The organism is Tessaracoccus sp. MC1679 (assembly GCF_014164775.1).
In the GTDB taxonomy this organism is placed as follows: Bacteria; Actinomycetota; Actinomycetes; order Propionibacteriales; family Propionibacteriaceae; genus Arachnia.
Window position 1 is genome coordinate 341065 of record NZ_JACJGB010000003.1, and the last position, 57415, is coordinate 398479.

General features: G+C 66.6%; 51 protein-coding genes and 2 tRNA genes (1 of these 53 cut by a window edge). 31 read left to right on the forward strand and 22 right to left on the reverse strand.

Annotated elements, in window-relative coordinates; genetic code table 11:
- The first annotated feature begins 180 nt into the window (after positions 1-180).
- Positions 181-2154, forward strand: coding sequence for a PTS mannitol transporter subunit IICBA (locus tag H5398_RS06940; protein WP_182799490.1), 1974 nt, complete (start codon positions 181-183; stop codon positions 2152-2154).
- An 8-nt stretch (positions 2155-2162) separates the two neighbouring features.
- On the forward strand, positions 2163-3209 hold the full coding sequence (locus H5398_RS06945; protein WP_182783945.1) for a zinc-dependent dehydrogenase: 1047 nt from the start codon (positions 2163-2165) through the stop codon (positions 3207-3209).
- 62 nt (positions 3210-3271) lie between these two features.
- Here the strand turns inward: H5398_RS06945 and ptsP are convergent, their stop codons facing one another.
- A complete protein-coding gene (ptsP, locus tag H5398_RS06950; protein ID WP_182799491.1) occupies positions 3272-4936 on the reverse strand; it encodes a phosphoenolpyruvate--protein phosphotransferase in 1665 nt (554 codons plus the stop codon).
- A gap of 127 nt (positions 4937-5063) precedes the next feature.
- Here ptsP and H5398_RS06955 point away from each other — a divergent pair, with 127 nt between their 5' ends.
- The 3 genes from H5398_RS06955 to H5398_RS06965 all read left to right on the forward strand — a co-directional run bounded on the left by H5398_RS06955 (position 5064) and on the right by H5398_RS06965 (position 7210).
- Entirely contained in the window at positions 5064-5834 is a 771-nt protein-coding gene (locus H5398_RS06955; RefSeq protein WP_182799492.1) for a DeoR/GlpR family DNA-binding transcription regulator, read from the forward strand.
- A gap of 85 nt (positions 5835-5919) precedes the next feature.
- A complete protein-coding gene (locus H5398_RS06960; protein ID WP_182799493.1) occupies positions 5920-6906 on the forward strand; it encodes a 1-phosphofructokinase family hexose kinase in 987 nt (328 codons plus the stop codon).
- Between the two features lie 37 nt (positions 6907-6943).
- Positions 6944-7210 (forward strand): HPr family phosphocarrier protein, encoded by a 267-nt coding sequence (locus H5398_RS06965; RefSeq protein WP_182783952.1) that lies wholly within the window; start codon positions 6944-6946, stop codon positions 7208-7210.
- Between the two features lie 18 nt (positions 7211-7228).
- On the opposite strand, the gene H5398_RS06970 is transcribed toward H5398_RS06965, so the two are convergent.
- Positions 7229-8284, reverse strand: coding sequence for a 3-isopropylmalate dehydrogenase (locus H5398_RS06970; RefSeq protein ID WP_182783954.1), 1056 nt, complete (start codon positions 8282-8284; stop codon positions 7229-7231).
- A 130-nt stretch (positions 8285-8414) separates the two neighbouring features.
- Between H5398_RS06970 and cimA the strand changes: the two genes are divergently transcribed.
- Genes cimA through H5398_RS17750 form a run of 3 tightly spaced genes read left to right on the forward strand, consistent with a single transcriptional unit; the run spans position 8415 to position 11764 of the window.
- Entirely contained in the window at positions 8415-9998 is a 1584-nt protein-coding gene (cimA, locus tag H5398_RS06975; RefSeq protein ID WP_182783956.1) for a citramalate synthase, read from the forward strand.
- Between the two features lie 39 nt (positions 9999-10037).
- Positions 10038-10841 carry a fumarylacetoacetate hydrolase family protein gene (locus tag H5398_RS06980; RefSeq protein ID WP_182783958.1) on the forward strand — a complete coding sequence of 268 codons (804 nt, stop codon included), beginning with the start codon at positions 10038-10040 and terminating at the stop codon, positions 10839-10841.
- Positions 10838-11764 (forward strand): type II CAAX endopeptidase family protein, encoded by a 927-nt coding sequence (locus H5398_RS17750; RefSeq protein WP_182799494.1) that lies wholly within the window; start codon positions 10838-10840, stop codon positions 11762-11764. Before H5398_RS06980 ends, H5398_RS17750 begins: the two co-directional genes overlap by 4 nt.
- 263 nt (positions 11765-12027) lie before the next feature.
- Here the strand turns inward: H5398_RS17750 and H5398_RS06990 are convergent, their stop codons facing one another.
- Positions 12028-12879, reverse strand: a complete 852-nt coding sequence (locus H5398_RS06990) for an endonuclease domain-containing protein (protein ID WP_182799495.1) — start codon at positions 12877-12879, stop codon at positions 12028-12030.
- 505 nt (positions 12880-13384) lie between these two features.
- Between H5398_RS06990 and H5398_RS06995 the strand changes: the two genes are divergently transcribed.
- Both H5398_RS06995 and H5398_RS07000 read left to right on the forward strand, forming a co-directional pair.
- Positions 13385-13456: transfer RNA gene (locus H5398_RS06995), tRNA-Gln, on the forward strand.
- A gap of 28 nt (positions 13457-13484) precedes the next feature.
- Positions 13485-13557: transfer RNA gene (locus H5398_RS07000), tRNA-Glu, on the forward strand.
- 127 nt (positions 13558-13684) lie between these two features.
- On the opposite strand, the gene H5398_RS07005 is transcribed toward H5398_RS07000, so the two are convergent.
- Both H5398_RS07005 and H5398_RS07010 read right to left on the reverse strand, forming a co-directional pair.
- Positions 13685-14572 (reverse strand): carbohydrate kinase family protein, encoded by an 888-nt coding sequence (locus tag H5398_RS07005; RefSeq protein WP_182799496.1) that lies wholly within the window; start codon positions 14570-14572, stop codon positions 13685-13687.
- A gap of 5 nt (positions 14573-14577) precedes the next feature.
- Positions 14578-15303: an IclR family transcriptional regulator gene (locus H5398_RS07010; RefSeq protein WP_182799497.1), complete on the reverse strand. Its 726-nt coding sequence runs from the start codon at positions 15301-15303 to the stop codon at positions 14578-14580.
- A 107-nt stretch (positions 15304-15410) separates the two neighbouring features.
- Between H5398_RS07010 and leuC the strand changes: the two genes are divergently transcribed.
- The 3 genes from leuC (at position 15411) to H5398_RS07025 (ending at position 18709) form a co-directional block, all read left to right on the forward strand.
- Positions 15411-16817, forward strand: coding sequence for a 3-isopropylmalate dehydratase large subunit (leuC, locus tag H5398_RS07015; protein ID WP_182799498.1), 1407 nt, complete (start codon positions 15411-15413; stop codon positions 16815-16817).
- 2 nt (positions 16818-16819) lie between these two features.
- Positions 16820-17434: a 3-isopropylmalate dehydratase small subunit gene (gene leuD, locus H5398_RS07020; protein ID WP_182799499.1), complete on the forward strand. Its 615-nt coding sequence runs from the start codon at positions 16820-16822 to the stop codon at positions 17432-17434.
- A 135-nt stretch (positions 17435-17569) separates the two neighbouring features.
- On the forward strand, positions 17570-18709 hold the full coding sequence (locus H5398_RS07025) for a N(5)-(carboxyethyl)ornithine synthase (RefSeq protein ID WP_182799500.1): 1140 nt from the start codon (positions 17570-17572) through the stop codon (positions 18707-18709).
- A gap of 103 nt (positions 18710-18812) precedes the next feature.
- On the opposite strand, the gene H5398_RS07030 is transcribed toward H5398_RS07025, so the two are convergent.
- Positions 18813-20042: an MFS transporter gene (locus tag H5398_RS07030; protein WP_182799501.1), complete on the reverse strand. Its 1230-nt coding sequence runs from the start codon at positions 20040-20042 to the stop codon at positions 18813-18815.
- A 145-nt stretch (positions 20043-20187) separates the two neighbouring features.
- On the opposite strand from H5398_RS07030, the gene H5398_RS07035 reads away from it, so the two are divergent.
- The gene (locus H5398_RS07035) at positions 20188-20553 is read left to right on the forward strand and encodes an HsmA family protein (RefSeq protein WP_370586081.1); all 366 of its coding nucleotides are present in this window, start codon (positions 20188-20190) and stop codon (positions 20551-20553) included.
- An 18-nt stretch (positions 20554-20571) separates the two neighbouring features.
- Here H5398_RS07035 and H5398_RS07040 read toward each other — a convergent pair whose 3' ends face one another.
- The 3 genes from H5398_RS07040 to H5398_RS07050 all read right to left on the reverse strand — a co-directional run bounded on the left by H5398_RS07040 (position 20572) and on the right by H5398_RS07050 (position 23221).
- Positions 20572-21387: a DUF427 domain-containing protein gene (locus H5398_RS07040; RefSeq protein WP_220489190.1), complete on the reverse strand. Its 816-nt coding sequence runs from the start codon at positions 21385-21387 to the stop codon at positions 20572-20574.
- A gap of 452 nt (positions 21388-21839) precedes the next feature.
- A complete protein-coding gene (locus H5398_RS07045; protein WP_182799504.1) occupies positions 21840-22130 on the reverse strand; it encodes a hypothetical protein in 291 nt (96 codons plus the stop codon).
- A gap of 92 nt (positions 22131-22222) precedes the next feature.
- The gene (locus H5398_RS07050; protein ID WP_220489191.1) at positions 22223-23221 is read right to left on the reverse strand and encodes a putative sulfate exporter family transporter; all 999 of its coding nucleotides are present in this window, start codon (positions 23219-23221) and stop codon (positions 22223-22225) included.
- 70 nt (positions 23222-23291) lie between these two features.
- Between H5398_RS07050 and H5398_RS07055 the strand changes: the two genes are divergently transcribed.
- Positions 23292-24218: a LysR family transcriptional regulator gene (locus H5398_RS07055; RefSeq protein WP_182799506.1), complete on the forward strand. Its 927-nt coding sequence runs from the start codon at positions 23292-23294 to the stop codon at positions 24216-24218.
- Between the two features lie 403 nt (positions 24219-24621).
- Here H5398_RS07055 and H5398_RS17600 read toward each other — a convergent pair whose 3' ends face one another.
- From H5398_RS17600 to H5398_RS07080, 5 genes are read right to left on the reverse strand one after another with little or no spacing between them, the layout of a single operon-like run.
- Positions 24622-25209: a sugar O-acetyltransferase gene (locus H5398_RS17600; RefSeq protein WP_182799507.1), complete on the reverse strand. Its 588-nt coding sequence runs from the start codon at positions 25207-25209 to the stop codon at positions 24622-24624.
- Between the two features lie 15 nt (positions 25210-25224).
- A complete protein-coding gene (locus tag H5398_RS07065; RefSeq protein ID WP_182799508.1) occupies positions 25225-25620 on the reverse strand; it encodes a cupin domain-containing protein in 396 nt (131 codons plus the stop codon).
- Positions 25621-25633: 13 nt separating this feature from the next.
- Positions 25634-26002 (reverse strand): bleomycin resistance protein, encoded by a 369-nt coding sequence (locus H5398_RS07070; protein ID WP_182799509.1) that lies wholly within the window; start codon positions 26000-26002, stop codon positions 25634-25636.
- A gap of 57 nt (positions 26003-26059) precedes the next feature.
- Complete coding sequence (locus H5398_RS07075) at positions 26060-26374, reverse strand: CopG family transcriptional regulator (protein ID WP_182799510.1); 315 nt, start codon at positions 26372-26374, stop codon at positions 26060-26062.
- 5 nt (positions 26375-26379) lie between these two features.
- Positions 26380-26622, reverse strand: a complete 243-nt coding sequence (locus H5398_RS07080; RefSeq protein WP_182799511.1) for a hypothetical protein — start codon at positions 26620-26622, stop codon at positions 26380-26382.
- A 90-nt stretch (positions 26623-26712) separates the two neighbouring features.
- Here H5398_RS07080 and H5398_RS07085 point away from each other — a divergent pair, with 90 nt between their 5' ends.
- Complete coding sequence (locus H5398_RS07085; RefSeq protein ID WP_182799512.1) at positions 26713-27243, forward strand: hypothetical protein; 531 nt, start codon at positions 26713-26715, stop codon at positions 27241-27243.
- Positions 27244-27387: 144 nt separating this feature from the next.
- On the opposite strand, the gene H5398_RS07090 is transcribed toward H5398_RS07085, so the two are convergent.
- The 6 genes from H5398_RS07090 to H5398_RS07115 all read right to left on the reverse strand — a co-directional run bounded on the left by H5398_RS07090 (position 27388) and on the right by H5398_RS07115 (position 31551).
- The gene (locus H5398_RS07090; RefSeq protein ID WP_220489192.1) at positions 27388-27663 is read right to left on the reverse strand and encodes a hypothetical protein; all 276 of its coding nucleotides are present in this window, start codon (positions 27661-27663) and stop codon (positions 27388-27390) included.
- A 135-nt stretch (positions 27664-27798) separates the two neighbouring features.
- On the reverse strand, positions 27799-28866 hold the full coding sequence (locus H5398_RS07095; RefSeq protein WP_182799513.1) for a Fic family protein: 1068 nt from the start codon (positions 28864-28866) through the stop codon (positions 27799-27801).
- A gap of 234 nt (positions 28867-29100) precedes the next feature.
- The gene (locus tag H5398_RS07100) at positions 29101-29358 is read right to left on the reverse strand and encodes a Txe/YoeB family addiction module toxin (RefSeq protein ID WP_182799514.1); all 258 of its coding nucleotides are present in this window, start codon (positions 29356-29358) and stop codon (positions 29101-29103) included.
- Position 29359: 1 nt separating this feature from the next.
- The gene (locus H5398_RS07105; RefSeq protein WP_182799515.1) at positions 29360-29617 is read right to left on the reverse strand and encodes a type II toxin-antitoxin system Phd/YefM family antitoxin; all 258 of its coding nucleotides are present in this window, start codon (positions 29615-29617) and stop codon (positions 29360-29362) included.
- A gap of 60 nt (positions 29618-29677) precedes the next feature.
- Positions 29678-30592 carry a metallophosphoesterase family protein gene (locus H5398_RS07110; RefSeq protein ID WP_182799516.1) on the reverse strand — a complete coding sequence of 305 codons (915 nt, stop codon included), beginning with the start codon at positions 30590-30592 and terminating at the stop codon, positions 29678-29680.
- Between the two features lie 74 nt (positions 30593-30666).
- A complete protein-coding gene (locus tag H5398_RS07115) occupies positions 30667-31551 on the reverse strand; it encodes a S9 family peptidase (RefSeq protein WP_182799517.1) in 885 nt (294 codons plus the stop codon).
- A gap of 247 nt (positions 31552-31798) precedes the next feature.
- On the opposite strand from H5398_RS07115, the gene H5398_RS07120 reads away from it, so the two are divergent.
- The 14 genes from H5398_RS07120 to H5398_RS07185 all read left to right on the forward strand — a co-directional run bounded on the left by H5398_RS07120 (position 31799) and on the right by H5398_RS07185 (position 55645).
- A complete protein-coding gene (locus tag H5398_RS07120; protein WP_182799518.1) occupies positions 31799-32428 on the forward strand; it encodes a hypothetical protein in 630 nt (209 codons plus the stop codon).
- A gap of 392 nt (positions 32429-32820) precedes the next feature.
- Positions 32821-33804, forward strand: a complete 984-nt coding sequence (locus tag H5398_RS07125; protein ID WP_182799519.1) for an SNF2-related protein — start codon at positions 32821-32823, stop codon at positions 33802-33804.
- Positions 33801-34421, forward strand: a complete 621-nt coding sequence (locus H5398_RS07130) for a DUF1819 family protein (RefSeq protein ID WP_182799520.1) — start codon at positions 33801-33803, stop codon at positions 34419-34421. The genes H5398_RS07125 and H5398_RS07130 overlap by 4 nt, the downstream gene beginning before the upstream one ends.
- A complete protein-coding gene (locus tag H5398_RS07135) occupies positions 34418-35017 on the forward strand; it encodes a DUF1788 domain-containing protein (protein ID WP_182799521.1) in 600 nt (199 codons plus the stop codon). Before H5398_RS07130 ends, H5398_RS07135 begins: the two co-directional genes overlap by 4 nt.
- Before the next feature lie 5 nt (positions 35018-35022).
- Positions 35023-38544, forward strand: coding sequence for a BREX system P-loop protein BrxC (brxC, locus tag H5398_RS07140; RefSeq protein ID WP_182799522.1), 3522 nt, complete (start codon positions 35023-35025; stop codon positions 38542-38544).
- Between the two features lie 12 nt (positions 38545-38556).
- Positions 38557-42063: a BREX-1 system adenine-specific DNA-methyltransferase PglX gene (pglX, locus tag H5398_RS07145; RefSeq protein WP_182799523.1), complete on the forward strand. Its 3507-nt coding sequence runs from the start codon at positions 38557-38559 to the stop codon at positions 42061-42063.
- Entirely contained in the window at positions 42056-42241 is a 186-nt protein-coding gene (locus tag H5398_RS07150) for a hypothetical protein (protein WP_182799524.1), read from the forward strand. Before pglX ends, H5398_RS07150 begins: the two co-directional genes overlap by 8 nt.
- Complete coding sequence (gene pglZ / locus H5398_RS07155) at positions 42238-44733, forward strand: BREX-1 system phosphatase PglZ type A (RefSeq protein WP_182799525.1); 2496 nt, start codon at positions 42238-42240, stop codon at positions 44731-44733. Before H5398_RS07150 ends, pglZ begins: the two co-directional genes overlap by 4 nt.
- A 14-nt stretch (positions 44734-44747) precedes the next feature.
- Entirely contained in the window at positions 44748-46865 is a 2118-nt protein-coding gene (gene brxL, locus H5398_RS07160) for a BREX system Lon protease-like protein BrxL (protein ID WP_182799526.1), read from the forward strand.
- Positions 46862-48715, forward strand: a complete 1854-nt coding sequence (locus tag H5398_RS07165) for an ATP-dependent endonuclease (RefSeq protein ID WP_182799527.1) — start codon at positions 46862-46864, stop codon at positions 48713-48715. Before brxL ends, H5398_RS07165 begins: the two co-directional genes overlap by 4 nt.
- Positions 48712-50442 (forward strand): UvrD-helicase domain-containing protein, encoded by a 1731-nt coding sequence (locus H5398_RS07170; RefSeq protein WP_182799528.1) that lies wholly within the window; start codon positions 48712-48714, stop codon positions 50440-50442. Before H5398_RS07165 ends, H5398_RS07170 begins: the two co-directional genes overlap by 4 nt.
- Positions 50439-52538 (forward strand): GTPase domain-containing protein, encoded by a 2100-nt coding sequence (locus H5398_RS07175; RefSeq protein ID WP_182799529.1) that lies wholly within the window; start codon positions 50439-50441, stop codon positions 52536-52538. The genes H5398_RS07170 and H5398_RS07175 overlap by 4 nt, the downstream gene beginning before the upstream one ends.
- Entirely contained in the window at positions 52531-54255 is a 1725-nt protein-coding gene (locus H5398_RS07180; RefSeq protein WP_182799530.1) for a GTPase domain-containing protein, read from the forward strand. The genes H5398_RS07175 and H5398_RS07180 overlap by 8 nt, the downstream gene beginning before the upstream one ends.
- A gap of 61 nt (positions 54256-54316) precedes the next feature.
- Complete coding sequence (locus H5398_RS07185; RefSeq protein ID WP_182799531.1) at positions 54317-55645, forward strand: 3'-5' exonuclease; 1329 nt, start codon at positions 54317-54319, stop codon at positions 55643-55645.
- An 88-nt stretch (positions 55646-55733) separates the two neighbouring features.
- Here H5398_RS07185 and H5398_RS07190 read toward each other — a convergent pair whose 3' ends face one another.
- Both H5398_RS07190 and H5398_RS07195 read right to left on the reverse strand, forming a co-directional pair.
- Complete coding sequence (locus tag H5398_RS07190; protein WP_182799532.1) at positions 55734-55943, reverse strand: isoprenylcysteine carboxylmethyltransferase family protein; 210 nt, start codon at positions 55941-55943, stop codon at positions 55734-55736.
- Positions 55944-56123: 180 nt separating this feature from the next.
- On the reverse strand, positions 56124-56651 hold the full coding sequence (locus H5398_RS07195; protein ID WP_182799533.1) for a hypothetical protein: 528 nt from the start codon (positions 56649-56651) through the stop codon (positions 56124-56126).
- 242 nt (positions 56652-56893) lie between these two features.
- Between H5398_RS07195 and H5398_RS07200 the strand changes: the two genes are divergently transcribed.
- On the forward strand, positions 56894-57415 hold the 5' portion of the coding sequence (locus H5398_RS07200; protein ID WP_182799534.1) for a hypothetical protein. Its footprint extends 42 nt past the window's final position; the window shows 522 of its 564 coding nt (coding positions 1-522); its start codon is at positions 56894-56896; its stop codon lies beyond the right edge, outside the window.

Here is a 57415-nt window from a genome sequence, read left to right on the forward strand (position 1 = left end):
GGGCCCGCGACGCGCGTCGCGGGCCCTTTTGGTTGCCCAGGCTCCAAAAACAACACGATCCAACATTAAAGTTCTCCGGTTTACTTGACTTCTGTTGGTTTTGCCTTCAAGATTGCGGTGTGGGCAACCCCCACCCGGCTGCGCATCGAGGCGCTGCCCGGCCGAGTACGGGAGTAGATGATGACCGCTCTTCCTGACGCACGCGTCAACAAGAACCTTGAAGGACCCGGCCTCCGCGCCCGGATTCAGAAATTTGGCGGCTACCTGGCCGGCATGATCATGCCGAACATCGGCGCCTTCATCGCCTGGGGCCTGATCACGGCGATGTTCATCGAGACAGGCTGGCTGCCGAACGCCACGCTGGCCGGCCTGGTCGGCCCCATGCTGTACTTTCTCCTGCCCATCCTGATCGGCCACACCGGCGGCAAGATGGTGCACGGGAACCGCGGCGCGGTCGTCGGTGCCATCGCCACCGCCGGCGTGATCATCGGCGGCATCACGGAGTTCGCCACCCTGAGCGGGACGCCGATGTTCCTCGGCGCGATGATCATGGGTCCCCTCGCCGGCTGGGCGCTGAAGCAGTTCGACCGGGCTGTCGAGGGCAAGGTCCGCGCCGGCTTCGAGATGGTGGTGGACAACTTCTCGCTCGGCATCATCGGCATGCTGCTGGCGATCGTCGGCACCCTGGGCGTCGGCCCCGTGGTGGCGGCCATCGTCGGCGTGCTGTCGGCCGGCGTGAACTGGCTGGTGGCCGCGAACCTGCTGCCGCTGGCGTCACTGTTCGTCGAGCCCGGCAAGGTGCTGTTCCTCAACAACGCCATCAACCACGGCATCTTCACGCCGCTGGCCGCGCTCGACGTGGCGGAGACGGGCAAGTCGATCCTCTACATGGTGGAGTCCAACCCGGGCGCGGGCCTCGGCCTGCTGACCGCCTTCATGCTGTTCGGACCCCGGTCTCTGCGCGCCTCCACCTCCGGCGCCATCGTCATCCACTTCCTGGGCGGGATCCACGAGATCTACTTCCCTTACATCCTCATGCGCCCGGTGATGCTCCTGGGCATGATCGCCGGCTCCATGTCCGGCCTGTTCGTCGCCACCGCCACCGGTGCCGGGCTGGCCGGCCCGCCGTCGCCCGGATCGATCCTGGCCTACTTCGCGGTGACGCCTCCCGGTGGTCATCTCCCGATGATCCTCACCGTGCTGACCGCCGCCGTCGTCTCATTCCTGGTGACCTCCGCCCTCCTGAAGTTCGGACGGGGCTCCGACGACTCGGTCGAGGCCGAAGCGGCGGCCCTGGCATCCTCCGGCTCGCTCGGCGACGGCGTGAGCATCCTCGGTTCTGACGTCCGCAAGGTGGTCATCGCGTGCGACGCAGGCATGGGCTCCTCGGTCATGGTGGCCAGCCAGATGCGCAAGCGCCTTGCCCCCTACGGCGTCGAGGTTGTCCACACGCCGGTCGATCAGATCCCCACCGACGCGCAGGTCGTGCTGACCCACGAGGGCCTCGCGGACCGGGCCGGCAAGCGTGTCCCCGGCACCGTCGTCGTCCCCTTCGCCTCGTACCTCGGGGACCCGGCCTTCGACCGCGTCGAGCTCGCGATCCGTGAGGGACGCACCCTCACCGCGACCGGTGTCGGCGACGCCGAGGGGGAGCCGATCTCGTCGGCAGCGGCACCCGCCGCGACCACCGCGACTCTCGCCCGCCCCAAGAAGCGGCTCGCCCCCGGCATCCTGCCGCGACAGAACATCCGGCTAGGGCTGACCGCGACCGGCAAGGACGACGCCATCCGCCAGGCGGGTCAGGTCCTCGTGACCTCCGGCGCCGCGGAACCCGCCTACATCGACGGGATGCTCGCCCGTGAGCTGCAGACCACGACCTTCCTGGGCCAGGGCGTCGCGATTCCCCACGGCACCAACGAGGCCCGAGCCCACATCAACTCGGCCGCCCTGGGCTTCCTCCAGTACCCCGAGGGCATCGACTGGGACGGGAACACCGTCAATGTCGTGATCCCGATCGCCTCGAACAGCGACGAGCACGTCAAGCTCCTGGCGGCGCTTGCCACCACGCTGTCCGACAAGGAGCGGGCCGCGCGACTGCGCTCGGCCACCTCCGTTGACGAGGTCATCGACCTCCTGACCCCCACCGAGGAGTGAACGAAGTTATGAAGGCACTGAGATTCCATGCCCCCGGCGATGTGCGGCTCGAGGACGTCCCTGAGCCGCAGTGCGGCCCGGAGGAGGTCAAGATCCGGGTCCGCAACTGCTCGACCTGCGGCACCGACGTGAAGATCCGCAACAACGGTCACGTCAACATCACCCGCGTCACGACGATGGGCCACGAGATCGCCGGCGAGGTGGTGGAGGTTGGCCCCGAGGCGCTCGGCGGCTTCGCCGTCGGCGACCGTGTGCAGGTGATCGCGGCCGTGCCGTGCGGCGACTGCCACGAGTGCCGCAAGGGCTGGATGGCTGTCTGTCAGAACCAGACCTCCGTCGGCTACCAGTACGACGGCGGGTTCGCCGAGTACATGATCGTGCCCAAGGAGGTGCTGAAGGTCGACGGCCTGAACCGCATCCCGGACGAGGTGGGCTTCGACGAGGCCTCCGCCGTCGAGCCGTTCGCCTGCGCGATCAACGCCCAGGAGCAGCTCGGCATCGAGGAGGGCGACTTCGTGGTGGTCTTCGGTGCCGGTCCGATCGGCTGCATGCACATCCGGATCGCGCGGGGCGTGCACAAGGTGGGCACCATCGTCCTGGTCGACATCAACGCCGAGAGGTTGGCGATGTCAGCCGAGGCGGTCCATCCGGACGCGACGATCGACGCCTCCAGCACCGACGTCGTGGCCGAGATCATGCGCATGACAGACGGGCGCGGCGCGGACGTGGTGATCACCGCCACCCCGGCCAACATCAACCAGGAGCAGGCCATCTCGATGGCCGCGCGCAACGGCCGGATCTCGTTCTTCGGCGGCCTGCCGAAGACCAACCCGACCATCACCTGCGACAGCAACCTGGTGCACTACCGCCAGCTGCACATCCACGGCGCCAACGGGTCTGCGCCGAAGCACCACAAGGATGCGCTGTCCTACATCGCGTCGGGCCAGATCCCGGTGAAGGATCTGATCACCCGGCGGGTGCCGCTCGTCGACGCGCTCACAGCGTTCGACATCGTCGCCCGCGGCGAGGCCATCAAGGTCACCGTCGAGCCGTAGCACCATGATCTGAACGCCGAAAGGGCCGGGAACCTCAGGTTCCCGGCCCTTTCTGTGCGCCCTCAGCCCAGCAGCGCGAGCGCCAGCTCCTTAGCGTCGCGCGCGTTGCGGGTGCCGACGATGCGCTCGGCCGCCTCGCGGCACTGGTCCAGCGTGACGCTGCCGAGGCGCACCCCCACCGACGGGATCGCCGTGGCGGCCATCGACAGTGACGTGACTCCCAGCCCCACCAGAACGCAGGCGAGCAGCGGATCCGCGGCCGCCTCCCCGCACACCCCCACCGGCTTGCCGACGGCCAGCCCGGCCTCGGCGGCGAACTGGACGAGCCGCAGCACGGCGGGCTGCCAGGGGTCGGTGAGCTGGGCCAGGGCGCTGGCCATCCGGTCCGCGGCCATCGCGTACTGGGTCAGGTCGTTGGTGCCGATGGAGAAGAAGTCCACCTCGGCGAGGAAGCGGTCCGCCAGGAGCGCTACCGAGGGGACCTCCACCATGATGCCCGGCTTCAGGCCGCGGGCCCGGCAGAGGGCTGAGAACTCGAAGGCCTCGTCGACGGTGGCCACCATGGGGGCCATCACCCACGCCTCCGCCACGCCGGCCCCGGCGGCGGCGAGCGCGATCGCGTCCAGTTGGCGTTCCACCAGCCCCGGGTTGGTCCAGCCGAGGCGGATGCCCCGCACGCCGAGCGAGGGATTGGCTTCATCCTCGTGGTTGGCGAACGGCACCGGCTTGTCGGAACCGGCGTCGAGCGTGCGCACCACTACCTTGCGGCCTGCGAACGCGGCGAAGACCTCTCCGTAGATGCGGGCCTGCTCCTCGACGCTGGGCTCGGTCTGGGCGGTGAGGAAGCACAGCTCGGTCCTGAACAGGCCCACGCCCTCCGCCTCCGAGCCGGCGGCCGTGCGCGCGGCGGCGCCGTCCTGCACGTTGGCGAGCAGTTGCACGCTGACGCCGTCGGAGGTCCGGGCAGGGCCCTGCCAGGTGGCCGTGAGGGCGCGGAGCTCCCGGTCCCGGTTCATCAGCTCGGTGGCCTCGTCCGGGTCGGGGTGCACGGTGATGAACCCTGAGGTGCCGTCCACCAGCAGCGGGGCCCCCTCGGGGACCGAGTCGAGCTCCGCCGCGGCGACGATGCAGGGGATGCCGAGCTGCCTGGCGATGATCGCGGTGTGGCTGGTGGGGCCACCGAGCCGGGTGACGAGCGCGGTGATGAGCACTGGGTCGAGGCCGGCGGTGTCCGCGGGGGCGAGATCCTCCGCGCACAGGATGACGGGCGACGAGGGGGTGGGGATGCCCGGCTCGGGGAGTCCCAACAGCTCGGCGAGCACGCGGTTGCGGATGTCGCGGAGATCCGTCGCCCGTTCGGCCATCAGGCCGCCCAGCTGGACGAGTTGGGTCACGAACCCCTCGATGGCGGTTCCGACGGCCTCCTCGGCCGGGGTCCCGGCGGTGATCAGCTTGCGCGCCGCGCGCACCCATCCGCGGTCCCTGACCAGCGCGGCCGTGGCGGTGAGGACCTCGGACGAGACACCGGTGACCGCGCTGGCGCGCTCGTCGAACCGCTGGGCGACGGCGGCCACCGCCGCGGCGAAGCGTTCGGCGTCCTGCTCCCGAGCCTCCTCGGGGAGGGTGCCGCGGGGTGGGGGCGCTGGGATGGCGGGGCGGGGCCAGAGGGCGGGCGCGTAGGCGATGCCGCCGACGACACCGGTGCCGCGAAGGGACTTCGATTCCATGGTTCCTCCACAATGAGGGGGTAGTTGTGACTATCGTCGCCTGCAGGGACCATGAAGTCAACACAAACACAGGTTCGGCCCCGTTTGATCATGTTGGAAACGGGGCGAGCCCCGAGGAAGGGGTCGAATGTACGCCGAAGAGCGCCAGCACGACATCGTGACGCTTGCGAGGGGCCTGGGCCGGGTGGCCGTGGCCGACCTCGCCGTGCGCTTCAGTGTGACGCCCGAGACGATCAGGCGCGACCTCGACGCCCTGGCTGCGCGTGGGCTGCTGAGCCGCGTCCATGGTGGGGCCGTGCCCTCGGACAAGCTGTGGCTGGCCGAGGCCCCGGTGGGCCAACGGGAGGCGACGTCGCAGGACGAGAAGCTCGCCATCGCCGCCCACGCCGTCTCGCTGCTCCCGCAGCGCGACGAGCTGACCGTCCTCCTGGATGCCGGCACCACCACGGCCAAGCTGAGCGCGCTCCTGCCGGCGTGGGTCTCCACCGTGGTCACCAATTCCGTGCCCACTGCCGGGGCGCTGGCGGACCGCGGTGACGTGGAGGTTCTGCTGCTCGGGGGGCAGGTGCGTGGACTCACCCAGGCCACCGTCGGGGCGGAGGCCCACGCCGCGCTGGCCCGGCTGCGGGTGGACGTCGCCTTTCTAGGGGCCAACGGGTTCTCCGCCGAGCACGGGTTCTCGACGCCCGATCCGGCCGAGGCCGCCGTCAAGCAGGCCATGGTGCGGGCTGCCCGCGAGGTGTACGTGCTGGCCGACGCCACCAAGTTCGGGGCTGACTATCTGGTCCGGTTCGCGGAGCTCGGGGACGTCGACGCGCTGGTGACGGATACCCGTCTGGCCCCGGCATCGCGGACTGCTCTGGAGGCGCTCGAACTCCGGGTCGACGTGGCGGGTTAATGTTTGTTTATGTCGGTTTACCTTGCTTTGTGAGTCAAATTGGGATATAAACGGAGGTAAGCAGAGCCTCGAGGGAGCGGACAGCATGGTCGACGACGTCGCACGCAGAGTGGTCACATTCACGGCCAACCCCAGTATCGACCGCACGCTGACCCTCGACGGCCCCCTGCTGCGGGGCCAGCTGCTCCGGGCCAGCGGCGTGACGGAGCAGGCGGCGGGCAAGGGCGTCAACGTTGCGCGGGTGTTGAGTGCAGCAGGGCTGCCGGTGACCGTCGTGGCCGCGGCACTGGATCGCGGATTCCGCACGCTGGCAGAACACGCCGAGCCGCCGCTGACCGTGCTCGGGCAGTCGCTCGACGACGGACGTCGGGTGCGGATGAACACCACAGTCACCGAGCCTGACGGCACCACCACGAAACTCAACGAGCCCGGGCCACTGCTGACCGCGGCACACCTGGAGGTGGCGGCGGACTCGCTGGTCGACGTCGCACGGGGCGCGGCCTGGGTGGCGCTGGCCGGGTCGCTCCCGCCCGGAGCCCCGGACCACTGGTACGCGAGCCTGGTGGGGAGGCTCTCCGGGCTCGGCTGCCGAATCGCCGTCGACACCTCAGGCCCAGCGCTCGACGCGCTGGTGGCGTCGCTCGACGCACCGATCGATCTCATCAAGCCCAACGCCGAAGAGCTGGCCCAGCTGACCGGTGGCAGCCCGCAGGAGTTCGAGGCGGCCGCGGAGCGTGGAGAGCTGGACGGGATTGTCGCGGCGGCCCGCAGTCTGCAGGAGCGCGGGATCCGCGCCGTCCTGGTCACCCTCGGCGGGTCGGGTGCCGTGCTGGTCACCGGCGGCGGCGCCTGGTTCGCGCGTGCGCCGCGGATCAGTGTGCGGAGCACGGTGGGGGCCGGCGACTCGTCAGTGGCCGGCTTCATTCTGGCCGACATCCGCGGGGCCGACCCCGCCCAGTGCCTCGCCACCTCCGTCGCCTACGGCTCGGCAGCCGCTGCGCTCCCGGGAACCACCCTGCCCACCCCTGCAGATCTGACGACCGGTCAGGTCGACGTCATCGCCCTCGGCTGACCGGCCGCGGGCTCACCCACACCAGAAGGACACCATCATGGCAAGCAAGACCGTCACCGTCGGCTCCTCCGTCGGCCTCCATGCCCGCCCCGCAGCCCTCGTCGCCCAGGCGGCCGGGGCCTACGACGACGACATCCTCATCAGGCTCGCCGGAACACCCGCCGACGATGGGGTGGACGCCGCCTCCAGCCTCATGATCATGACCCTGGGTGCCGGCGCAGGCGCGGAGGTCACCGTCGAGTCCGACAACGCTGAGGCGGTCGAGAAGATCGCAGCGCTGATCGAGCAGGACCTCGACGCCTGAGACCCCGTCGGGTGAGCCTCAGGAGAGGCGTGCCGCGATCCGGTCGCCGATCTCGGTGGTGCGCAGCCTCGCGGAGCCCCGCTCGGTGATGTCGGCGCTGACCGCCTCGTCGATCCGTGCCGACAGCTCCGGCCTGCCCAGGTGGTCCAGAAGGAGCGCCATCGACGAGATGGCTGCGGTGGGATCCGCGATGCCCTGACCGGCGATGTCGGGGGCCGATCCGTGCACTGGCTCGAACATCGACGGGAACTCGCCGCTGGGGTTGATGTTGGCCGACGCAGCCAGCCCGATGCCCCCGGTGACCGCGGCAGCCAGGTCCGTGACGATGTCGCCGAACAGGTTGTCGGTGACGATGACGTCGAACTGACTGGGGTCCACCACCATGGCGATCATCGCCGCATCGATGTGCAGGTACCTGCGCTCCACGTCCGGGAACTCCTCGCCGACCTCGGTGAAGATGCGGTTCCACAGGGTGCCGGCGTTGACAAGCACGTTGTGCTTGTGCAGCAGCGTGAGCTGGCCCCGACGCGCCTGGGCGCGGCGGTAGGCGTCGCGGACGACCCGCTCCACGCCGTAGGCCGTGTTGACGGAGACCTCCGTGGCCAGTTCGTGCGGGGTGCCGACGCGCACCGCCCCGCCGTTGCCGCAGTACAGACCCTCGGTTCCCTCGCGTACGACGACGAAGTCAACGGTTTTGCCCTCGACGATGCGGGGGGCCAGGGGAGTGGGCACTCCCGGGTAGAGCTTGGAGGGGCGGAGGTTGATCGCGTGATCGAACGCGAACCGCAGCTTGAGCAGCAGGCCGCGCTCGAGAAGCCCGCTCGGGATCGCCTTCGACCCCGGTGCCGCCCCGACCGCACCCAGCACGATCGCGTCCACACCCTTGAGCTCCTCCAACACGGAGTCCGGTAGCACCTCGCCGGTGCGCTGCCAGCGCTCGGCGCCCAGGTCGTAGTGGACGAAGTCGAAGGCGTCTGCGCCGGCGACGGCGGTGAGGGCCTTGAGCGCCTCGGCGGTCACCTCGGGGCCGATGCCGTCGCCGCCGATGACGGCGATGGTGCTGGTCTGAGTCATGGGCAGGACCCTACGGCTTGGCGCTTTCGGGCGGGAAGGGGTGGGGCGTGCCCGTCCACTGGCTGAGACGGGGCGGGTCCGCCCGCTCGGGGTATCCTTCGCTCTGACTGACCACCCCTGGGAGAGATCAATGCCGATGCTGCCGACCCGACCGGCCGAGTTCCACGTCTTCGACACCTCACTGCGCGACGGCGCGCAGCAGGAGGGCCTGCACCTGTCGGTGCAGGACAAGCTGAAGATCGCGGGCTACCTCGACGAGCTGGGCGTCACCTTCATCGAGGGGGGTTGGCCGGGCGCCAACCCCAACGACACCGAGTTCTTCGTCCGCGCCAAGGAGCTCAACCTGAAGCGCTCCCAGCTGGTGGCGTTCGGCGCCACCCGCAAGGCCGGGGCGAAGGCGGCCGAGGACGCGCTGACCCGGGCGCTGGTCGACGCGGACACGGACTTCATCTGCATCGTCGCCAAGTCGCACGACGAACATGTGTACCGGGCCTTGCGCACCACGCTCGAGGAGAACCTCGAGATGGTCACCGACACCGTGCAGTACCTCCGCTCGCAGGGCAAGCGGGTGTTCGTGGACTGCGAACACTTCTTCGACGGCTACCGCGCCAATCCCGAGTACGCCATCCAGGTGGTCCAGACGGCCCACGACGCCGGCGCCGAGGTGGTGGTGCTCTGCGACACCAACGGAGGCATGTTGCCCAGCTGGATGGGGGAGATCATCGAGGCCGCCGCCGCCACCGGTGCCAACCTGGGTGTCCACTGCCACAACGACACCGCCTGCGCCGTCGCCAACACCCTGGCCGCCGTCGAGGCCGGTGTCATGCACGTGCAGGGCACGTTCAACGGATACGGGGAGCGCACCGGCAACGCGGACCTGTCCGCGCTCATCCCCAACCTGCAGCTGAAGTACGGCTGGGACGTGCTGCCCCCCGAGCAGCTCGCGGAGCTGACCCGGGTGGCCCACGCGATCGCGCTGGTGGCGCATCAGCCGCTGGTGGGTCGCCAGCCCTACGTGGGGCATTCGAGCTTCGCCCATAAGGCGGGGCTGCACGCCTCCGCCATCCGGGTGGACGAGAACCTGTACCAGCACATCGACCCGTCGCTGGTGGGCAACGACATGCGGATGCTGATCTCCGACATGGCCGGCCGCGCCAACATCCAGATCAAGGGCGAGCAGCTGGGCTTCGACCTGGAGGATCGCGCATTGGCTGCCTCCATCACCGAGCGCGTCAAGGCCAGGGAGAACGAGGGCTATTCCTACGAATCTGCCGACGCGTCGTTCGAGATGCTGCTGCGCGACGAGCTCGGCATCCTCGCGCTGCCGTTCCAGGTCCAGTCGTGGCGCGTGTTCACCGAGGAGCGCGACGGGGTCAACATCTCCGAGGCCACCGTCAAGCTCACCGCCAAGGGCGAGCGGCACATGGTGGTGGGCGAGGGCAACGGCCCCGTCAACGCGCTCGACGGCGCGCTGCGTCAGGCGCTCGCGATGCCCTTCCCGGCAGTGGCCGAGTTCGAGCTGACCGACTACCGGGTGCGGATCCTCGACGAGGGGCACGGCACCGACGCTTCGGTGCGCACCCTGATCGACACCTCCTACAACGGCTTCACCTGGACGACGGTGGGGGTGGGCACCAACGTCATCGAGGCCTCCTGGGAGGCGCTGATGGACTCCCTGGCCTACGGCATCCTCACGCATCTGCCACCGGCCTAGGGAATCAGTGGTTCCCTCGCCTCCACTACGCTGGGAACCATGCGCATCGCACGTTTCGTCAAGGATGGCCAGGACCCCACCTACGGGATCATCGAACTCGCTGTTGACGGGGGAGATCACCCCGACACCATCGCCGCGTTGACCAACGATCCCCTCGCGGGGCTCGCGGTCAACTACACAGGGGAGCGCCACGACCTCGTCGACGTGCGCCTGCTCGCGCCGGTCATCCCGCGCAGCAAGATCGTCGGGGTGGGCAAGAACTACGCGGACCACGCCAAGGAGATGGGCGGCGAGGTGCCCGAATCGCCGCTGCTGTTCTTCAAGCCCAACACCTCCGTGATCGGGCCCGACGACACCATCATCCGCCCCGCGGGCTGCGAGAACCTCCACTTCGAGGGCGAGCTGGCGATCGTGATCGGGCGGATCTGCAAAGAGGTGCCCGCCGAGCGCGTGCCGGAGGTCATCTTCGGCTACACCATCGCCAACGACGTCACCGCGCGGGACTGGCAGGCCACCGATGGTCAGTGGGCCCGGGCGAAGGGTTCGGACACGTTCCTCCCGCTCGGCCCCTGGGTCAACACGCACCTCACCGTCGAGGAGGCCGAACACCTCACCATCGAGACCCGCCTCGGCGACGAGGTGCGCCAGCAGGGCTCCACAGCGCAGATGGTGCGTGGCATCGTCGAGCTCGTCAGCTACATCACGTCGTTCACCACGCTCCTTCCGGGCGACCTGATCCTCACCGGCACGCCGGCCGGCGTGGGTTCGATGGAGCCGGGAGACCGGGTCAGCGTGGAGATCGACGGCCTGGGCGTGCTGAGCAACCCCGTCGCGGACGCGTGACCCAGCCCCCGCTGCTGTTGCTGGCCGGCGAGCCGCAGGACCCGCCGTCGGGATTGAGCTACCCGCTGGCGCTGCGGCGCCGGGGATTCACGGTCCCGATCACAGTGTTTGGTGCGCTGCTCGCGTTCAGCGCGTTCGCGCTGGTGGTGCCTGCTGTGTCCGCCGTCGTGCTTCGCCTGGGCTTCCTGCTGCGGGGCGGTGGGGACTACGCGGCCTACGAGCGGGCGGCCACGGCGTATGAGCTGCCGGAGGGACCGGCTGCCGGTCACCTGGCGTTGGCTGCGCTCATCCCCTTGTCGATCCTGCTGGTGCGCTACGTCCACGGCGTGCGGCCCCGCTGGCTGGCCTCGGTCCAGCCAGGACTCAGATGGCGGTATCTCGCGATGTCGCTGGTGGTGGCGGCGGTGATCCTCAACGCGTTCACGTGGGCCTCGTTCCTCGTGGGAGACATGCCGGTCTTTCACGACGGCCAGGACGGCTGGGTGTGGTTCCTGCTGGTGGTGGCGATCACCTCGCCGCTGCAGGCGGCGGCGGAAGAGGTGTTCTTCCGGGGCTACCTGCTGCAGGTGATCGGGTCGGCCACCGGCCGGACCTGGGCGGGCGTCGTCGGATCCGCACTGATCTTCGCGCTGCTGCACGGGGTGCAGAGCCCGGCGCTGTTCGCGCACCGGCTGGCGTTCGGTCTGGTGGCGGGGGCGTTGGTGGTGGTCACCGGGGGTCTGGAGGCGGGGATCGCGGCCCACGTGGTCAACAATGTCGCGGCGTACGGGTACGCGATGTTCACCATGTCGGTGGCGGAGTTGCGCGGCGTGACCACCATCACGTGGGCTGAGGCGGGCTGGAATGTCGCGGCGTTCGCGGCGTTCGGTGTCGCGGCGTGGTGGTTGGGGCGTCGGCTGCGAGTCGCCACCGTCACCCCTTGACGCCACTGTCACCCCTTGGCGCCACGGTCGCCCCCTGACGCAACGGTCGCCCCTTGACGCCGCCGTCGCCCCTGACGCCGCCGTCGCGGTGGCCGGCGCCTCCTTGCAGATGTGGCTTGTGGCTGGGCTGGTGGCGAGTTGAGCAAATGGCACGGGTCACGGCGCCGCCCGCGCTCAGCCTGAGCGTGCGGGGTTCCGTGACCCCTGCCATTTGCTCAACGCAAGAGCCGGGGAGCGCGTCGCCCCGAGACGGACGCGCGCTATCAGGTGGACCGCAGAGCGATCAGACTCAGGGTGGTCTCAACGAGCGTCGGGAGGCTCTTCTCCGTGAAGTGGACCACGAGCCAGCCCGCCTTGATCAGGGCGATGTCGCGAAGACGGTCGGCGTGGAAGGCGTCCTGAGAGCTGTGGAAGGCGTAGCCGTCGAACTCCAACGCGATCTTCTTCTCGCGGAACCCGGCATCGACGTAGTACTTCCGCCCGCCAACGAAGACGGGCAGATTTGACCGCCATCCCGTGATGCCGGCGCCGCGTAGCGCGGCGTGCGCTGACAACTCAAGTGGGGACCAGGGCGAGTCTGCAGATTGTGCGAGGAGATCGCGTCTGAGCTTGTTGCCGCGACGGTGGGGGGTCAGTGACAGCGCGTGCTTCATCTGTTTCAGGGTGCACGCCCGACGTCGGAGTGCCTCCTGGATTGGCTCCGCTTCCAGATCGGGTATGAGATCCAGAACCGTCAGCGCCGGCACGGTGCACAGAACGCCGTCACGTCGCGTCAGGAGATCAACGGGGATGAGCCGTTGTTCCATGCGAAGACCGTAGCCCGGGGTGATGGCCCGAGCACAGGCGACCTCCAATGAACCCTCCTGCTCGATCTCCGGCCAGAACGTGAGTGCGGCGGCGCTTCGCCCGACGACGACCATGTCGTCGCCATATGCCTTGATTGCCCGCAGCCGACCCTCCGTCGTCTCGCCGGCCCCGGGACGGCCGTAGACGCCCGGAAGCAGACGCTCGAGCTGACCGCGGAAGGCGTAGGAGTTCAGCGCGCGAGCCTTGCGCGGGGCGAGGCGTGCGGTCACGACGCCGTCGCTCAGAGACCTCATCACATCGGGATCCACGCCCCAAGTCTGTGCACTGCGACCCTCGCAGCCAAGGGGCGAGCGCCGGCCTGTGGATAACTCGTCGAGCCGTGGAGGGGGTCCTCGGGAGAGGTAGGGGGAGGGAGTTGAGCAAATGGCAGGGTTCGCGGTGCGGGCCACGCGTGGGCTGAGCGTGGAGGTCCTCGCGATCCTTGCCATTTGCTCAACTCCCTCCCCGGTGGGGGACATGAGCCTCCCCAGAGTCACAGGTGACTGGGCACAGCGGCGAGGGGCCGCCGGGGCGGCCACGGGAGCCGGGGGTGGGGCGGCCGGGTCGGCCACGGAGCCGGTAACCCAGCGGCCGGGGGGTGGAACGGCCGGGGGTGGGGCGACCGGGGGTGGGGCGACCGGGGGGGCGACCGGGGGTGGAGCGGCCGGGGGTGGGGCGACCGGAGGCGGAGCGACGGGGGGGGGGGGAGTCGGTTTGCGGGGCGCCGAAGCCCTGGTGTAGGGTTCATCTTCGTGCCCGGGTGACCGGGCGCACAGGGGTATGGGGTAATTGGCAGCCCGCCGGATTCTGGTTCCGTCAGTCTAGGTTCGAGTCCTAGTACCCCTGCGGAAGGTGTTAAACTCCTTCTCGCTAGGGCCCCGTTGTGTAGCGGCCTAGCACGCCGCCCTCTCAAGGCGGTAGCGCGGGTTCGAATCCCGTCGGGGCTACGAGTTGAATCCCTTGCCGGAGAGATCCGGCAAGGGATTTTTCCGTGTCCGGCCCATCGCGGGACCCGCCCAGCTCCTTCCGGGTATGCCTGGCGACTGCCGCTGTGGCGCTGTCCGACTCCTGCCCTCAGTCGCGGCCTCGGGTCGCTGCCGTCGTCGGCTCACGGGGCGCAAGAGCAGGGCTCTGGATGCACAGGGAAGCCTGGCGCGCCGCGGCCAGGAGGCAGATGTCGACGGGGGATCCCGCCAGGTGGGCGGCAAGGAACCCTGCGAAGAAGGCATCTCCGGCGCCGTTGGTGTCCACCACCTCCTCGACGGGGAGGGCCTGGACGTGCCTGAGCACCCCGTCGGTCGCCATCGCGATCGCTCCGGCCGCGCCGCGGGTCACCACTGCCAGCTGGGCGCCGCCGCTGATGCGGTCGGCGACGAAACCAGCAGGATCCGGCAGGGCGTCGTCGTTGCAGAAGACGAAGGAGGCCTCGTGGACGAACTGCTGGTGCCACGGTGAGGTGCCGTCGTAGTCGTGCAGGTCGCACCAGACTGGGCGGCCCAGCTCGCGCGCCTGGCTCAGGAGCGCTCGGCCGGGGTCCGACAGGTCGATCACTACGGCGTCGGCGGACTGCATCGACCGGCGCGCTTCATCTGCCAAGCGGACGTCGGCCACCTCCAGCGTGGGCGCGCGCAGGTACAGCGACACCCGCCCACCAATGGGGTTCATCAGGTTGAGGTGCTGTTCGGTGATCCGGTTCGAGGCCTCCTCGGCGAGCACGTCGATGCCGGACTCGCGGAGCGCCATCAACACCTGTCGCCCCTCGGGGTCATCACCCACCACCGTCCGCAGAGTCACGTCGACCCCGAGAGAGCGCAGATTGAGCGCCTTCCCGGCGGACGTCCCGCCCAGGGCCCATCGGTGCGAGCGCGCGAACGCCATGTGCGAAACGGGCTGCGGCAGCGCGTCCAGCATGACGATCTGGTTCCACGACGCCGGTCCCGCGACGAACACGTGACCGGACATGGCCACTACTCCGGGGCGCCGCTACGCCGCAGCACCTCGCTCAGCCGCTCGGCCGCCGCAAGGACCGCCGGGGCGTGGAGACGGCCGGGCGAGCGGGTCAGCCGCTCGATGGGCCCGGAGACGGAGACGGCCGCGATCAACTTGCCCGACGGGGCCAGCACCGGGGCCGACACCGACGCGACGCCCGCCTCGCGTTCCGCCACCGACTGCGCCCAGCCGCGCCGTCGCACGCTCTGCAGCGTGGTCAGCGTGAACGATGCGCCCTCCAGCAGCTTCTCCAGCTTCTCGGGCTCTTCCCAGGCCAGCAGCACCTGGGCCGCGGACCCCGCCGTCATGGACAGCTGGGCGCCGACGGCGACGGTGTCGCGGAGGCCGGTGGGGCGCTCGACGGAGGCCACGCAGATGCGCATGTCACCCTGGCGGCGGAACATCTGCACCGACTCGCCTGTGATGTCGCGCAGCCTGGTCAGGATGGGGCCGGCGGTGGCCAGCAGGGGATCCTCGCCGGCGGACTCGGCCAGCTCGATCAACCGCGGCCCGAGGACGAAGCGCCCCTGAAGGTCTCGGCCGACGAGGCGGTGATGTTCGAGTGCCACCGCGAGCCGGTGCGCCGTCGGGCGCGCCAACCCTGTGGCGGTCACGAGGCCCGCCAGGGTGAGGGGATTGCGCTCCAGGGCTGCGAGAACCGAGGCCGCCTTGTCGAGTACGCCAACGCCACTTGTGTCGTCCATATGGTGAGATTATCAATCCACTATGTGGACATGCAAACCGGTGGTGGGCGTGTTGCGGGTCATACTTGGCGACAGATTTCCACGTCGAATGTTTGAGAAGAGGAGCCATGGGCAAGACCCTGAGCGAGAAGGTATGGGACGCGCACGTCGTCCGCGCGGTGGAGGGAGAGCCTGACCTGCTCTACATCGACCTGCACCTCGTCCATGAGGTGACCAGCCCCCAGGCCTTCGACGGCCTGCGCCTGGCCGGCCGCCCCGTCCGCCGCCCGGACCTCACTCTGGCCACCGAGGACCACAACACGCCCACGCTCAACATCAACCTGCCGATCGCGGACCCCGTCTCGCGCACACAGGTGGACACGCTGCGCAAGAACGCCGCCGAGTTCGGCATCCGGATCCACTCGTTGGGCGACCGCGACCAGGGTGTCGTGCACATCATCGGTCCCCAGCTGGGCGTCACCCAGCCCGGCATGACCATCGTCTGTGGCGACTCGCACACCTCCACCCACGGCGCCTTCGGCGCGCTCGCGTTCGGCATCGGCACCTCCGAGGTGGAGCACGTGCTGGCCACGCAGACGCTGCCGCAGAAGCGGCCGCAGACCATGGCGGTCAACATCAACGGTGAACTGCCCGACGGCGTTACCGCCAAGGACGTCGTCCTGGCGCTGATCGCCAAGGTCGGCACCGGCGGCGGCCAGGGCTACATCGTCGAGTACCGCGGCTCCACCGTCGAGGCGCTCTCGATGGAGGGACGGATGACCATCTGCAACATGTCCATCGAGTGGGGCGCGAAGGCGGGCATGATGGCCCCCGACGAGACCACCTTCGCCTACCTGAAGGGCCGCCCGCACGCGCCCGAGGGCGAGGACTGGGACGCCGCCGTCGAGTACTGGAAGACGCTGCGCACCGACGACGACGCCACGTTCGACGTGGAGGTGGACATCGACGCCACCCAGCTCACCCCCTTCGTCACCTGGGGCACCAACCCCGGCCACGGCGTCCCGCTGGGCGGAGTGGTCCCGGCACCTGAGGACTTCGACTCCGAGGTGGAGCAGTCCACGGCCAAGCGCGCCCTGGAGTACATGGCGCTGACCCCCGGTACACCGATGCGCGACATCACCGTCGACACCGTCTTCCTGGGCTCCTGCACCAACGGACGCATCGAGGACCTGCGCCTGGCTGCCTCCATCCTGGAGGGCCAGCACATCGCCGACGGCGTGCGCATGCTCGTGGTGCCCGGCTCGGCCCGGGTGCGCCTGCAGGCCGAGGCCGAGGGCCTGGACAAGATCTTCCTGGACTTCGGTGCCGAGTGGCGCGCCGCCGGCTGCTCGATGTGCCTGGGCATGAACCCGGACCAGTTGGCGCCGGGGGAGCGCGCGGCGTCGACGTCGAACCGCAACTTCGAGGGCCGCCAGGGCAAGGGTGGCCGCACGCACCTCGTCTCGCCGCCCGTCGCCGCGGCCACCGCCATCGTCGGCCACCTGGCCGCTCCCGCCGACCTGATTGGACGCTGATCATGGAACCCTTCGTCAACCACACCGGCGTGGCCGTCCCGCTGCGCCGCTCCAACGTCGACACCGACCAGATCATCCCGGCGGTGTACCTCAAGCGGATCACCCGCACCGGCTTCGAGGACGGGCTGTTCGCCGCCTGGCGCAACGACCCCGAGTTCGTGCTCAACCAGGAGCCGTTCACGACCGGCACCATCCTGATCCCCGGCCCCGACTTCGGCACCGGCTCCTCGCGCGAGCATGCGGTGTGGGCGCTGCAGAACTACGGCTTCACGGTGATCGTGGGCACCCGCTTCGGCGACATCTTCCGCTCCAACTCCGGTAAGGCCGGCCTGCTGGTGGCAGTGGTCTCCGAGGAGGACCGTGACCTGCTGTGGGACGCCATCGACGCGGACCCGAACGTGCCCACCACGGTGGACCTGCCCAGCCAGACGATCACCCGCGGCGACGTGGTGGTGAGCTTCGAGATCGACGAGTACACCAAGCATCGCCTGCTCAACGGCCTCGACGACATCTCGCTGACCCTGATGCAGTCGGACTCCATCTCCGCCTACGAGGCGACGCGCCCGTCGTTCAAGCCGAAGACGCTTCCTGTGCGGACGGCAGACTCGGTGGCCTGAGCCAGCCGAACACCGGACCCGCAGCCCGGGCATCAGAGAACCCTCTGGTGCCCGGGCTGCACGCTGTCGGAACCGGGTGCGGCGGGCCGAGTGGGCTAGCCTGACAGAACTGATCCTCTACAGACGCGGGGCCGCATGAACCAACCCACTCTCGGGGTGATGGCGCGCTCCCTGAAGGAGAACGAGCGCCGGCTCCCACTCCACCCGGACCACCTCTCCCGGATACCCGAGGAGCTGCGCGCGAGCATCTTCCTCGAGCACGGCTATGGACGTCCCTTCGGCAGGTCCGATGACGACCTGATGGGCTGGGTGGCGGGTTTCAGGACGCACGAACAGCTCATCGACGAGTGCGACATCATCCTTCAACCCAAACCGGTCTTCAGCGACATCGTCGAGCTGCGCGACGGACAGATCCTGTGGGGGTGGCCGCACTGTGTGCAGGACGACAAGCTCACCCAGGTCGCGATCGACCACAAGCTCACGCTGATCGCGTTCGAGGCGATGAACCACTGGCACCGGGACGGAACGTTCAATCTCCACGTGTTCCACATGAACAACGAGCTCGCCGGCTACTGCTCGGTGCTCCAGGCCATGCAGATCGCCGGCTCCAGCGGGGATTACGGCCGCCGGCTGCGTGCCGTGGTCATCGGTTTCGGTGCCACAGCTCGAGGGGCGGTCACGGCACTCAACGCGATGGGGGTCAACGACGTCGACGTCCTGACCCACCGTGAGATCGCCGCTGTGGCCTCCCCGATCCACTCCGCCCGCATCGTCCATTTCGACTCCGACGGCACCGCGCCCAATGTCAGCCACGCGATCACGCCGGAGGGTCGGGTGCCGATTGCCCCATTCCTCGCCGAGCACGACATCATCGTCAACTGCGTGCTCCAGGACACTGACGCGCCGCTCACGTTCATGACCGAAGCGGACCTTCCGGGCGTGATGCCCGGAACGCTGATCGTCGACGTGTCCTGCGACGAGGCCATGGGGTTCAGCTGGGCCCGCCCAACCACGTTCACCACCCCCACCTTCGTGGTCGGCGACAACGTCCTCTACTACGCCGTCGACCACAGCCCGTCGTATCTCTGGAATTCGGCGACATGGGAGATCAGCGAGGCGCTCCTGCCGTTCCTCCCAACGGTCCTGGGCGGAGAAGCGATGTGGGACGCGAACCCCACGATCAGTCGCGCCATCGAGGTCCGGGACGGTGTCATACAGAATCCGGCCATCTGGTCATTCCAGGCGCGCGACCCGGACTACCCGCACGAGTCCTGACAGAGCTCATCCCTCCTGAGGTCCGGGCTTCAGGGCCCGATCGTTGCCACACAACCATCGTCACCACGGCAGGTGTGCCCCGCTGCCTGGCTTGGCGAGTTGGTCAGGTTCGCGGGATCCCCGTCAGCGGAAGCGGCTTGGCCGAGGGCACGACGAGCAGTGCCAGGAGCGACACGGCGCCGACGACGATCAGCGCCCGCAGGATTCCGTAGTGGTCGCCGAGGAAGCCGAGCAGGGGCGGTCCGGCCAGGAAGGCGGTATAGCCGATGGTGGAGACGACGCTGAGCCGGGCGTGGGCGCGGGCCGGCTCGTCGGCCGCCGCGGACATGCCGACGGGGAAGCCGAGGCTCGCGCCCACCCCCCAGATCGCTGCGCCCACAAAGGCCAACCAGGGCGTGCCGAAGACCACCAGGAGGCAGCCGATGATCGCCGAGACGAACAGGACGCGGAGCACCGGCACCCGTCCGTAGCGGTCCAGCAGCCTGGTGCCGAGGATCCGTCCCGCCGTCATGAAGCTGAGAAACACGGCGAGGGCCAAGACACCGAAGGTCTTGTCCAGGCCGTGGCCGTCGACGAAGGCAACCGCCATCCAGTCGTTGGCCGTGCCCTCGGTGAACGCGGCGGCCAGCACCATGACCCCGATCAGGAGCGTGCGTGGCTCCGTCCAGGCCGAACGGGAACGGGGCGCGAGGGTGGGGGCGGCGGTGTCGTGTCCGCCGTCCTCGAAGGCCGGAAGGAACTTCGACGTGCCCCACAGGACCAGCGCTGCCGACACCGCGCCGACAGCACCGATGTGCCAGAGCATGGGCACCTCAAGCCAGACCATCAGCGCGCCAACGAGCGCGCCCAGCACGGTCCCGCCGCTGAAGGCGGCGTGGAACCACGGCATGATCGACCGGCCCAGGCCGCGCTCGATGATGGTTCCTTCGAGGTTCTGAGCGACATCCCACACCCCGGTTCCCAGCCCGAGGAGGAACAGGCTGGCCGCCACCGCCACCATGGGAAGGCCCACCTGCACGCTTGCCGCGGCCAGCACCAGACCAGGGAGGGCCACCGCCATCGCCCATCGCACCGCGCGGGTCGCCCCGAGGCGGCGGGTGACGAGCCCGGCCAGGGGCAGGCCGCAGAGCGCGCCTACGGAGACTGCCAGCAGCAGCAGCCCGAGCTGCCCGGGGCTGAGCAGCAGTAACTCCTTGACGTCCGGGACGCGTGACATCCAGGACGCGAACGCGAACCCGTTCACGGCGAACACCACGAAGTCGCCGTTGCGGGCGCTCATAGAAGCGGCGTGCCCATGGGTCGGAGCCGTTGGGGCGTCATCCTTGGTTGTCATGGTGATGAGCCTACAAACGCCGCGTCACCTCGACGGCATGGGCCGCCGCATCAGTCTTCCGCCCGCGCAGGTATCGCGACTGACCCTGCGCGGGAGCGACCGGGGCGGTCTCCTACGCTGGGACGAGTCCATGTCAGGAGCCCCCGTGAATCCGCTTGCCAGCACCTTCATCACTGCGGCGTTGGTCTTCTACTCGGTGGGCGTGTGGGGTGAGCGTGTTGCCGGGCGCCTCAGGTGGTGGAACTTCGTGTTCTTCGTCCTGGGCCTCGCCTGTGACACGGTGGGGACCGGCATGATGTTCGACTTCGTGGGCGGCATGACCTTCGACGTCCACGGCATCTCCGGGCTCATCGCGATCCTGCTGATGTTGGTCCATGCCGTCTGGGCAGGAGTCGTCCTGATCCGGAAGGACGAGGCGGCCATCAAGAACTTCCACCGGTTCAGTGTGTTCGTGTGGGCCGTCTGGCTGATTCCCTACTTCAGCCCGATGTTCTTCGCCCTGGCGGGGTGACCCGGCGGTGGGTCCGCGCTAGGACCAGGGGGTGCGCGGCCGAGGCTGGCTCTCGCCGTCGAGTGTGAGGTCGAGCCGCTCGGTGAAGAAGGCGATGAGGTTCCGAACAGGCCCCCCGTCGTGAAGCGGGTCCTCGTAGGACCACGCAATGTCACGCAACACGGTGTCCCCGACCCGGGCGGACCAGTACGAAGCGCGACCCTTGTAGGCGCAGATTGTACGCGTCTCGGAAGGCTCGAGGAGACCCATCGTGACGTCCTCTCGCGGAATGTAGAACCGCGGCGGAAGGGGTGTCTCGAAGAGCAGGGTCGGCCGGTTCGTGGAGGCGAGGCTGACGCCGGCGTGGGCGATCTGCACGCGGCGGCTCGAACGGAGGCAGTCGATCCGGTCGAAGGGATCGTGCGGATGACCCATGACAGGCTCGTCCTCTTCGTACCACTGGGTGAAGGCGTTCCAGTCCAGGACCACGTACCCGGCCAGGTCCGGATCGTCAGGCCTGAACGCCGCAGCTGTCAGGTTGGCGTGGGGCGCCTGGATCGTCAGCGGAGTGCCAGGCGCCGTGTGCGCGGTGAACGGGGTGTTCGGATCGAGGACGGGTGGGCCGTCCTCCATCGACACCGGCCGCTCGAGCGCTCCCATGGCCTCCGTCGCGACGAGGTGCCCGGCGACGTCATCCTCAGGAACGGCGTACGACCCCACCGCACGCCGCGGCTCCCAGACCAGTAGGGCTCGCCGAGTGTCGACGACGATCTGGGTTCCGACGGTGGCTCGGATCCACTTCCGGACCGGATGGATGCGAAGGTCTCCGATCGCACTCCACCACAACTGACTCATCCGCGTCGCCATCACACCAGTGTCTACCCCGGCCGCCGCGGCTGGCCAGAGGCTTGACGGGCACGACACGCCGATCGAGTCCACCCCCGTACCCCTATGCGTCCACGTGAGTGGGCTTCGACGGCGTGTCGTGCCGGGCGGCGGGGTCCAGATCGGGCATCGCGCCCGCCCTAGCAGATGACGACCGCTCCCGTGAGGCCGATGGCGCCGATGAGGAGGGTCGTGGCGGCGCCCCACCGTCGCCAGGGCCCAGGACCACACCGAGCCCGAGGGCGAACATCGCCGCGCAAGCATGAGCCTCTAGTGAGCGGTGAGCTCAGAACATGCCGTTGGCGTACGCCGAGCCGTCGGGCACCACCTGCAGCACGACCCCGTGCGTGACCTCGTCGAGGACGTCCCAAAAGAAGCTGGCGCTAAGCCACGTGGCGTTCAACCTCGGCGATGCTCGTGCCCTAGGCGGTCCATCCCAGGAGAGCTCCGCCGAGCGAGACGCCCCCGATCAGGAGACCGAGCGCCAGAACGGGCACCAGCAGGACCCACAGCGGGTGCCGTCGGAAGAGATAGATGCCGACGACCAGGAGCACCACCCAGAGAAGGAGGAAGCCGACGAGCCAAGGCGCGGGTGTGACGAGCCCCGCCGTCAGGTAGAGGTAGCCGACAACGACGTGAAGCGCGAGCCCAAGGATGCCGAGGGCGCGCTTCCACACCGGTTGGGCTGGCAGCGCGGGGGACGCTTGGCTCATCCTTCCAATTTACTCTCAGTCAGCGCGCGAGGACAGGGCGGCCGCGGTGCGGAGACCCGCGAGGGAGGGGTGCCTGATCGTTGACGACGTCATTAGCCGATCGCGACCGCTCCCGCGAGGCCGATGGAGCCGATGAGGAGGGTCGCGGCGGCGCCCAGCAGGAGCGCCTTGCGGCCGACGGTGGCCAGGGCGCGCAGGTCGACGCCCAAACCGAGCGCGAACATCGCCGCAGCGAGCAACAGTTGCTGCACGTGGCCCAGCGTCATGAGCAGCGGCTCGGGGACCAGACCTGTGGTGCGGACGGCCATCGCGACGAGGAAGCCGACGACGAACAGCGGGACAGCCGGGGGCAGCTGCACATCCGGCCCTTCGCCGCCCGGCAGCCGCCGGATCCGCCGTCGCTCCCGCACGGCGAGCACCCCCATCACCGGCGCCAGCAGCGCCACCCGGGCGAGCTTGACCGTGACCGCCACCGCCAGCGCCTCGGCCCCCACCAGGCCGGCTGCGGCGACCACCTGCGCCACCTCGTGGGTGGAGGCGCCGATCCACACCCCGGCGACGGTGGGCGTCAGGCCGAGGAGCGCGGCCAGCAGCGGCAGCGCCACGATCATCCCGGTGCCGAACACCACCACCAGCGCCACGGCGGTGGCCACCTCCTCGTCGTCGGAGTCGGTGACGCCCTCCGCCGCGGCGACCGCGGCCGCCCCGCAGATCGAGAACCCTGCGGCCACTAACAGCGACTGCTCGTCGCCCAGCCCGAGGCGTCTACCCAGCCAGGCGGTGGCGGCGAAGGTGACGCCCACCGCCGTCGCGACGAGCACCAGTGTCGCCGGGCCGAGCCCGGCCACGGTCAGCAGCGACACCTGCAGCCCCAGCAGCACGATCCCTATCCGCAGGAGCTGCCGGCCGGCCAGCCCCACCCCCGGAGCCCAGGAAGCGGTCGTGCCGCGCGCCGTCCGCCACGCGACGCCGGCGAGGATCGCCACCAGCAGAGGGCTCGCGATCGGCACCACCGTGTTCACCGCGACCGATGCGACGGCGGCCGCCAGGCAGGCGGCCAGCCCGGGGGCGATGGCGCGGAGGAAGTTCACTCCACTACCGTGCGCCGGATCAGTCGCGCGGCGGTAACCCGTTCGGGACAGCAACCCATATGATCGCGATATGACCACCCATTCTCCCGACGAGCCGGGCCTGCCGGCCCTGCGGCTGCTCGTCGCCGTCGCCGAGCAGGGGTCGCTGGGCGCCGCGGCCAGGGAGATCGGCATGGCACAGTCCAACGCGAGCCGCGCCCTGGCGGGGCTTGAGCGACGGCTCGGGTTCGCCGTCGTGCACCGCAGCCCAGCAGGCTCCGACGTCACCCCGGAGGGCGCGCTGGTGGTGGGCTGGGCGCGGGAGGTGGTCGAGGCCATGGACCGGCTCATGGCGGGCGCCGGCGCGGTGACGGCCAGCGCCGGGGGAGCGGTGACGGTGGCGGCGAGCATGACGATCGCCGAGTACCTGGCGCCCGTGTGGCTTGCGGCGCTGAGGCGCGTGCACCCCGACGCCGCCGTCTCGCTGGAGATCCTCAACTCCGACGCGGTGATCGAGGCTGTGCGTCACGCGCGGGTGGCGGTCGGGTTCGTCGAGTCGCCGGATGTGCCCGACGACGTGTCGAGCCGGCTGGTGGGCCGCGACCGGCTGATGGTGATCATCCCGCCGGAGCACCCGTGGGCCGAGCGTCGCGGGGCCGTGACGGTCTCGGAGTTGGCCGCCACTGCGCTGGTCGAGCGGGAGCCCGGCTCGGGGACCCGTCGCTTCCTGGACCGGGCGGCCGCGTCCGCGGGGGTGTCGACGCGGGCCACGCCGGTGGCGCAGTTGTCGAGCAACGCCGCCATCGTGGCCGCGGTTGCCGCTGGGCTCGGCCCCGCCGTGTTGAGCAACCACGCCGTCCGCGGCGCGCTCATGGACGGCAGGGTGCTCGCGGTCCCCGTCGAGGGTGGGCAGATCGAGAGGGAGCTGCGCGCGGTGTGGATGGGCGCACCGCCGCGCGGCGTCGCCGGGCGCCTGGTCGACGTGGCCGCGTCAACGCAGACCTCCCCCGGTCCCTGAGGAGGGTCGCCCGCGGAGCGGCGTGGCCCGTCCCCCGGTCCCTGAGGAGGGTCGCCCGCGGAGCGGCGTGGCCCGTCTCGAAGGGTCGTGGCTCGCGCCCTGGAGTGAGACTGCTTGTCAGGTTGGGTTACGACCCTTCGAGACGCCACGCGCCTTCGGCGGTGGGGCCCTCAGGGAGCGATAAGCGACGCCCACGCGCCTCCGGCGGTGGGGCCCGTCCCCCGGTCCCTGAGGAGGGTCGCCCGCGGAGCGGCGTGGCCCGTCTCGAAGGGTCGTGGCTCGCGCCCTGGAGCGAGACTGCTTGTCAGGTTGGGTTACGACCCTTCGAGACGCCACGCGCCTTCGGCGGTGGGGCCCTCAGGGAGCGATAAGCGACGCCCACGTGCCTTCGGCGGTGGGGCCCTCAGGGAGCGGTGGTGGTGCGGAATCCGGTGGGGCGGATGGGTCTCGCCGGGACGCCCGCGACGATCATGTCCGGCTCCACGTCCTTCGTGACGACGGAGCCGGCACCGATCACCGCGCCGTCGCCGATGATCACCCCTGGGACGACTGTCACGCTCGCGCCGAACCACACCTTGCGGCCGACGACGATGGGCGCGGGGACCATGTCACCGCGCCGGTCTGGGTCCATGGCGTGGTTGATGGTGGTGAAGGTGCAGCCGTGCCCGATGAGGGTGTCGTCGCCGATGGTGATGCCGCCGGTGTCCTGGAATCGGCACCCCATGTTGATGAAGACGCGCTTGCCCAGGGTGATGTTCCTGCCGAACTCGCTGTAGAACGGCGGGAACACCGTCACCGACTCGTCCACGGTGCGGCCGGTCAGCCGCGACAGGAGCGCGCGCACCTCGTCGGCGGACCGGTACGCGTTGTTGAGCTCGGCGGTGATCCGCAGCGCCTCCTCCGAGGCTCCGATCATGAACCGGTGGAGCTCCGAGCCGCTCTCGATGAGCTCCCGACGGCGGACGTGGGCGAGGAAGTCCTGCATTTCCATGGGCTCACCGTCCTGTCAGGCGCTGTACTCGTCGTCGGTGACGTGCTCAAGCCAAGTCACGGTCTCGCCCTGGTCGTCGGCCTCGTGGATGGCGACGTGCGCCATGAACCGGTCCGACGTGGCGCCGTGCCAATGCTCCTCGTTCGGCTCGATGTAGACCACGTCGCCGGGGCGGATCTCCTGCACCTCGCCGCCGCGCCGCGCGACGTACCCGATCCCGTCGGTGACGTACAGCGTCTGCCCCTTGGGGTGGCGGTGCCAGGCGGTCCTCGCGCCCGGGGCGAACCGGACGTGGGCGGAGCCGACGGCCGACTGCTCGTCCGGGGTGCGGATGGCATCGAGGAACACGGTGCCGGTGAACCAGTCCGTGGATCCTGGGGTTGTCTGGCCGCCGCTGTGGGTGATTCTCATGGGGGACGTCCTTTCAAGTGTGGGGGTTCTGGACCAGCCGGAGCAGTGAACCGTCGGGGTCCAGCAAGGCGCCGATCCGCATTCCGGATGCTTCAAGTCGGGGCCGGTGGAGGCGTGGCCACCCCACCATCGTCTCGGGAATGCCGGCGCCTTGGCAGTGTGTGTAGAAGGCGTCCACGTCGTCCAGGCGAAGGCACGCGCCGAAGGACGACGTGGCCGGATCGAGATCCGCGTGGGGGAAGAACTCGAGAACGACGCCGCCCCGCTCGAGGATGAGCCAGCCGGAGTCATGGAAGACAACCGAGAACCCGAGCCGCTCGTAGAACGTGACCGTCGCGGTGAAGCTGCGCGACGGGAGGTTCGGCGTGGCGTGGTCGACCATCCTCGGACCCTAACATCCGGCGTCCGAGGTTCGAGCCGTTGCGTAGTGCCGGAAGGGTCACGCGCCCTTGTCCAGATAGTGGTCGATAGCTTCGCGGGCGAGTTCGGACTCGCTCACTCCTGCGGCGTCCGCGGCCGACTTGAGCCGGTCGTGCAGCTCGCGGGGAAGGCGGACTCCGATCCGGCTCGTCTCGGTGGACAGTCGGGGGCGCCCGCCCTTGCGGCCGTGGCGGGCAGCGATGTCGCGGGCAATAGCGGCGGCGCGGGCCTCCGTGAGCCGCTCGCCTTCGAAGTAGACGACCTCGTCGTCCAGGTTGATGTTCTCGATGCTGGTGATCTCGGCGCTGGCGCCGTCACCTACCTGGATACCCATGGCGCTCATTTCCTCCTCAGTGCTGTCGGCATGGCGTGGATGATCAGCATCGTCGGCTCGCCGTCCGTCTGGACGAGGACCCCGACGATCTCCAGTTCCAGTCCACGGTCGTCCCCGCCGATCCAGTAATACTCAGGTTCCCCGCTGGGTCTGACCCCTACTGTGGGCTGACTTGTGCTGACCACATGGGCGATCCGGGCTGCACCGATGCGATGCTTGCGAGCTGCTTGAGTCAGCTTCAACTTCACTCTTCAAGTGTGCAACGAAACCAGGATATGTTCAACAAAATCTCCTTGGATTCATCCTGCGCCCGGGCTCTTGGTGAATACTCTCGTCCCATGACCGACATGAACCGATCCGGCGAGGGGCCTCGCCGCCGGCGACCCATCGTGGTTGCGGTGATCGGCACCGTCGTGGTGGTCGCGTACGCGCTGCTCGCCGCCGTCCAGATCCTGGTGCTGAACCCGCTGGCGGCGGTGCCTGGTGCCGAGCTCTCCCAGATCTACGCAGACGTCGCTGCGGCGGGGGAGTCCATGGGCGCACCTCTGGTCCTGGCCGGCCTGGCGGTTGGTCCCGTCGTCGCGATTGGCCTGCTGGTCCGCACATGGAGGCGGCCCGACGGCGAGGGTCGGATTGTCGCGGTGCAGTACCTGGCGCTTGTGGCGCTGGGGGCGTTCGGCTACTTCTGGGCCAGCTTCGGACCCGGCATGGCGCTAGCCGACACGTATGGGATCAGTGGGGGAGACCATTCGCCGTGGGCCACGCCCCTGCAGGCGGTCAGCGGCGTCGCGTTCGTGGTCTTCCTCATGCAGGTGCCCGGGGCCGTGTCGATGGCGCGAGCTCTGCGTGGCGGCGCGCAGCGGCGCTGACACAGCCCGCTCTTGTCAATACCCGCGGGCGGGATCGTCTGCGGCCAGGCCGGCGCGCGCTTCAGGGCCCGCCGCCGGCTGCGCGAGCAATCCGGCCCCGCTAAATGTCAGACTCAGAGTCGTACTCGACACTCAGCCTGACATTTAGAGGGTGATGCCGGTGAAGCGGGCCAGCTCGTCGAGGAGCCGGCGTTGGAAGTCTTCGTCGTGGACCGCGGGGTGCGCCGTGGCAAGGCGTTGGTGGTGCCAGTAGCCGCCGGTGCTGCTGGCTCGGGGGTCGTCGCTGGTGGCGAGCCACTCCTGGGTGAGGTGTCCCAGGCGCAGGTCATCGGGGGCCGAGGGCCCGCCCATCCTGGTGGGCACCCATCCGGGGTCGACGGCGTTGGTGGTGGTGTGGGGCCACAGGCGGGCCACGGCCATCGCGAGTGTGGTGACCAGCAGCTTGCTGTCGGAGTAGTTACCGGCGCGGGTGCCCGCCCAGTCGATGTGCGCGAGGTCCGGCCGGCCGATCCGGTGACAAAGATGCGCACGTCAATCAACCCACCCGCATCTTGTTCAATCGTTTCCGCTGGGCCTGGCCTGGGTACTCCGGGGCTGACGGGCTGGCCTGCTTGTGGTGAGACGGGCTCCCTGGCGGCGTGACTCTTTGTAGGTGTCGACGGCTCGTCGGGAGCTGAGCCATTGCCCGTCGCTGCGTTGGTGGGCTTCGAGGCGTCCGCGTTGGGCGGCGGCGCGAATGGCGACGAGGCTGAGGTCGGCGTCGACGAGGGCCGCGATGGGGACGAGTTTCGCGGGCCCGGCCACGTTGGGGATGATGAAGCGGTTCAGGTTGTCGATCATCCCGCGGGCGAGGATTTCGCCGAGGGGTCCGACGTCGCCCTTGTCTGCTTGTTGCATGGCCCGCAGGTAGGCGGTTCGCTGTTCCTTGAGGATCACCACCGGCGGGTGGCCGAGTCTGACGAGCACGAGGTTCAGCGCGAGCCGGCCGGTGCGGCCGTTGCCGTCGATGAACGGGTGGACGCGTTCGAAGTGGTTATGTGCCTCGGCTAGCAGTTCGGGCAGGTTGCCGCCGCCGTGCAGCCGGGCCGGGATCGTGTTGGTGGTGGCGACCCATTCGTCCAGGCCGGCGGGTACCAGCGGCCACGACGGCGGGGTCATTCCTGCGGTGAACGGATGGATGTCGTGGCGCCGGAAGTTGCCGGGTGATTCGGCCTCGGTGGCGTCCGGATGGGGGGAGACCTGCCACACCGGGGACATGGCCAGGTGGTGGATATGGCGAACTTCCTGGACGGTGATCAGTGTGTCGGTGGTGCGGTCGCCTGCGCCCATCGCTTCGCGGTAGACCCAGGAGGCCGCGTCGCCGTAGCCCTTGACCTCCATGTACTCCTTGAGTGGCTTTGCGCCGACGGCTCGACCTTGGTCGAGGAGTGTCGTTACCTCGCGCAGGACCAGGGTGTTGCCTTCCAAGGCTGTGGAGTGGTGGGCTTCCAAGTGCCAGATGTCGGTCCACACGTACGCAGACTCCTCGGGAGAGGGGAGCCCTCCGAGTCTGGTGCGTAGTTCGGCAAGTTGGCTGTCGAGCCGGGCATAGACAGTGGCCCGCGACGGGCGACCTCGGGCCATCGTCTCTCCTGACTTTGTTCACTCAGACGAACAGGAAAATGAACTAAACAAAGTCTAGCCCTCCAGTCACCTTGTTCATCGGTTGGCGCCCCGAATAGAACTGAACAAACTTCGAGTGAGACGAGGCGATCCACGTGCCTGTCTGGGGGTCATGGACGGGTTCAACGCGTCTCTGCAGGCGCATTCTGTCGTCGCATGACACCGGTCGTCCGAGAGAGTCCGTGGCGTGCTGCGCTACCCGTAGTGGTAGCGGCAGGTGGCGATCCGCACCTCGTCGCCGGTGATCTTGTAGACGAGGCGGTGCTCGTCGGTGATTCGTCTGGACCAGTAGCCGGCGAAATCGTGCTTGAGCGCCTCCGGTTTACCGATGCCTTCGTTGCCGTTGCGTTGGATGTCAGCATGGAGCGCATTGATCCGCTTGAGGACCTTCCTGTCCTGCGCCTGCCACCAGAGGTAGTCGTCCCAGGCGTTCTCATCCCAGACGAGCAGCACGTCAGTCGGTGTCGATCAGATCGTGGGCCTGACCGCGCCCAGCCTCAAGTCGCTCCATGGCGTCCAGCAGCCGGCGGGCGTTCGCGGGGGAACGCATGAGGTAGGCGGTCTCGCGCAACGACTCGTAGTCATCGAGCGACACGATCACCACGGGGTCGTGCCCGGCGCGGGTGATGACCACCTCTTCGCGGTCGTTGACGACCGAGTCGAGTACCTCTGCGTATCGTGCTCGGGATTCCGTGTAGCTCATTGTCTTCATGGCAGCCTCCTGTACAGAAAAGTGTACGTCCCTCCCGGAGGTCAGGCAACCAGTGCCAGGTCAGTGGCTCGTCGACGAGTGGCGAAGGTCGTACGTGGACAGCGGCTCGGGTCCCGCCACCACCCGGCGGGTCACCTGCAGGATCGCGTCCTCGTTGGGGTCTACACGCCACCTGACCAGAGAGATGGCGCTGTTCTCGATCTCCAGGGCGGTGATGTGCGACGGATAGATGCAGCTGCCGGAGTTGAAGTAGGGCATCTGGTTGCCCCGCGGGAACTTCTCGCGGTGGGTGTGGCCGCAGATGAGTGCCATCCGGTTCTGGCGGATCCACTTCACGTAGTTGCGTTCCACCTTGTGCCGCTTGTAGGAGTTGGCCACGGGGCTGGTGGGGCTGTGGAACCCGAACGCATGCGCATACCTCCAGAACGCGCGCATCATGAACCGGCTGAACCGCCAGGCCTGGTCGTTGGGGAAGTCGCCTTGGTGCCCGTGCACCAGCAGGACGTCCTGCCCGGTCTCCCGGTGCCGGAACACCACCGACTCCACCGCCTCCAGGCCGTGGAAGAACGGCTCGATCTCGCCGGACACCGCGTCCTTCGCGGTCCACAGGTGTTGTCGTACGAACCTGGGGTCCCTCAGGTCGAGGTCATGGTTGCCCCACATCCGGATCAGCCTGCCCGCCTGGTGGAACTGCAGCAGCTGCTCCCACACGGCGCGGTTGGCCCTGATGATGTGCTTGAAATCGTGCTCCCAGAGCTCGTCGCCGTCGCCCGCCTCCACGTAAGTGAAGCCGTTCTTCCAGTAGTAGTCCATCGCGGCCGTGAACGAGTTCTTGTTCTTGAGGAACTCGTCGGACTTGGATCCGTCCCCCCGATGGCAGTCGCTCATGATGACGTAGCGGGAGGTGTCGTTGATGAGCTCGACGCGGGCGTCCCTGTAGGCCTCCGTCAGACGTGTCATCGTCTTCACAGTCATCACCGCCATGCTCGGTCGTGTCGTTTCCGATCATAGGTCGGTGGCGCCGGAGGTGTCCGCCAATCGCCCAGGTGCTACCTGCTCGGCGCATTGAGTTCGCGTAAGAGCCAGCCGACTTCGTGGGCCAGCATCGCGGGGGGTAGCTCATGTCCGCCGTCGAAGATCTCGTGGTCCGCGATGCCTGGTGCGAAGGCGGCGACGACCTCGTAGACGCCCGAGATGGGGAACAGAGGGTCGTCGCGGCCGGCGACGAGCCGGACTCGTTGCTGGTGGAAGGCGCGTGCGACGGCGGGCGAGTCTCCGAGTGTCACGATGCCGGGCGGATACCAGGCCGGGTTGTGGAGAACACCGGCGGCCTCGAAGGATGCCACCGTGCCGACGCCGCAGTTGAGCACGCCGGCGATGATGCGCTCATCGCAGGCCATCGAGAAGAAGCTGACCTGGCCGCCGAGCGAATGCCCGATCACGCCGCACGATCCGGCGCCGGTGTGGTGGAGGATCCAGTCGATGGCCACGGAGACGTCGGTGACGTGTGTGCCTTGCAGGGTAGTGCCGTGTGCGATGAGGTTCCATGCGTGGAACCGTTCGTCATGGGCGCCGTCGCCAGAGGGGCCGCGCCGCTCCTCGAACCCGTGGAGGTCAGGGATCAGCGTCGTGACCCCGGCCTTCGCCAGTGCGAGCCCGTAGGCCATGCCCGGGTCGCCCGCCATCCCGGCAGGTTCGCTCTTGCCGAGGTGGAACTCGCCGTTGTGTTGGTGAACGGCCACGACGGGCAGGGGCGTCGAGAGATGCTCCGGTTCCAGGAGGAGACACGGGATCGTGTGCCCGTCGGAGGCGCGCAGCACCACCCGTGATCGCGAGACTCCTTCCCACGGTTCCGGTGCCGAGACTTCGGCATCGACGATGCGAATCCGGGCAGGCTCGATACCCAGCAGACGTCTCACGCCTGAACGATCCATGACCACTCCTCCTTGGGCCAGCAGGGGCGCGTGTCCAGTAGACCACTGCGGGTGGATCTGTCCACGGTCTATGTCGGGTCGGGTGTCCGACCCCTGGAGAGTCCTGTCACACCCTGGGTCAACGGTGGGCGCGCTTCAGGTGGCCCCCCTCCTCCTCATGGCAGGCCCTGTCGAGGAGCTTACGTTGCACCAGGTCCGGGCATGTGGACACTTGACACAATACGTCGTTCTAGCGAATATATGTGCCATGGAGTTGACGGTCGCACAGATCGCGGAACAGCACGGACGCTCGGACAGGTTCGTGCAGCAAGCAGTGCGCTCTGGGGATCTGGCCGCGCTGAGGACGGTGGGGCGCCTCGCGCTGGTCGACGACGTGGCAGTGATGGCATGGGTGCGCGCCTTGGCGCGGGGCCGGCGTTGGAGCTCCGACGTGCGCGAGGCCGCCATTGACCTTCTCTCGAACGGTCGCACGGAGAGGCTGTCGAGTTCCGAGAGGTCCAGGCTCCGCTCGCGACTCAGGGAAATGTCGGTTGTGGAGATCGCGCACGCAGCCGACGGACTCGGCGGAGGGTGGGCGCGCTACCGGGTGGCGCACGTTCCCGACCTCCTCAGGGTCGGTCCTTCGGCTGCGGACATGACGACGCTGGGCGTCGTCCCGGGAGAGGGTTGGATGACGTTCGTGGAAACCGACGACTTGGACCGGCTGGAGCAGGGACACGACGTGATCCTCGATGCTGACGGGAACCTGGGCGTCGTGGAACGCCCAGTCACCACCCCGCGCCCCGCCAGGTTGCTTCTGGACAGTTATCTGTTGGGCGACGTCAGGGTGTCGGCTGCTGCGGCGAACGAGTTGGAGCAGCGGGCTCATGATCTCTGACGTCTTTGAGCGCCTGGACGAGATCGCAAGCGCTCTGCCCCCGGAGCGGTGGATGCTCGTGGGTGGACTCATGGTTCACGCTCACGCGCTTTCCCGCCACCGCCCGGCGGGTCACTTGCAGGATTGCGTCCTCATTGGGGTCGACACGCCGCCGGACGAGAGTGATGGAGCCGTTCTCGATCTCCAGGGCGGTGATGTGCGACGGGTAGACGCAGCTGCCGGAGTACAATGACCATCTTGACGGTCACCACCGACAGTGTGTCCCCGGGGCCAGAAGAGGCCTCAACGGGCGGCGCCAACGCCGTGCGCCTGACCGTCGCCGACATCCGATGGGGCATTGCGGCAGGAGCGCGCCCCGCGTGACCAGGCCGACCGATAGGCTCCATCCCACGATGAGTAGCACGAACACCTTCGCACCCGGCAACGTCGTCGTGGTGCGCGACGAGGACTGGCTGATCACGTCAGTGGACGAGTCGTCCGACGGGCCCGTCCTCAACGCCCAGGGCCTGTCCGATCTGGTCCGCGGCCAGGACGCCGTCTTCTACCCCTCGCTGGACCGGATCAAGCTCAACGACCCCCGCGACACTCAAGTCCGCGCAGACGACTCACCCAAGTACCGCCGTTCCCGCCTCTGGGTGGAGTCCACGCTCCGCAAGACCGCCGTCCCCCTGAGCGACGACTCCCTCACCGTCTCGCCCCGCATGCTCGCTCGTCAGCTCGGCTACCAGCACAAAGCCGTCGCGAAGGCTCTTGACCCCGCGACACTGCGGCCCCGCATCCTTCTCGCCGACGCCGTCGGCCTCGGCAAGACGCTCGAGATCGGCATGATCCTCTCGGAGCTCATCCGCCGCGGCCGAGGGGAGCGGATCCTTGTCGTCACCCCGCGACACGTGCTGGAGCAGATGCAGCATGAGATGTGGAGCCGCTTCGCCATCCCGTTCGTGCGCCTCGACTCCCAGGGCGTGGCCCGCGTCAAGCAGAAGCTGCCCGCCAACCGCAACCCGTTCTCCTACTTCCGCCGCGTCATCATCTCCATCGACACGCTGAAGCAGGAGCGCTTCGTCCACGACCTGCGCCGCCACCACTGGGACGCCGTCGTCATCGACGAGTCGCACAACGTCACCAACACCGCCACCCTCAACAACCGCCTGGCCAGCATCCTCGCCCCGCAGGCCGGCGGGCTGCGACCGCGACAGTTCGAGCGAGGGCGGTGTGTGGGAGGACAACATCGTCGAGGATCGTGTGGCTTGAATCGGTGCCTCGGCGTCACCCAGGTGATCCCTTCGAGGCACAGCGTCGGAGCCGTGGCCAACGGTTTGTCACTGCTGCCTCGTACGCTGTTCTACTGCCCAAGACCGAAAGGAGGCACCAGATGAGCAACACGTCCCAGAAGCACGACCGATACGCGCTGTCCTTCACCAGCGGTGCCCTCCTGACTCGGGAGGCGGTCATCGCTGCGCCGCTGTTCCTTGAGGTTCGTGACTGGAACGCGGTCCGCGATCGCCTCCGTGCAGAGAACCTGCTCCAGGCTCGAACGGCATCATCGGGGTTTCGGCTGGCACGAGAGGTCGTACAGCGCTTGGCGGTGCTCACGGACGCCCAGCTGGACCTGCTGCAAGACGCCAGCCCCAGTGAACGCGGGCACCTGATGTGGGTCGCGGCATGTCGACGCTACGCGCTCATCGGCGACTTCGCCGAGGAAGTGGTGCGGGAACGGTTCCTGCTGCTCACGCCCACGCTTGGCTACGACGACTTCGACAGCTTCGTTCGAGGGAAGGCGCTGTGGCATCCGGAGCTCGCTGAGGTGAAGGACTCGACGTTGCAGAAGCTCCGCTCAACCGTGTTCCGGATGCTGACCGAGGCTGGCCTGCTCACCGGCGGTGAGATCGTCCACGCGCCCCTGTCCGAGCGGGTCCGAGACGCGCTGGACGCGCAGGTACCCAGCGATGTGCGGTTCCTCCCGACTCGCGACAGCAAGGAGGGCACGCTGTGACATTGAATGAACTCACTCATGAGGAGGAGCACCTGTTCGCGGTGCTTAGCGGCGATCGCTTCTTGAAGATGGAGGGTCTCTCGAACGAGGTCCCGTTCTTCATCTACCCCTACGAGCCCGAGCACGCCCTCGAAGTGGCGAAGGCGAAGAAACGGGTCAAGAACCGGCTGGCGAGCAGAGGCATCGAGGTTCGAGAGATCAACCTCTACGACCTGTCGGTGGAGGTTCTCAAGGAGCGCGGCGATTGGGACGAAGTACTTGAAGTCGAGTCCGAGCTGGACAAGGCCGAGTTCACCGAGATGCTGCAGTCCATGCTCAACCCGCAGCAGCGCCTCGCTCCTGCCATTAGAGCGAAGCTCGCTGACGGCGGATTCGACATCGTGTTCCTGACCGGGATCGGCGAAGTCTTCCCCTACATCCGTTCCCACAATGTGCTCAACAACTTGCAGAGCGTCGTGGTGGGCCGACCGATGCTCATGTTCTTCCCCGGCCGCTATGAGCAGTCCGACACCCTCGGCTCGTCACTGGTGCTGTTCGGCAGGTTGAAGGACGACCAGTACTACCGCGCCAAGAACATTCTGGAACAGGAACCGTGACCCTCATGCAACTCACTGAGATTTTCGCCAAGGACGTCCAGCGGCCCATCGAGGGCGTCATCAAGGCCGATGACGTTGCGCACCTGGGCACCGAGGTCGACGAGTACGTCCTGACCAACGAGGCAGCCAAGGGGCTGGAGCAGCTGCTTGAGGCGTACACGAACTACACCAACGCGAACGGTGTGTGGATTTCGGGCTTCTTCGGCTCCGGTAAGTCGCACCTGTTGAAGATGCTCGCGCACCTCTTGGGTGACGTGGAGGGCGGCGACTTCCCGCGCGGCCGCGTCTCGGCGAGTTTCTGCGCCAAGGCGACGGACGCCTTCTTGCCACCGCTGCTCGACAAGGCCGACCGCATCCCGGCGAAGAGCCTGCTGTTCAACATCGACCAGAAGGCGACCCTGATCAGCAAGGATCAAACCGACGCCCTGCTGCGTGTATTCGTGAAGGTCTTCGACGAGTCCCGCGGCTTCTACGGCGACCAAGGCCACATCGCCCGGTTCGAACGGCAGCTCGACGACGAGGGCCAGTTGGACGCGTTCAAGGACGCCTTCCGTGCGGTGTCCGGTCGCGAATGGGGGGAGCGCCGGCCGAGCTTCGGGCTCCCAACGGTTCGCCGCCAGGTCAACGAGGCATACGCCCAGATCACCGGCCTGGACGCATCGACCGCTCCCGACATCCTGAAGACCTATCAGGACACCTACTCGGTGTCGATCGAGGACTTCGCCGATGAGGTCCGCGCGTGGCTGGACAAGCAGCCAGCAGGCTACCGACTGAACTTCTTCGTCGATGAGGTCGGGCAGTTCATCGGCTCCAACACGCATCTGATGCTGAACCTTCAGACGATCGCCGAGTCGCTGAACACGAAGTGCGGCGGGCGGGCCTGGGTGTTCGTGACTTCACAGGAGGACATGGACAGGGTTGTCGGAGACCGCACCAAGCAGCAAGGCAACGACTTCTCGAAGATTCAGGCCCGGTTCAAGACCCGCGTCAAGCTCACCTCCGCCGACGTGGAAGAGGTCATCCGCAAGCGACTGCTGGAGAAGAACAACAAGGGCGGCCAGGTACTCGAAGCCGTCTACGCGCAGGAGTCAGCGAACTTCAAGACACTCTTCGACTTCGTCGATGGCGCCAAGACCTACCGCAATTTCACCGACGAGGCCCACTTCGTTGGCACCTACCCGTTCGTGAGTTACCAGTTCCCTCTGTTCCAGGCCGCGATCGGGGGCATCTCCGACCACAACGTGTTCGAGGGCCGCAACAGCTCTGTCGGTGAACGCTCCATGCTGGGTGTCGTCCAGCAGGTCGCCAAGGACATCGGTGACGTCGAGATCGGCACGCTGGCCACATTCGACAGCATGTTCGCTGGCATCCGCGCCTCGCTGAAGTCCGCAGCACAGCGCTCCATCGACCGGGCCGAGCGCGACCTCCCCGACAGCGGCTCACCGGTCACCAAGCTCGCGGTGCGGCTGCTCAAAGCGCTGTTTCTGGTGAAATATGTTGAGAGCTTCCAGGCCACCCCGCGCAACCTGACTGTGTTGGTCTACAACCGGTTCGGGCTGGACCTGCCGGCGCTGTCCAAGCAGGTTCAGGAGGCGCTGACGCTGCTGGAGACGCAGACCTATGTGCAGCGCAACGGCAACGTGTACGAGTACCTGACCAACGAAGAGCAGGTGATCGAGGAAGAGATCAAGAACGTCGAGATCGACTCCTCCGAGGTTTCGACCCGGCTCAACAAGATTCTCTTCGGCGATGTCGTCAAGACATCGAAGCTCCGCTACGCCAAGAACGGGCAGGACTTCGCGTTTGGGTACAAGCTCGACGACCAGGCCTTTGGCCAGCAGCGCGAACTCTCGCTGCACTTCATCACCCCCGAGTACCCCTACGGTCCGGAGGAGATTCGGATGCACTCGGCGGGCAAAGACGAGCTGCGCGTGATACTCGCCCCCGATGACCGGGTGCTGGCCGACCTGCGGCTGCTGATCAAGACCGAGAAGTACACCAAGCGCAAGCAGACCAGCTCACTGTCCCCGACCGAGGAGCAGATTCTGCGAGCCAAGGCGACCCAGAACGCGGAGCGGGAGAAGGAGCTGGTCGAGCGCATCCGCCGCGCCGTCGGACGCGCCGATCTCGTCATCAACGCCGCAGACCTGCCGGCGGGGTCGCAGGACGCAATCACCCGGATCACTGACGGGTTCCAAGACCTCATCGCGCGGACTTACACGCAGCTGAGCCTCCTTGGCGGACGCACCTACTCCGAGCAGCAGGTCGCCGGATTCGCGAACCCTGATCAGTCCGCGATGATTGACGACTCCTCGATCCACGCGCTCGCCGCACCGGCCGACGAGCTGCTGTCGTACCTGCTGCAGCGTGACCGGCTCGGTGAGCAGGTCACGGTCAAGAAGATCGTCGATCACTTCCAGGCCAAGCCCTACGGCTGGGACCTCGCCTCCATCGAATGCGTCACAGCCTGGCTCGTCGGCACCTCGAAGATCATCCTCACTGTCGACTCCAACATCCTGAAGCGCAGCGAGGTCGCTGCCGCGCTGCGCAACACGCAGAAGCACTCCCACGCCGTCATCGCTCCGCAGAGGACCTTCGATCAGCGCAAGGTCGCGGCACTGCGCGCGTTCTGCACGGACTTCTTCGACGAGCCCACCGCGCCGAAGGACCCCCTCGAACTGGCCCGGCACGCCAGCGAACGCCTCCGCGCCAAGCTCGACGAGCTCAAGGCACGAGTCAGCGGCTCGAAGTACCCCTTCGTTTCTCAGCTCGACGCTCCGATCTCGCTGCTGGAGTCCGTCGCTGGTAGGCCGGACGACTGGTACCTGACCGAATTCGCCATCGCCGCCGATCTGCTCGACGCGAAAACCGACAATATCGACCCCATCCAGGCATTCCTCGGCGGCGCCCAGCGGAAGATTTTCGACGAGGCAACCGAGCTGGTTGCCGGCAACGCCAGCAATCTCAACTACCTCCCCTCCGGCAGCAGCCAAGACGTGGCGCAACTCCTCGCCGACCCGCAGGCCTTCCGTGGCAATCGCATGACCAAGCTCAAGGCTGCCGCGGTCGAGCTCCAGTCCCGTATCGACGATGCGCTTGTCGCCAACCGCGATGAAGCACTGTTGGAGATCGACTCCCGTTGGGCGCCCCTCCAGACCAGCACGATCTATCTGGACGCCACCGACGACGCCCAGCACAGCGTGAGCCAGAAGGTCAGCGCGATCCTCGACCGAATTCGCAGCGAGAGCCAGATCGCCATCGTCCGCGAGATCGCGAACACCTTCGAGGAACGCACATACCCGGCAATCCTCGACCAACTCGCCGCGTCGCCCCGCACCAGCAGCGCGGACGACAACGACGAGCCAACCCCTGCCCAACCCACCAAGCAGACCGTCTCGGTCAAGAGCATCAGCGCCACCGGTATCCACGGCGTTCTGGAGACCGAGGAGGACGTCGATCGCTACCTCGACGCGCTGCGTGGGGCACTGGTCCAGGCCCTCAACGACGACAAGCGCATCGCGCTGTAGGAGACAACACGTATGGAAACCGCACCGCTGAAGAGCTTCGCCACCTGGGCCAGGCGCGAACTCATCACCCAGGTCAGCGCCCGACTGACCGCCGTGCTCGCCCCAGCCTCATCGGAGCGGGTCGAGAAACCGCGTGCCGTCACCATGCTCGAACGCGACATCGCAGCTGCCGGCGGCGGAGCTAAGGGCAAGGACGCGGTCGCCGACAAGGTCGCCTACACCTGGTTCAACCGCATCATCGCGCTGCGTTTCATGGACGCCAACGGCTACACCGGCGTCGGCGTTGTCTCACCCGCTCATGGCCAGCAGACCGGACAACCAGAGGTACTCGCCGACGCCAAGCGCGGCAACATCGACCCCGCCGTTGTTAGCAACAAGCGCACCCTTGACACGATCATCGGACTCCTGGACGGCACCCGTCCCAGCGCAGACGCCCAAAGCGAGGCGTACACACTTCTGCTCGCGGAGTACTGCCGCTATTGGAACCGCTCCATGCCGTTCATGTTCGAGCGTGAAGGCGATTACACCGAACTCCTCATCCCCGCGAACCTCCTCGCCGCGGACTCCATCCTCACCCGGGCCGCTGCGGTGCTCACTCAGGAGGTCTCCCGGGATGTCGAGGTGATCGGCTGGCTGTACCAGTTCTACATCTCTGAGCGGAAAAGTGAAGTCTTCGCAGAGTTCAAGAAAGGGAAGAAGGCTGGCGCTACCGAGATTCCCGCCGCGACCCAGCTGTTTACCCCGCACTGGATCGTCCGCTACCTCGTCGAGAACTCCCTCGGCCGCCTCTGGATGCTCAACCACCCCTCCTCCCGGCTCGCCGACCAGATGGACTACTACATCGCACCAGTCGACGAAGAGACCGACTTCCTCAAGATCTGCAGCCCCGAGGAGTTGAAGGTCATCGACCCGGCCTGCGGCTCCGGCCACATGCTTACCTACGCCTTCGACCTGCTCTACGCGATCTACGAGGAAGAGGGCTACGCCCCATCTGAGATTCCTGAGTCGATCCTCACTCACAACCTCTACGGCACTGAGATCGACCCGCGCGCAGGGGCACTGGCAGCCTTCGCACTCACTATGAAGTCTCGCGCTAGACAGCGCACGTTCTTCGGCAAGCGGGTCGAGCCCAACATCTGCGTCATCGACCCGATCTCGTTCAGCCCTGACGAGTTGGACTACCTCGTCACCCCGGATGGCGATCGGTCCGCAGAGGGACAGTTCTGGAACCAGTTCACCGAGGCCGACTCGCTCGGGTCACTCATCAAGCCCGATCGCGATCTGACCGTCCGGCTCGCCGAACACCTCGCGACGCTCAACGACGAGGGAGACATCCTCCGCGCCGACGCCCTCGACTGGGCAGCTAGCGTTATTCGCCAGGCGGAGTTCTTGGCATCACGGTACAGCGTGGTGGTCGCGAATCCGCCCTACATGGGGTCACGGAACTCCTCGCCGACGCTCAGTGAGTTCGCAGCCCAATCGTTTCCGGACACCCGGATGGACCTCTACGCTATGTTCATCGAGCGCGGCCTGGGCCTTACTGTCCACAATGGTCTGACAGCGATGGTCACAATGGAGTCCTGGATGTTCATCCGCTCCTTCGAATCGCTCCGGCAGTCGATCCTCTCCAATGCTCGTTTGCTCGTGATGGCGCATCTCGGTCCGCGGGCGTTCGACAGCATTGCTGGGGAGGTTGTAGGAACGACCGCGTTCGTTATCGAAAGGTCACCGGAGAACCCAGAGAGGCAGGCGCGCTTTGTCCGCGCGGTCGGCCCCAAGTCCGAGGCGGCGAAGGCGAAGGTACTTCGAGAAGTTGCCAGCGGAGCAGAATTCTCCGATGTCTACGACAGGACGCCGAGCGCGTTTGTTGGAGTGAATGGCGCCCCGCTGGCTTATTGGCTACCTGAGCAGGTCCTTGCAGCGATGGTCGAGTCTCGCCAGATGCACGACGTCGTGTCGTTTCCAACCTCACCACACAAGACGGGAGACAACGGGACCTACGTGCGGCGCTGGTGGGAGGTTTCGGCCCATGACCTCGGTCCAAGGAGCCGCTGGGTGCCCTACGCCAAGGGTGGAGGGGCTCGACGCTGGTTTGGCCTGATGTATGACGTGGTGGATTGGTCGGCCTCGGCGCTTCGCTACTACAGCGAGAACTCCAGTTCCAGCCACATGAAGCGTAACCCGGACGCGCCGCTCGGCGTTACCTACTCAATGTTGACCTCTGGGACCAACACTTTCAGGGTGCTGCCAGAAGGTGCCGCGTTCGATATGGGCGGGCCAGGATTCTTCTCTCATCGCCTTTCTCTCGCCCAGACGTTGGCTGTCGTTAACAGCGACATGACCCGACTAGTTCTGGACGCACTCAACCCCACACTCAATCTGCAGGTCCGTGAGGTGAAGCAGATACCGGTCCCTGACTTCGGCAAAGATGAGGAGAGCCACCTTGACCGGCTCGCGGTTGAGGCAATTGCCATCGCTGAAGAAGATTGGAATTCGCACGAGTGCTCGATTGGGTTCCTCGTTTCACCGCTAGTCGCACTTGGTGACGGCCGCGTGCGCCAGGCTGCCGAGAGTTACTACCGTGGAAACGTAGAAGCTACGGAACGTCTGGCCGAAGTTGAGAGGTCCGTCGACAGGTTGATGTGGTCGGCTGCGGGCGTCCCCGTAGAGGAGCGTGGCGGCGAGGCCGCCCGCGCGATCTTGTTTGCCAACGCTGAACTGGAGCACGGCCCTGGAAAGAGTTCGGGAGAATACCAGTCCCTTACATCGGCCGAGGCAGTTGCGGACCTGGTGTCGTACGCGGTCGGATGCATGTTCGGGCGCTACAGTCTCGACGAGCCGGGCTTGATCCTCGCCGACCAAGGTGCGACGGTGCAGGACTACCTCGCGAAGGTGCCGACACCGACGTTCGTCCCAGATGCGGACAATGTCCTTCCGATCGTCGATGGTGACTGGTTCGAGGATGACATCGTGGCGCGGTTCCGCCAGTTCTTGCGCGCGGCCTTCGGGGAGCAGCACTTCGAGGAGAACCTTCGGTTCGTTGAGGAGTCGCTTGGCGTTAAGTCTCTGCGGGAGTACTTCATCACTCGCGCCGGTCGGTCGAAGTTCTACGACGACCACGTGCAGCGGTACAAGAAGCGTCCGATCTACTGGCTGTTCTCCAGTCCGAAAGGGTCGTTCAACGCGCTGATCTACATGCACCGCTACACGCCCTCCACGGTCTCGACGGTTCTGAACGAGTACCTCCGTGAGTTCGAGTCGAAGCTGGAGGCGAACCTTCAGCACCAGGAGCGTCTCGCCGCCGGGCGCGGCACGCCTCGCGAGAAGGCTGCGGCGCTAAAAGAGTCTGATCGGCTCCGTAAGGTGCTACTGGAGCTGGGCGAGTACGAGCACGATGTGCTCTACCCGTTGGCATCGCAGCAGATCGCGATCGACCTCGATGACGGGGTGAGGGCCAACTATCCGAAGCTCTACCCGGCCCTCAAGAAGATCACAGGGTTGGAGTCTGCCGATGAGTGAGACCGAGCGGACGCCAGGTGGCAGGCAGAGTGTCGTCTCACTGGCACGACAGTCCCTCGCTGGGGCCGGCTACGCAGAGTTCGATGGTAAGCGCAAGCGCCAGGAAGCGCTCAAAGCTGATGCCGCCGACCTTGAGACTCTGCGAGCGATCGAGCGAAAGCTGGAGGGCGACGAGTGAGTTCACTTAGCGCGGTCCTCCCGCACCTGGAGCAGCGGTTCGAGTCGCAGCGGCTCGTCTTCTGGCATGACGCCGACGGCGAGTACGCCTCCGAGCTCGACGCCCTGGACATCGCCGGTGTCACCACGTTGCGGGTGGAGAACAACGAGTACGCGGTGAAGAACCGCGTGCTCCATGATGAGCCGACCGGCAATTTTCTCATCTACCGCGGAGCCCCCGTGCCGCCCGGTATCGGGAACTGGCTTCTCGATCTTGAACTGGCGTATGGGGTATTCACCGCCGACCGGACGACGCTGGTGCGTCAGGGGCTCGGCCTCACCGGCAGCGGGATCGACGCGGTGATCCGGGACCATGAGAAGTTCTTCCGTGCCGCGAAGCGGGTTCAGAGCCTCAGGGCACTGCTCACGGCCGAAGATGACGCGGACCGGCTGCGCGCCAAGATGTGCGCGGTGCTGCTTGGTCAGCGCGAACACAGCATGCTGGAACTCACGCGCGCCCTGCTGACCGAGAACGCGCGCGACGACCGCGACAAGTACGAGGCCCTGGCCGAGCAGGGACTCGACAGTTTCCATTGGGCCGGCGTCGCCAAGATTTACGGCTACGAGGCGAGCGAACCCAGCGTCGATGACTTCGTGCTGTGGATATTCCGCCAGGCGATCAACGGGTTCGCGTCGGACACCCCTGCCGCCCTGCGCAACATCCAGCTCGACTTCGCGAGCCTGCGCAACGACCGCCGCAGCGCTGACGCCCTTGCCATGCTGGCACGGCGGGCCTCGGAGAGCCTGGATTACGCCAGCAGCATCGAAGACGCCGAACTCTCTGAACTCGTCGGGAACGATCTTTTCGAGGACGTAGAGCGCAAGGTCATCAGCACCCTCGCTCGCGCCATCGTCGAGCGGACGATGAGTGCGCGCGAGGTGTTCGAGACCATCCGTGCTCGCCAAAGCAGCATCTGGGTTGATAGTTATCGGGAACTGTATGCGGCGCTCGGCGCGGCCTCCGACGTGCTGAGTGAACTCGCGACCGAGAAGTTCGAGATTACCTCGTTCGACGAGGGTCTTGACCGGTACCGCAATAGTTGGTTCCGCATCGACCAGCTCTACCGGCAGTTCCACTTCGCCGCCCGCACGACCGAGTACGCCGGCCCGCTCGAAGTTCTCCGGGTCGAGGTGGAGAAGCACTACGCGAACCGGTTCCTCTACGAACTCGGCACCACCTGGCAGCAGCAGGTCGACGCGGTGGATAACTGGCGGTCGGTGACGCTGCGTCCGCAGACGAGGTTCTTCGCCGATCACGTCGAGCCGATCATCCGGAAGGGCAACCGGAAGGCCGTCGTCATCATCTCTGACGCTCTGCGCTACGAGGTCGCCGACGAGCTTCGCTCACGCATCCGCCAAGAAGACCGGTTCGACGCAACGCTCGAAGCGGTGCTCGGCGTCCTCCCGAGCTACACCCAACTCGGCATGGCCGCCCTCCTGCCGCACAAGAAGCTGGGCCACTCCCACGGTGGGGACCCGGTGCTCGTCGACGGCCAGCGTTCCGACGGAACAGGGAACCGCAATAAGGTGCTTGCTCTGGTAGATGGGTTCGCGATCCAGGCAGAGGAAGTCCTCTCCATGCCGCGCGCCGAGCTGCGGGAGCTATATGGCGCGCATCAGGTGCTGTACGTGTACCACGACCGGATCGACGCAGTGGGTGACAAAGCCCGCACCGAACGCCAGGTGTTCGAGGCCGCCAATGACGCTCTGCGCGATCTGGTCGACCTCATCAAACGTCTGACCAACGCGAACGCGACGAACATCCTCGTGACCGCCGACCACGGCTTCCTCTACCAAGACACCGCGCTCGCCGATGCGTTCTACCTTTCCACCAAGCCCCAGGGCGACGACCTCGTGGTGACGAACCGCCGATACGTACTGGGGCGAGGCCTCAAGGACGATCCCGCATTCCGAAAGTTCCAGCCTGAACAGCTCGGGCTCAGCAGCGATCTGGAAGTGCAGATTCCCAAGTCAATCCACCGGCTCAAGCTGCCCGGCGCAGGCTCACGGTTCGTCCACGGCGGCGCCTCACTCCAGGAGGTCGTCGTGCCGGTGCTGACGGTCAACAAGAAGCGTAAGAGCGATACTCGTCTGGTCAACGTGGAGGTCTTGCCGGAGACCGACAAGATCACCACGGGTCAACTTGTCGTGAAACTCTTCCAGTCCGAGCCCGTCAGCGAAAAGGTGCAGCCGCGCACGCTTCGGGCAGGCATTTACGTCGGTGAGACGTTGATCTCGAACCAGTCCGAGCTGATCTTCGACCAGCCGTCCGACGACAAGCGCGACCGCTACCAGAGCGCACGGATGCTGCTCAGCCAGGACGCGAACGAGTTCAACAACCGCTCCGTCGAGTTCCGCCTCGAAGAGCAGATACCCAACACCACCCAGTGGCGCGTCTACCAGCGGGCTCAGTACTTGCTCAAGCGCTCGTTCACGTCGGACTTCGATTTCTAGGGGAAGCAGCAGCCATGACCGATACCGAGAACCCGAGCGCCGAGACGAGCACGCCGCAGCAGAGCGACCTCGACTACAAGATCAACCTGCTGTTCGGCGGGTCCGTCGTCCGCAAAGACCTCGTGAAGGCCGTCAAGGGCAACGCGATCGTCCCCTCCTACGTTCTGGAGTACCTGCTCGGCCAGTACGCCGCGTCCGATGACGAAGCGACGATCCAGGCCGGCATCGACGCGGTGCGCAAGATTCTTGCGGACCACTACGTGCACCGCAACGAGTCGGAACTGGTGAAGTCCACCATCCGAGAGAAGGGCCGGCACCGGATCATCGACAAGGTCACGGTGACGCTGAACGACAAGCAGGACGTGTACCAGGCGTCGTTCGCCAACCTCGGGCTGGGCGGCGTGATCGTCGAACCGGCAACGGTGAAGGCGAACCCGAAGCTGCTCGTCGGCGGCGTGTGGTGCATCTGCGACATCGAGTACTTCCACAGCGATGACACCAGGGTCGTGCCGTGGATTCTGGGGAGCCTGAAGCCGATCCAGATGTCGAACTTCGACTACGAGGGCTACCTCGCCTCGCGGGAAGGCTTCAACACTGAGGAGTGGATCGACCTGCTGATCCAGTCCATCGGGTTCAACCCCGAGATGTTCGGACGGCGGGCCAAGTTGCTGCAGCTCGTCCGGCTCATCCCGTTCGTCGAGCGCAACTACAACCTCGTCGAGCTAGGCCCGAAGGGCACCGGCAAGTCCCACATTTACTCCGAGTTCTCACCCCACGGCATGTTGATCTCCGGCGGTGAGGTCACTGTCCCGAAGCTCTTCGTCAACAACGCCAACGGACGCATCGGCCTGGTCGGATACTGGGACGTCGTCGCGTTCGACGAGTTCGCCGGCAAGAAGAAGCGCACCGACAAGGCACTCGTCGACATCATGAAGAACTACATGGCAAACAAGACGTTCTCCCGTGGCGTCGAGACTCTCGGAGCCGAGGCGTCGATGGTCTTCGTCGGCAATACCTCGCATAACGTGCCCTACATGCTCAAGCACTCCGATCTGTTCGACGAGCTACCCGAGAGCTATCACGACTCCGCCTTCCTCGACCGGCTCCACTTCTATATTCCCGGCTGGGAGGTCGACACGATCCGCAGCGAGATGTTCTCCTCAGGCTATGGCTTCGTCGTCGACTACATCGCCGAAGTGCTGCGATTCATGCGCAACACCGACTACTCCGACCGCTACCAGCAGCACTTCACCCTCGGCTCCGACATCTCCACGCGCGACCGCGACGGCATCCACAAGACCTTCTCCGGCCTGATGAAACTCATCTACCCCAACGGCCAGGCGACACCGGAAGAGATCGAGGAGCTACTCCGGTTCGCCATCGAGGGACGCAAACGCGTCAAGGACCAGATCCTGCGGATCGACACCACGATGGCCGCCGTCAACTTCGGCTACACCGACAAGGCAGGCACCTGGCACGGAGTCACCGCGCTGGAAGAGGATGAGTACCCCGACTACTACCAGGCACGACGCATCGAGACCGAACCAGGCACCGAGCCGTCCGTCCCCTCCGAGCTGGCGGGCGAGGAGGCCGGAGTTCCGGCCCCGCCGGCGGTCGACGTAGCGCCTCAACTGTTCGAGGGCCACCGCGAATTCCAGGAGAACCAGCGTGGGGTCTCCTACGAGACGCTGCTCATGCCGTACCTGCGCAGCGCGACTGAGATCACCATCGTCGATCCCTACATCCGCCTGCCGCACCAAGGACGCAACCTCGTCGACCTACTCGCACTGCTGGCAGCGAGCAAAGACCCCGCCGACGAGATCGCAGTAAAGCTTGTGACCAAGGAAGACCGCGGCGAATACGCGCAGCAGCACCTCCTCATGCTCAAGGACATACAGGACAGCGCCGCCACCGTCGGCATCCAGTTCACCGTCACCTGGGACGAGACCATTCACGACCGGTCGATCCGCACCGACCATGGGTGGAAACTCCTCCTCGGACGGGGCCTCGACATCTTCCAGAAGGGCTCCGGTAGCCAATTCGACCTCCGCTCCCGCCGCCAGGAGTTCCGCCAGGTCTTCGCGTTCGGCATCACCTACATCCTTGAGACCGCAGCTGAGGCGAACAGATGAAAGTTCGCCAGCTGGAAATCGAGAACTTCCGCGGTGTCTGCTTAGGCAAGGTTGTCTTCGCAGACAACACTCTGTTGGTTGGTGGGAACAACGTCGGCAAGTCAACCGTGTGCGAGGCTCTTGACCTCGTCCTCGGGCCAGAGCGCACGAGTCGACGCCCAGTTGTGGACGAGCACGACTTCCACAGAAGCACATACTTAGACGCTGACAAGACGGCCATCCCGATCGTCATTCGCGCAGTCGTTGTTGACCTGCCCGACGAAGCACGCCGAAGGTTCGGAGGGCACCTCCGACGGTGGAACGACACGGATCGGAGCTTCGTCGATGATCTGGAGAACGGCGCGGAGCACGCTGACGACGAGGGCGTAACCTGGGCGCTTCCAGTCTCCTTCCGCGCGCGATATGACGCCGTCGAGGACGACTTTGAAGCTGATACGTTCTTTGAGCATCCGCTTCCGGAACTTGACGAGCTTGATGACGAAGAGGCGAGTTCACTCGGCGGAGGACGCGATCGTTTCACCAGGGCTCACAAGCGGCTCTGCGGGTTCGTGTATCTCCGCGCTCTGCGCACTGGATCGCGAGCGCTTGGCCTCCAGCGCGGTTCACTCCTCGACACGGTCCTCCGGCTGAGCGAGGAGGGTTCTGCCGAGATGTGGATGGAAACGCTTCGGCAGATGCGCGACCTCGACCCAGCGATCGGTGCAATCCCAGACCTAGAGTCACTCCTCACTCAGATTCGCGAACGAGCAGGCGGTTTCGTTCGGCTGGCAGGCAACGATGACGCCACGGCCTTCTTTGCCTCGGACCTCACCCGTGAGCACCTTCGGGAAGTCGTGAGGCTGTTCGTAGCGACGGGGCCAAGTGATCACGCCGTCCCCTTCACGCGACAAGGGACCGGTACCGTCAACCTCTTGGTCTTCGCGTTGCTCACGATGATCGCTGACTTGAAAGAGCGACAGTCCGTCATCTTCGCGATGGAAGAGCCCGAGATCGCGCTCCCTCCACACACTCAGCGCCGAGTAGCGCGGTTCGTGAAGAGGGAAATGGGGCAGGCCATCGTGACGTCGCACTCGCCGTACGTCATTGAGCAGTTCGAACCGAACGAGATCATCATGCTCAGTCATGAATCCGGCGGCGACGTGGAGGGCATGCCCATCAATCCAGCCGGCATCAAGCTGAAGAGCTATCGCAGCCAACGTCGCCAATTCTCCGAAGCGATCCTGAGCCGAGGCGTCCTCGTCGTCGAGGGCGAGACCGAAGCATCCATTCTCCCGATCGCAGCAGCAGTCTTGGAGAAGTCGAGCGCTGACTATGTTCACCCAGACCTTGCCGGCGTCACCATCTTCACCGCGAACGGCGACGGCGATGTGCCCCGATGGGCACCGATCCTCCGAGCTCTTGGCAAGGTCCCATTCGGAATGGTCGACAAGCAGACCACACCGTACACCGGGGGAAATGCCGTGTCACTCAAGTCCTTCGAGGAGTTCTGGGAGTCGCCGGTCGAAGGCATCGAAGAACTGATCGTCTCCGAGGTACCGACCGCGGTGCTGCGGCGCTTCATGGACAAGGCCGTTCAGCTGCCTGATTTCCCGGCACATCAAGCGAAGTACGACTCTTCGATCACGGACGCCGACCTCCCCGAGATCGCGCTGAAGACTCTGGAAGCGCGCAAGGGCGATGCCTACGGCTACGCCGCGTTGCTCATCGAAGGCTGTCAGAGCCGGGATGACCTGCCGGAGTTCCTGGTTGCTGCACTCGAACGGATCAACGAAGTCCTTACACCAGCAGCTACTCCCACTGACGCGCATGGACAACCAGTTGACGATGAGGCTGCCGACGGGGACGAATGAACATCAGTCTCTCCGACGTTGGCCTGTCCGCACTTGAGGCGGACGGGACCGTGCTCGTCACCGGCGGCCCTGGATCGGGGAAGACTACTCTCGCACTCCTCAAAGCTCAGCGGCAGATCGCCGCGCTGGAGGGCGGTCAAGAGCTCCTCTTCCTGAGCTTCTCGCGAGCTGCCGTTCGACAGGTGCTTCTGAGATGCAAGGACATCCTCACCGCCAAGGAGCGCAAGCAGATCGCAGTGAGGACATATCACGCCTTCTGCATGGACATCCTCAGGAGTCACGGTCGTCTTCTCAACGGGAGGCATCCAACCATCCTGTTCCCTGGCCCCGAACGGCTCGCCAAGGCAAAGCATGAGGGCGATTGGGCGATAGAAGTGCAGCGACTGGCTGTTGAGGATGGGAAATACGCCTTCTCCACCTTCGCCGATCGCGCTGCCGACCTCCTCGCCCGCTCGTCGAGCGTTCGCGAGCTGATCTCAGAGATGTACCCGATCGTCATCCTCGACGAGTTTCAGGACACCGACGACGCGCAGTGGGCATTGGTGCAGCAACTCGCGCTCAACAGCACTCTGGTAACACTCGCGGATCCCGACCAACGGATTTTCGACTATCAGGCGGACATCGATCCACGTCGGCTGGACCAGTACCGTGCAACGTTCACCCCGAAAGAGTTCGATTTCGGCGGAGCCAATCACCGCAGTCCCAACGCGAGCATCTTGTCCTTTGCGGATGCAGTCATGGCGAACGAGACGCTGCCGACCACGAGCGATGTGAAGCAACTCTCCACGTACCCAAGGAATCACGAAGCCTCGGTACATGCTGCCGTCACGTGGATGCTGTCGCAGCTCAGAAAGGCGGGAATCGAACATCCAAGCGTCGCTGTTCTCGGTCGGTCGAATGGCTACGTCAGCGACATCTCGCTCATGCTTGGCAAGGAGCACACGTGCAACCAGCACCTGCTGAAGCCGCTGGAACATCACGTCGTGTGGGACGCGGAGTTGACGGCCGCGGCTGCCCAAGTTGTGGCTTCGATCCTTGAGTGGCCCCTCCACGACGTCACATCGGCGGCGGCTACCACTCTCGACTGCATTGCGGACTTCTACGATATGAAGAACGCGGAGCACCCAAGCAATTCTGCTCAGAACATCGCCGCCAGTTACCGCGCGGCAGCGTCGAACGTCAGGGCAGGGAAGGAACCTCGATCAGGAGCCGCGAAGGCAGTGAAGCGCGCCTGCGAGGCTGGCCTCGCATTCCGCGGCGATGCAATCGCCGACTGGCTCACTGCGCGCGCGGTTCTGGAATCTAGCGACAAACTCGCTGAACTGCTCACGGCCGCGCGGTTCGTAAGGCTCTTCAGAGCAACCGACGAGATCGGCGGGCGGTTAGCAGCACAGTGGGCTGAAACCGGAGCTTACCAAGGTGCCCGAATCATCGTGCAACGCGCACTCAATCTGGGAAAGCTGCTGGCGACCGAGACCGAGCCTCGTGGCGTTGTGCTGATGACCTTGCACAAGTCCAAGGGCAAGGAGTTCGATGGCGTCGTCATCGTTGAGGGCCAGTACGCCGGGGCGTTCTTCAATGAGAAGCGGGAAAGACCTCCCTTCGCTGCGACTCGCCGCCTTCTCCGCGTCGGGATCACCCGAGCACGTCACCAGGTCGTACTCGTCCGCCCAAGTACCGCGCCACCTCTAACGCTTCCTCCTGGGACTGAAGGCTCGGCAGCATGAAGGCGCGACACGACTGGAGTCCCGAGGCGCGTGATCAGTTCTTCGGCCCTGAACCGACGAGCGATGATCCGCTGCCCGCGCACTCCGAGGCAGTTGCATGTTGCCGCTCGGTTCTGCGCGAAGCTCACCGCGGGAGCGTTCGTGCCCTGAGAAGCCACGAGACCACCGCATACCTCCTTGACTTCGTGGAAGCCGCTGCCATCGCGGACACCACTACAGCCGGTCGACCGATGCGAGTGGTTCTCATGGGTCGCACGATGGCCGGCAAGAGCACACTTCTGGCGGCACTCACCGGCGGGTCTGCGGAGAGAATCGGTGTCGGAGCTCAGCGCACCTCCCGCGATGTGTTCGCAGCTCCCGCCCTCGATCTTCAGGAAGTCGAGATCGTGGACACGCCCGGTGTTGGAGCCAAGGATGGAGCTGAGGACGTCGCCCTTGCGATGGCAGAAGTTCCAGGTGCCGACTTGGTGTTGTGGGTCGCCAGCAACGACTCCTTCCAGGAAGAGACGGCTCAGGCGCTCCGTGCCGTGGCGTTCCGAGGCAAGCCCGTCGTGGTCGCCTTGAACTGCCGCGCACGCCTCTTCGATGAACTCGATCGTGAGGACTTCCTGGATGATCCCGCGTCCGTGTTCGACCAGCACCAAGGACACTTCGAGACGATCCGCGCTCACCTCTCGGCCGCAGGAGTCCAACCTTTGGCCGAGGTGATGCTGCATGCCGAAGCGGCGCGGCAAGCTCGAACCGATGAAGAGTTCGGCTCTGGCCTCAAGAGCGCGAGTAGGATCCAGCATCTTCTAGGCACACTTGAGCAGGAATCGCGGGTCCACCGAATCGCTCGCCGGGTGCTTCGGGCCACTGACGAGGTGCGCGTTCAAGCTCAGATGCTGAGCGAAGTCCTAGCCGACAGCGAGCAGCAGATTCGGGACCTCGTGCGTGTTGCGCGAGGACTCCGAAAGGACCAGCAACTCCGCGCCGCACGGCTAGTGGACGCCTGCCAGCAGCGCGTGGAAGACGATACGGTCCGCATGATTGGCCAGCGGCACGGATGGCACCAGACCATCGCCGACTTCGGTCCGCAGGTGGCGGGGAAGTGGGAAGAAGAACAGGACTCGCTCATCGCTGAGCTCGATCAGGCTTTGACCTCGCACCTCAACGAACTCTCACGGGCCATCGCCGAGGCAAACAGCGCCGCCGAGCAGGAGTGGTCAACGGCCACTCTGGCCGCTCCCCGGATCGAAGGACTGCGGGACTTCCGCGGCCTCTGGAAGCGACGCGCTGCGGGTGCGGTAGTCGGTGCTGGCGGGGCGCTCGCCGCGGCCCTGCTGGGCGCGAAAGTAGGAGCCCTCGCCGGAGGCGCATTTGGAGGGCCGATCGGAGCCGGTGTCGGGTTGATCGTGGGAGGGGTCGGCACCGCCCTGGTCAGCCCGCTTCGAAAGAAGGTGCAGTCCCTATTCAAGGGGAAGGGCAGAATCCTTGAAGAAAACCGAGAACTGCTGCGCGTTGAAATCGGCAACGTCCTGGAGGAGATGGAGCGCCAGGCTCGTACCCAGACCGACACCATCATCGGACGTATCCGCGCCGATCTGTCCTCAACCGCAGAGCAACGGGCTGAGGCGGAGGTAGCTGTGCTTGATGTAGCCGAGCTCCTAGCAGGTCAACAGAAGCTCATCAGCGCCGCCACAGCAGCACTCGATCACGACACGGCCGTCTGCCTCCTCCAGGTCGACGGACGGCCGCGTCTGGCCGCGTCTGTCGAGCGGGTCACGAGACTCGCCGGCGTGTGCATCGCGGTCGAGGTGACTGAGCAATCCTTCGCGGAATCCTGGCTCTTCCCGCCCTCGTCACCCGAGGTCATGACGTTCGGGCGACCACCGTCTCCCGAGATACCCGGCGCGCGCGCTGCTTCATATGTACTCGGCCTGACCGAGCAAGTGCCGAAGGTGTTGCGCGCGCACACTGACCGCACCTCCGTCACGATCGATGCCCTCGTGCCCGAACCCGTCCTAGCTGCGTGGTCGGCAACACTCTCGGACCATCTGGGTACCCAGATCACAATCGCTCGCCCCAACTCGCTAGGAGTCCCCCGGAATGAATGACCTGCTATTTCACGCTGCCCCTGCAGCCGTACGCGACCTCTCCCAACGCCTGACGGAGCTGCTCGGCCAGCTTCCCTCAGACGAGCGGTCGAAGCTCCTTGGCCTCCTCGTCGTTGACGAACACGAACGTCCGCGGATGGTTCTCACCGGGCAATACAGCAGCGGGAAATCGACTCTCATCAAGGCGCTTACCGACGAAGCGGCCGAGGTTGTCATCGACTCCGCAGTCGCGACCGACCAGGTCCAGGTGTTCGACTGGGACGGACTGGTCGACCTCGTTGACACACCTGGTGTGCAAGCGGGCTTGTCAGAACACGACCGCCTGGCCGAAGAGGCGCTCCGTACCGCCGACCTGGTCCTGTTCGCTGTCACCGTCGATCTCTTCGATGACAGATCGGTCGAGCACCTGCGGCACATCACCGAAGACCTGCGGAAGGCGCCGCAGCTCCTGGTAGTCATCACCAAGAGCCGCACGCTTCACGCCGCAGACGGTGTACGCGAAGCTGCGGTCCGAGCAGCACTCGGCACATTTGCGGATCAGGTGCCTTGGGCCGAGTGCGATGCCAAGACTTACCTTGATGGCCTCCACGAGAACGATCGGCTTCGCGCTACCCGCCGTATCGAGGCATCCGGCATGACGGAAGTGACAGACACGATCAACCAAATCGCCCGAGAGCGTGGGGAACTGGCCCGTTTCCGCGTTCCTCTTCAGCAGATCGCGTTGGCCGCTGGCGAAGCGTTGGCCGCGCTAACCGATGACCCAGATGAGGAGGCGGTCCTCACCGTGCTGGCACGGCAGCGTAGGGCACTGACGAATCGCCGTGGGCTTCTCGACTCGGCTCTCGACCGAGAGGCATCAGAGTTTCGTTCAGCATGCATCCGAGCTGTCGAGACACTGGCGGACACCGCCGAGTCCATCGAGGAGTCTGAGAACCCTGACTGGTCCAAGCTTGAAGCCGCCTCTGACACGCTGAACGCTCAGCTATCCGCGGCCAACCAGCGATTCACCGACGGAGTGCATGCCGTCGTGAGCTCGCAACTCGCGGACTTCACCTCCGAGGTGCGCGAGATTGAAGCCTCGCCATACGCTCACCAGTTGCGAGAGCTGGACGTTCAGGGCGTCATCGAGGCTCAGGAAATCCCGGCGGACAGAGGGCTCCTGCGAGATACGGGTCGCAAGCAGCGGCGAGTACCTGCCTGGGGGCCAAAGGCAGCAGAACACCTGAAGGGCTTCCAGAAGAGCTGGGGTGCTGGCGATGGCATCAAGCAAGCTGCCGGCAGCAGCGGTCATCAGATCGTCTACAAGGTGGGCAAGCTCGCGGGGTGGAAGTTCGAACCCTGGCAGGCCGTCCGCTGGGCGAACAACATCGGAAAGTTCGCCAAAGCCGGAGCTCTTGTCCTGCCAGTCGCGCTGGAGGCGTACGCAGTTGTCAGCGACGAGCGCCAGGAAGTGCGAGTCATGAAAGAGAAGCTCCGTCGACGTAACGCCCTGGTGGGCAGGGTCTTGGCGCAGTGCGACGACATCTCACGGTCGGCGCTTGCGCAAGTGCGGACGGAACTCGACTCAGAGTTCGATGCCGCTGTTCGTGAGATCGACAGCGTGACCGAATCGGTGCGCGCCAACCAGGCTCTCCGTAGCGACCTGAATCGAGGCATCGCCGTGGTCCGGGCGGAAGCGTTTGCGATGCTCGATAGGCTCGCGACACCAGCCCAGTGAGAGTAGATCGTCAAGGCTTGTCGGGGCGGCTTGCCGTCGAGACCCGGACGCGCCCATCGTCGTGACCACGTTCACCACCATCCTGGCCGCTGAACTTGCCCGTAGCCTCGAGCGCCTCGACCCCGACCTGCGCTTCGCCGACGCCCTCGGCGCGCCCGGCCTCCACGTCAAGGGCATCGACGCGCTGGCCCGGGCGGTGCTGCAGTCGGCGGGCGCGGACGTGAGCGAGGCCGTCGCGGCCGTGCTGGGCGTGGGGCGGACCGACATCGGGGGCCGGACCGACACCGACGCCGCGTGGCGCCAGGCCGTGCTGCGCGCCGGTGAGGACCTCGACCAGAAGCTGCGCAAGCCCGCGTTCCTGGCCGCCGAGTACGAGATGGTGATCCTGCCTCACCGCATCACGCAGCTGGCCGACTACCTCAAGGTGGCGAGGCCGGGCCGCGGGGTGCGGCTGTCGCGGGCGGGACGCAAGGCGGTGTGGGCCGTCGTCGAGGCCTACCGCGGCGCCGCCCGCGAGGCGGGGACGCTCGACTTCGCGGAGGCCGCCTCCATCGCCGCCGCCCACCTCGAGGCGACGGGGGAGCGGCCCGCCCGGCACGTGCTCGTCGACGAGGGGCAGGACTTCAAGCCCTGCCACTGGCAGCTGGTCCGGGCGCTGGCGGCCGAGGCGCCCAACGACATCTTCATCGCCGAGGACGCCCACCAGCGGATCTACGGTCAGAAGCTGATCCTCTCGGCGTACGGGATCCGGACCCAGGGCCGGTCGCGGGGGCTGAAGCTCAACTACCGCACCACGGCGCAGAACCTGGCGTGGGCCGTCGGGGTGCTGACCGGGCAGGAGGTCGTCGATTCCGACGGCGAGGCCGAGACCATGGCCGGCTATCTGTCGGCGCGCACAGGCCCGAAGCCGGAGGTGCGGTCGTTCCCGACGCTGACGGCGGAGCTGGACTTCGCGGCGGACCTCGTCGGCTCCTGGGTGGGCAGTGGGGACATTGCGTCGGAGACGGTCGCGGTGCTGGTGCGCGACCGGGTGACCCGCGACCGCGTCGTCGCCGGGCTGGGGGAGCGGGGCGTCGAGGTCCGAGCCCTGGAGGCGGGGACGGTGAAGCCCGGCTACCCGGTGGCGCTGACGATGCACCGGGCCAAGGGCACGGAGTTCGCGCGGGTGCTGCTGTTCGGGCTGAGCAAGGACTCGATGCCGATGGGGTTGAAGGCCTACGACTACGACGACGAGGAGCTCAGCGAGGCGCAGCTGCGGGAACGGTCGCTGCTGTACGTGGCGGCGTCGCGGGCCCGCGACGAGTTGGTGGTCACGTACAGCGGGTCGCCGTCGGGGCTGCTGCCGTCGGTGACCGGTGATGACGACGGCGAGCCACAGGGATCAGTGTGACGGCCGCCACCCGCGCCCCCACCCCACCGCCGAGAGCGGTCGTGGCCAAGAGTCGCCCTCATCCTCGCTTCGGGGATCGTGAGGGCACTCAAGGGATCAGGAAGGGGGTGTTGCGTTTGTACTGCAGGTACGCGTCGCCGAAGCGGGCCTCCAGTTCCTTCTCCTCGACCACCTTCACGTACAGCAGGAGCAGTCCTGCGAACAGGGCGACGAGCCCGATGGCCGCGACCGAACCGAGGTAGATGCTGAGTCCGAGATAGGCCGTGGCCTGCCACAACCAGCGTGACCCGACCTGCACGAGGGCTGTCGCTCAGCCCACCGCACGAATCTCCCCGTCTCGCGCTGCCTCATGGTCCGATTGTCTCCGTGACGGTGCTCCTGCGTGACGCCTCCGGCCGACCGGACGTAGCTGGGCTGAGCGCGTCAGATCGCCCGCAAGTCCACACTCGTCATGGCCCGAGAGTGGCTTGGTGCTGCATCAACCCTCGATGGGAATCGCGGGCTCCAGCACCGCCCACGCTTCTTGGCCGCTTGTCAGCTCAGAGAAGCGGATCTGGACATCGTCGACGCTCTTGAGGGGCGGCACGGCCGCATCGACGTTCACCGCTGCGGGCAGTTCATCGGAACACTCCCAGGTCACACCGCCTGAAGCCTTCACACCGTTGACCCAGAGCTCGGGGGTGATGGAGCCGTTCCCGTGGCAGGAAGCCCGAATCTGGTAGCCGATATGGAGATCCGGGGCGCCTGTCAATTCACTCACCGCAGCGCCGTCGAAGTAGGTGACTCGCGCCACCTCACCCTCGATTCTCTCCGGTGCCGTGAACGCTTCCTCCAGTGCGGGGCTCGTCTGAACCGGGGCAGACTCGGGCGTGCTCGCCTGCGTCGGCTTGCTGCTGGTGCTGACTCGGTCAGTGGGGGTCGGGGAGGAGGTGGGTTCAGGGGCCGGGTCGCTCGTGCAGGCAACCAGGACGAGAACCGAGGCGACGACGGCGGCGCGCATCTTCATGGCTCATCAAAACACTCAACCCGCGCAACCCGCGCGAAGGTAGCCTGACGCGTAGGACACCTGAAGGAAATGAAATGCGTACGCCGCCTGGCACTGCCCCCGGACCAAGCCCGCGGCCAGCCATTTCGCGGACGCGTCGCGTTCTGGCGCGGGCTCACCGTCACCGACTGAGGGGGTGGCATCCGCGCGGCAGACCCGGGACAGGGGACGATGACACGTTGATGGGACGGATAGGCGAGCGCTTGGCGCACGGAGTGCGGGGGTGGATGGCCATCGGGGCAACGCTGCTCTTCGTGGTGTTCACCGCGACGGTGCTGCCCGACCAGGCTGAGGCGGGCGCGTTCTACACGGTCCGCTACCCAGCCCCCGACACATCCCTGTGGTACTGGCCGGACGACCTGTACGCGGCGGCCGAGGCGTGGGGGCCGGATGGTCGAGCCGCCTACGTCGACGCACGCGTGACGTTCGATGTCATCTGGCCGCCGGTGTACGGGGCGTTCCTGGTGGCGACGCTCGCCTGGGTCTGGGCCCGGGGCGCAGCTCCTGAGAGCCGGTGGCGAGGGGTGGCGCTGCTGCCGGTGGTCGTGGTGGCTCTGGACTACGCCGAGAACGTCTGCGCCGCGACGGTGATGGCACGCTATCCGGCGCGGACCCCGGTGCTGGCGGAGTTGGCGCCGATCTTCACCGCCGGCAAGTGGCTCACCCTGTCCGTCAGCTTCCTTCTGCTGGTGGTCGGCGTGGTCGTCGTCCTCACTGCCTGGTGG

Coding starts and splice junctions, on each gene's coding strand:
- H5398_RS06940 (WP_182799490.1), top strand. CDS start 181: ATGACCGCTCTTCCTGACGCACGCGTCAACAAGAACCTTGAAGGACCC.
- H5398_RS06945 (WP_182783945.1), top strand. CDS start 2,163: ATGAAGGCACTGAGATTCCATGCCCCCGGCGATGTGCGGCTCGAGGAC.
- ptsP (WP_182799491.1), bottom strand. CDS start 4,936: ATGGAATCGAAGTCCCTTCGCGGCACCGGTGTCGTCGGCGGCATCGCC.
- H5398_RS06955 (WP_182799492.1), top strand. CDS start 5,064: ATGTACGCCGAAGAGCGCCAGCACGACATCGTGACGCTTGCGAGGGGC.
- H5398_RS06960 (WP_182799493.1), top strand. CDS start 5,920: ATGGTCGACGACGTCGCACGCAGAGTGGTCACATTCACGGCCAACCCC.
- H5398_RS06965 (WP_182783952.1), top strand. CDS start 6,944: ATGGCAAGCAAGACCGTCACCGTCGGCTCCTCCGTCGGCCTCCATGCC.
- H5398_RS06970 (WP_182783954.1), bottom strand. CDS start 8,284: ATGACTCAGACCAGCACCATCGCCGTCATCGGCGGCGACGGCATCGGC.
- cimA (WP_182783956.1), top strand. CDS start 8,415: ATGCCGATGCTGCCGACCCGACCGGCCGAGTTCCACGTCTTCGACACC.
- H5398_RS06980 (WP_182783958.1), top strand. CDS start 10,038: ATGCGCATCGCACGTTTCGTCAAGGATGGCCAGGACCCCACCTACGGG.
- H5398_RS07005 (WP_182799496.1), bottom strand. CDS start 14,572: ATGTCCGGTCACGTGTTCGTCGCGGGACCGGCGTCGTGGAACCAGATC.
- H5398_RS07010 (WP_182799497.1), bottom strand. CDS start 15,303: ATGGACGACACAAGTGGCGTTGGCGTACTCGACAAGGCGGCCTCGGTT.
- leuC (WP_182799498.1), top strand. CDS start 15,411: ATGGGCAAGACCCTGAGCGAGAAGGTATGGGACGCGCACGTCGTCCGC.
- leuD (WP_182799499.1), top strand. CDS start 16,820: ATGGAACCCTTCGTCAACCACACCGGCGTGGCCGTCCCGCTGCGCCGC.
- H5398_RS07025 (WP_182799500.1), top strand. CDS start 17,570: ATGAACCAACCCACTCTCGGGGTGATGGCGCGCTCCCTGAAGGAGAAC.
- H5398_RS07030 (WP_182799501.1), bottom strand. CDS start 20,042: ATGACAACCAAGGATGACGCCCCAACGGCTCCGACCCATGGGCACGCC.
- H5398_RS07040 (WP_220489190.1), bottom strand. CDS start 21,387: ATGAGTCAGTTGTGGTGGAGTGCGATCGGAGACCTTCGCATCCATCCG.
- H5398_RS07045 (WP_182799504.1), bottom strand. CDS start 22,130: ATGAGCCAAGCGTCCCCCGCGCTGCCAGCCCAACCGGTGTGGAAGCGC.
- H5398_RS07055 (WP_182799506.1), top strand. CDS start 23,292: ATGACCACCCATTCTCCCGACGAGCCGGGCCTGCCGGCCCTGCGGCTG.
- H5398_RS17600 (WP_182799507.1), bottom strand. CDS start 25,209: ATGGAAATGCAGGACTTCCTCGCCCACGTCCGCCGTCGGGAGCTCATC.
- H5398_RS07065 (WP_182799508.1), bottom strand. CDS start 25,620: ATGAGAATCACCCACAGCGGCGGCCAGACAACCCCAGGATCCACGGAC.
- H5398_RS07070 (WP_182799509.1), bottom strand. CDS start 26,002: ATGGTCGACCACGCCACGCCGAACCTCCCGTCGCGCAGCTTCACCGCG.
- H5398_RS07075 (WP_182799510.1), bottom strand. CDS start 26,374: ATGGGTATCCAGGTAGGTGACGGCGCCAGCGCCGAGATCACCAGCATC.
- H5398_RS07085 (WP_182799512.1), top strand. CDS start 26,713: ATGACCGACATGAACCGATCCGGCGAGGGGCCTCGCCGCCGGCGACCC.
- H5398_RS07090 (WP_220489192.1), bottom strand. CDS start 27,663: ATGGCCGTGGCCCGCCTGTGGCCCCACACCACCACCAACGCCGTCGAC.
- H5398_RS07095 (WP_182799513.1), bottom strand. CDS start 28,866: ATGGCCCGAGGTCGCCCGTCGCGGGCCACTGTCTATGCCCGGCTCGAC.
- H5398_RS07105 (WP_182799515.1), bottom strand. CDS start 29,617: ATGAAGACAATGAGCTACACGGAATCCCGAGCACGATACGCAGAGGTA.
- H5398_RS07110 (WP_182799516.1), bottom strand. CDS start 30,592: ATGACTGTGAAGACGATGACACGTCTGACGGAGGCCTACAGGGACGCC.
- H5398_RS07115 (WP_182799517.1), bottom strand. CDS start 31,551: ATGGATCGTTCAGGCGTGAGACGTCTGCTGGGTATCGAGCCTGCCCGG.
- H5398_RS07120 (WP_182799518.1), top strand. CDS start 31,799: ATGGAGTTGACGGTCGCACAGATCGCGGAACAGCACGGACGCTCGGAC.
- H5398_RS07125 (WP_182799519.1), top strand. CDS start 32,821: ATGAGTAGCACGAACACCTTCGCACCCGGCAACGTCGTCGTGGTGCGC.
- H5398_RS07130 (WP_182799520.1), top strand. CDS start 33,801: ATGAGCAACACGTCCCAGAAGCACGACCGATACGCGCTGTCCTTCACC.
- brxC (WP_182799522.1), top strand. CDS start 35,023: ATGCAACTCACTGAGATTTTCGCCAAGGACGTCCAGCGGCCCATCGAG.
- pglX (WP_182799523.1), top strand. CDS start 38,557: ATGGAAACCGCACCGCTGAAGAGCTTCGCCACCTGGGCCAGGCGCGAA.
- H5398_RS07150 (WP_182799524.1), top strand. CDS start 42,056: ATGAGTGAGACCGAGCGGACGCCAGGTGGCAGGCAGAGTGTCGTCTCA.
- brxL (WP_182799526.1), top strand. CDS start 44,748: ATGACCGATACCGAGAACCCGAGCGCCGAGACGAGCACGCCGCAGCAG.
- H5398_RS07165 (WP_182799527.1), top strand. CDS start 46,862: ATGAAAGTTCGCCAGCTGGAAATCGAGAACTTCCGCGGTGTCTGCTTA.
- H5398_RS07170 (WP_182799528.1), top strand. CDS start 48,712: ATGAACATCAGTCTCTCCGACGTTGGCCTGTCCGCACTTGAGGCGGAC.
- H5398_RS07175 (WP_182799529.1), top strand. CDS start 50,439: ATGAAGGCGCGACACGACTGGAGTCCCGAGGCGCGTGATCAGTTCTTC.
- H5398_RS07180 (WP_182799530.1), top strand. CDS start 52,531: ATGAATGACCTGCTATTTCACGCTGCCCCTGCAGCCGTACGCGACCTC.
- H5398_RS07195 (WP_182799533.1), bottom strand. CDS start 56,651: ATGAAGATGCGCGCCGCCGTCGTCGCCTCGGTTCTCGTCCTGGTTGCC.